Source organism: Sphingomonas sp. CD22 (assembly GCF_034556155.1).
Taxonomy (GTDB): Bacteria; Pseudomonadota; Alphaproteobacteria; order Sphingomonadales; family Sphingomonadaceae; genus Sphingomonas.
On record NZ_JAYDYX010000005.1, the window covers coordinates 168,719 to 224,790 of the forward strand.

The following is a 56,072-nucleotide window of genomic DNA, read 5'->3' on the forward strand; positions in this document are numbered from 1 at the left end:
CAGCGCATGGACGAGCCGTCCGCCCGCCGCCGCCTTCGCCGCGAACGAGCCCCAGCCGCAGCCGATCTCGAGGATCGTCTCGCCCGGCGCCGTGCCGGTGCGATCGAGGATCGCGGCGAGCTTGCGGTCCTGCGCGCTCTCCAGCGTGTCGCCGCGCGCGAAGATACCGCTCGAATAGGTCAGGCCGGGGTCGAGCCATTCGCGGTAGAAATCGTTGCCGAGGTCGTAATGGTCGGCGATGTTGCGGCGCGCGCCCTGTTTGTCGTTGCGGCGCAGCCGGTGCCAGAGGCGCAGCAGCAGCTTCGACCCGCCACCCGCCCGCGCCACGTCGGCGAGTTCGACGCGGTTGCGCATGAAGAGATCGAACAGGGGCACCGGATCGGGGCTCGACCAGTCGCCATCGCGCCACGCGCGATACCAGCCGACCGAGCCGCCCGTCACCAGCCGCACCAGCGCGCGCCAGCGATGCAGCGTGACGATCGGCACCGGCCCCGGCTTGCGCCCGCCGAGCAGCCGGTGGGTGCCGTCGGGCAGCCGCGCCTCGATACCGCCGCTCGCCAGCCCGGCATCGATCCGGTCGAGCAAGCGGTGGAAGATCGGGGCGAGCGCGCGTGTCTGAAATGTGTCCGCAGCCATGTCGCGGGCGCTCATGCCGCAGCTTGCCCGATCAGGGAAGGGTCAGCGCGCGGCGATCGCCTCGCCGAGCGTCAGGATCGCCGCGACGTGGCGCTGCGCGATCTCGAGCGCGTCGTCGCCATAGCCGCCGCCGACCGTGCTCGCGAGCGGAATGCCGCGGGTCAGCCCTGCGATCAGCCGCTCGCGCTGCGCCAGCCCGTCGAGCGTCAGCGACAGCCGCCCGAGCCGGTCGCCCGCGAACGGATCGACCCCGGCCTGATAGAGGACGAGCTGTGGCCGGTGGTCGGCAAGAAAGGGGGTGAGCGTCGCCGCGAGCGTCGCGAGATACGCCGCGTCGCCGATGCCGTCGGCCAGCCCGACGTCGAGCGTCGAACGCGCCTTGCGCGCCGGGAAGTTCTTCTCGGCGTGGATCGAATAGGTCGCGATCTCCGGCCGTCCGGCGAGCAACGCGGCGGTGCCGTCGCCCTGATGCACGTCGCAATCGACCACGACGAGCCGGTCGACCGTCCCCTCCTCGATCAGCCGCACCGCGGCGAGCGCGAGGTCGTTGAACACGCAATAGCCCGCGCCGGTGTCGGCGAGCGCATGGTGGCTGCCGCCGGCGGTATTGGCGGCGAAGCCGTAGTCGAGCGCGAGACGCGCCGCCAGCCACGTGCCCCCCGGCACCGCCTGTGCCCGCGCCGCGACCTCGGGCGTGATCGGGAAGCCGATGCGGCGCGTCTTCAGATACGGTACGTCCGCGGCCAGCACCTCGGCGACGTAACCGGGGTCGTGCACCGCCTCCAGCCAGCGTAGCGGCATCGGTTCGGGCTCGTGCCACGCCACCCGCGCGCCCTCGGCGAGGAGGAGGTCGCGGATCAGGCCGTTCTTGTTCCAGCGGTAGGTGGAGCGCGCCGGCGCGGGCGCGACATAGGCGGGATGATGGACGATCGGGATCACGATCGGTAATTGGGGATGCGGCGGCCGTTCCCCAAGCCGCCTGCGGAGTGACGCATGACCGATACGCCCCCTGACGTCCGCTCGGACGTGCGGAGTTTCCTCGACTATCTCAATGCGTTGCCCGGCCCGGCCCGGCACGAGATGCCGCCCGCCGAGGCGCGCGAGGCATTCCGCGCGACTCGCACCGTCACCGATCTGCCCGTCGGCGAACTGGCGTTGGTCCGCGATCTGGCGATCCCCGGCCCGGCCGGCACGATCCCGGCTCGGCTGTTCGACGCGCGCGCGACGCGCGTTCCGGGGCCGGCGCTGGTCTATTTCCACGGTGGCGGCTTCGTCGTCGGCGATCTCGATACGCATGCCGGCATCTGCGCGGAGATCGCGCGCGTGCTCGACGTGCCGGTGGTGGCGGTCGACTATCGCCTCGCTCCCGAACATCGCTGGCCCGCCGCGCCCGACGACGCCGAGGCGGCGGCGCGCTGGGTGGCGGGGAGCCCGGCGACGCTCGACCGCAGCGTCGCCAGCCTGATCCTGTGCGGCGACAGTGCCGGCGGCGCGCTCGCGATCGTCACGGCGATGGCGTTGCGCGACGAGCCGGCGGTGGTGCCGGTGATCGTCCAGGCGCCGATCTATCCGGTCGTCGACGGCGGCATGGACTATCCGTCCTACGAGACCTTCGCGGAGGGCTATCTGCTGACCCGCGAGGCGATGGAATATTACAACGCGGCTTATGGCGCCGATCCCGAAAGCCCGCGCGCGAGCCCGCTGCACGGCCGGCTGGAGGGCCTGCCGCCGGCGGTGATCGTCACCGCCGGTCTCGATCCGCTGCGCGATCAGGGCCGCGCTTACGCCGCCGCGCTGGTCAAGGCGGGCGTACCGACGGTGTTCCGCGAGGCGGCGGGGCTCATCCACGCCTTCGTCGTCTTCCGCAAGGCGATCCCCTCGGCGCAGGGCGATGTCGCGGGCTATCTCGCGGCCTTGAAGGACGTGGTCGCCGAGGCCGAGGGCGCGCGGGTCATGACACAGGCGGCCGGACGATGAGCGACATCAAAAGCCTCCCCTATCGCCCCTGCGGCGGCGTCATGCTGGTCAATCGCGCGGGCAAGGTCTTCGTCGGCCAGCGGATCGATACGATCCTGGAGGCGTGGCAGATGCCCCAAGGCGGGATCGACCCCGGCGAGGACGCTTATGCGGCGGCGATCCGCGAACTCGGCGAGGAGACGGGGATCACCCCCGACAAGGTCGCATTGATCGCCGAGGCGCCGGACGAATTCTTCTACGACCTGCCCGACGACATGGTCGGCAAGGTGTGGAAGGGCAAATGGCGCGGCCAGCGCCAGCGCTGGTTCCTGTTCCGCTTCCTCGGCGAGGACAGTGACGTGCGGATCGACACGCCGCACCCCGAATTCCGCGCCTGGCGGTGGAGCGATCCGGACGATTTGCCGACGCTGATCGTGCCGTTCAAACGCGATCTGTACGAGGCCGTGCTCGCCGCGTTCCGGCCTCAGCTCGGCGCAGACCAAACGGGGTGAGCGGATTTGGGGGTTTCCTCTACGGACTCAACGGGTAGAGCGCGCGATGTGCGCGCTACCTTGCTGTCCCCGATCCTCATCCTGATCCTCGCTCCGCTGCTGCTCGCCAATGCGCCGGCGGATGGCGAGCCGGACGACAGCAAGGTGCCGATCCCCGCCGCGATCCGATCGATGCTCGATGCGGCGATCGAGAGCGGCAACGACGGCGACGTCTCGGTGGTGGTCAAATACGCCCGGCTCGCCGATCCCGCGAGCGCCGACGCGGTGCTGGCGATCGCGCAGAAATGGCGCAGCGACCGCGCGCAGGCGCGGCAGACGACGATCCGCCAGGCGAGCATGTTCGACCTGTGGAGCGGCCGCGCGGAACTCGGCGGCTACATCACCACGGGCAACACCGACAGCAAGGGCGGTTCGGCGGTGCTCGACCTGACCCGCGAGGGCCTGCAATGGCGGCACAAATTCCACGCGCAGGCGGATTATCAGGAAAACGCCGGGATCACGACGCGCGAACATTATCTCGCCAGCTACGAGCCGAACTACAAGATCAAGGATCGCGTCTACCTCTACGGCGCGGCGCAATATGAGGAAGACCGGTTCCTCGGCTTCTATCACCGTTATTCCGCCTCGACCGGCGTCGGCTACAGCGCGATCAAGACCTCGGCGATCCGGCTCGACATCGAACTGGGCCCCGCGTTCCGCCAGACCGCCTTCACCGACGAGACCGACCAGAGCAATATCGCCGGCCGCGGCACCCTGGCGTTCAACTGGCGGCTGCTGCCCGGCCTGTCGGTGACGCAGAATGCGTCGGCCTACGTGCAAAGCTCCAATTCGACGCTGAGCGGCACGACCTCGGTCAACGCCAAGCTGATCGGACCGCTGTCGGCGGCGCTGTCGTACAACGTGCAATATGAAAGCATGCCGCCGGTGGGCTCGCTGTCGACCGACACGACCAGCCGCGCGTCGCTGGTGTACAGCTTCTAGGCTTCATAGGGTCATCCCCCTTGATGGGGGAGGAATTGTCATCTTCCACAAGTTGAATGTCGATCGATCTTAGCTCCATCCTCACCCCGGTTCCCCCCGCCGCGTCCATCGGCTAACGTCCGCGGATGAGAGGATTGCCGGACGACGAATACGCGCTGGTCGGGACGATCGACCAGGCCGCGATGCTGGATCAGGTCGAGCGCTGGGCGGCGGTGAACAGCGGGACGCGCAATCTCGCCGGGGTCGGGCGAATGGCCGGGCTGCTCGCCGACGCCTTTGCGGTGCTGCCGGGGGATATCACGCTGGTCGAACCCGAAGCGGCGGAAGCGGTCGCCGCCGACGGCAGCGTCGCGGCGATCGTCCACGGCCGCCACCTCCACCTGCGGGTGCGGCCCGAGGCGCCGGTGCAGATGCTGTTCACCGGCCATATGGACACCGTCTACCCCGCCGATCATCCCTTCCAGACGCTGACCCACCGCGCCGACGGTACGATCAACGGCCCCGGCACCGCCGACATGAAGGGCGGCCTAGCCGTGATGCTCGCCGCGCTGCGCGCGGTCGAAGCGGCGGGCGCGTCGCGGCTCGGGTACGAGGTGGTGATCAATTCCGACGAGGAGACGGGATCGCTGTCTTCCGCCGCGCTGCTCGCCCGCGCCGCGCGCGGCAAGGTCGCCGCGCTGACCTACGAACCGGCGCTGCCCGACGGCACGCTCGCCGGTGCGCGCGGCGGCACGGGCAATTTCTCGATCGTCGTGCGCGGGCGCAGCGCGCATGCCGGCCGCAATCCCGAAGACGGTCGCAATGCGATCGTCGCCGCCGCCGCGCTGGCGGTGCGGCTCGCCGAGGCCCGCGCACCGGGGCTTGCGGTCAATCCGGCGCGGATCGACGGCGGTGGTCCGAACAACGTCGTCCCCGATCTTGCCGTGCTGCGCGTCAATTTCCGCCCCGCCGCCGCCGCGGAGATCGCCCGCGCCCGCGCCGCGATCGACGACGCGGTCGCGCAGGTCGCGGCGAGCCACGACGTCGCCATCGCCGTCCACGGCGGCTTCAACCGCCCGCCCAAGCCGGTCGATGCCGGCGCGGAGGCGCTGTTCGGGCTCGTCGCCGCCGCCGGCGCCGATCTCGGCATCCCCATCGCGTGGCGGGCGACCGGCGGGGTCTGCGACGGCAACAACATCGCCGCCGCCGGCGTGCCCGTGGTCGATACGATGGGCGTGCGCGGCGGCGCGATCCATTCGGCCGACGAATTCATGATCGTCGACAGCCTCGCCGAACGCGCGGCGCTGTCGGCGCTCACCATCCACCGCATCCTGCGAAAGGGGCATGCATGACCTTCCGGATCAGGGCGGCGCGTGCCGACGACCTGCAGCATCTCTACGAAATGGCCAAGCTCACCGGCGGCGGCTTCACCAACCTGCCGCCCGACCGCACCGCGCTGCGCGGCAAGCTCGAACGCGCCGGCGCCGCCTTCGCGCGGCAGGACGGCGCGGTCACCGACGAGTTGTTCGTGCTGATGCTGGAGAATGCCGCGACAGGCGACGTGCGCGGCACCTGCCAATTGTTCACCCAGGTCGGCCAGCAGCATCCCTTCTACAGCTATCGCCTCGGCACGCTGACCCAGCACAGCAAGGAGCTGGCGCGCACCTTCCGCGCCGAGATGCTGGCGCTGACCACCGATCTGGAAGGGTCGTGCGAAGTCGGCGGCCTGTTCCTCCATCCCGGCGAGCGCGCCGGCGGCCTCGGCCTGCTGCTCGCGCGCAGCCGCTATCTGTTCATCCGCGCACACCGCCAGCGCTTCGCCGACCGAATCCTCGCCGAGCTGCGCGGCGTGATCGACGAGGCGGGCGGCTCGCCGTTCTGGGACGGGCTCGCGGGGCGGTTCTTCGGGATGAATTTCCAGGACGCCGACCAGTTCAACGCGATCAACGGCCATCAGATGATCGCCGACCTGATGCCCAAACATCCCATCTACACCGCGATGCTCTCCGAAGCGGCGCGGTCGGCGATCGGCCTGCCGCATCCCAGCGGCCGCGCCGCGATGCGGATGCTTGAGAACGAAGGCTTCAGCTACGAACATTATGTCGACATCTTCGACGGTGGTCCGACGATGACGGCGCGCACCGACCGGGTGAAGACGGTCGAACAGGCGCGCGAGCGGCGGATCGTGTCGATCGGCGGCGACGACGGCGACGAATCGCTGGTCGCGGTCGGGCGGCTGGCCGACTTCCGCTGCGCATTCGGGATGGTGCGGCATATCGACGGCGGCATCGCGCTGTCGCGCGACTGTGCCGAGGTGCTCGGCGTGCAGGCGGGCGACGAAGTGTTGCAGGTGCCGCGGTGGTGATCGAGATCAATTTCGACGGCATCGTCGGACCGAGCCACAATTACGCCGGCCTGTCGGTCGGCAATCTCGCCGCGACCGCGCATGCCGGACAGGTGTCGCAACCGCGGGCGGCGGCGTTGCAGGGGCTCGACAAGATGCGCGCCAATCTCGGGCTCGGGCTGACGCAGGGGGTGCTGCTGCCGCATCGCCGGCCGGACCGGGCGTGGCTGGCGGCGCTGTCGACCCGCTACGAAGACGCGCAGCCACCGTTGCAGGCGCAGGCGATGTCGGCCTCGGCGATGTGGGCGGCCAATGCCGCGACCGTCTCGCCGGCGCCGGACACCGCCGACGGCCGCTGCCATCTCACCGTCGCCAATCTGATGACGATGCCGCATCGCAGCCACGAATGGCCCGAGACGCTCGCACAGCTCCGCACCGCCTTCGCGCACGACGCCTTTGCGGTGCACGGCCCGATCCCCGCCCCGTTCGGCGACGAGGGCGCGGCCAACCATATGCGGCTGGCCGCGGCGCACGATGCGGCGGGGGTCGAGCTGTTCGTCTACACCGTCGCCGGCGGCCATTTCCCCGCCCGCCAGCACCTGCAGGCGAGCGCCGCGATCGCCCGGGCGCATCGGCTCGATCCCGCGCGGACGCTGTTCGTCCAGCAATCCGAGGAGGCGGTGGCGGCCGGTGCCTTCCACAACGACGTGGTCGCGGTCGCCAACGCGCGTGTGCTGTTCGCGCACGAGCGCGCCTTCGCCGATAAGGACCGGCTTTACGCCGACCTGCGCCGCCTGCTGCCCGAGGTCGAGATCGTCGAAGTGCCGGAGAGCGAGGTCAGCCTCGCCGACGCGATCGCCTCCTACCTGTTCAACGCGCAGCTCGTGACGACCGCGCAGGGCCCGACGCTGGTCGTGCCGATGGAGGCCAGGGCCAATAAGAGGGTATGGTCCTGGCTGGAACGCCATCAGGCCGGCAACGGCCCGATCCGCCGGGTCGAGACGGTCGACGTCACCCAGTCGATGGCCAATGGCGGCGGCCCCGCCTGCCTGCGGCTGCGCGTCGTCGCCGACCCCGCGACGATCGACCCGCGCTTCCTCGTCGATGCGGCGAAGCTCGATGCGATCGGCGCGGTCGTCCGCCGCTGGTGGCCCGAGGCGATCGACCCCGGCGCGCTCGGCGACGCCGCGCTGATCCGCGACATCGAGATCGCGCACGACCGGCTGTGGGAGGCGCTGGGCCTGTCGGGTTAATTGACAATTAACCCTGTGCATCGAGAAGTAAATGGCGGTTTTCCGCCACTGGCCCGGTGCTTGCGTAGGGCTGGGGCATGTGGACCCGGATCAAGCGCCTCTTCACGATCAAGACCAAGTTCGAGGCATTCCTCGTCATCTACGGCCTCGGCCTCGGCGCGGTCGAGCGTGGCATCCACTATCTCCAGCAATATCCGGGCTATGGCGGCTGGCTGCTGTTCGCCTGCTGCCCGGTCGCGGTGTTCATGGTCGGCGGCGTGCTGCTCGATTCGGTCGAGCGGCGGCAGTCGGACTAGGGCCGCCCGATAGGATAAGTTCGTCGCTTCCCGGCGAGGGATGCTTATCTGGACGGTGATGAGCGGGCTTACCCATTTACAACGGCTTGAAGCCGAAAGCATTCACATCATGCGCGAAGTCGTCGCCGAGGCGGAACGGCCGGTGATGCTCTATTCTGTCGGGAAGGATTCGGCGGTGATGCTGCATCTCGCCCGCAAGGCCTTCTTCCCGGCACGCCCCCCCTTCCCGCTGCTTCACGTCGATACGACGTGGAAATTCCGCGCGATGTACGATCTGCGCGATCGCGCGGCGGCGGAGGCCGGGATGGAGCTGATCGTCCACACCAATCCCGATGCGCTCGCCGCCGGCATCAATCCCTTCGACCACGGCAGCCGCCACACCGATGTGTGGAAGACCGAGGGGCTCAAACAGGCGCTGAAGGCGGGCGGCTACGACGTCGCCTTCGGCGGTGCGCGGCGCGACGAGGAGAAGAGCCGCGCCAAGGAGCGCATCTTCTCGTTCCGCTCGGCGAGCCAGGGTTGGGACCCCAAGGCGCAGCGGCCCGAATTGTGGAACCTCTACAACGCGCGCATCCACCGCGGCGAGAGCATCCGCGTCTTCCCTCTGTCCAACTGGACCGAGCTGGATATCTGGCAATATATCCTCGATCAGGGGATTGAGATCGTGCCGCTCTATTTCGCCGCGCCGCGCCCGACGGTGGAGCGCGACGGCATGCTGCTGATGGTCGACGACGACCGCTTCCGGCTGCATCCCGGCGAGGTGCCGGTCGAACGCTCGATCCGCTTCCGCACGCTCGGCTGCTATCCGCTCACCGGCGCGGTGGAAAGCAAGGCGGCGACGCTACCCGCGGTGATCCAGGAGATGCTGCTCACCACGACCTCCGAACGCCAGGGCCGCGCGATCGACCACGATCAGGCCGCCAGCATGGAGAAGAAGAAGCGCGAGGGGTATTTCTGATGACCGCCTACACCCCCGATGCGCTGATCGCCGCGGACATCCACGCCTATCTGGACGGCCATGCGCACAAGTCGATGCTGCGCTTCATCACCTGCGGTTCGGTGGACGACGGCAAGTCGACGCTGATCGGCCGATTGCTCTACGATTCGAAGACGATCTTCGAGGATCAGCTCAGCCAGCTCGAGGCTGACAGCAAGCGGCTCGGCACGCAGGGGCAGAATATCGATTTCGCCCTGCTCGTCGACGGTCTCGCCGCCGAGCGCGAACAGGGCATCACGATCGACGTCGCCTATCGCTTCTTCGCGACCGACAAACGCAAGTTCATCGTCGCCGACACCCCCGGTCACGAACAATATACCCGCAACATGGTCACCGGCGCGTCGACCGCCGATCTCGCGGTGATCCTGATCGACGCGCGCAAGGGCGTGCTGACGCAGACGCGGCGTCATTCCTTCCTCGCCCACCTGATCGGCATCCGCCACATCGTGCTGGCGGTGAACAAGATGGACCTGGTCGATCACGATCAGGCACGATTCGAGCAGATCGTCGCCGATTACAGCGCGTTCGCGCTCAGCATCGGCATCACCGGCTTCACCGCCATCCCGCTGTCCGGGTTGACCGGCGCCAACATCCTGGCGCCCTCCGACACCATGCCGTGGTACGAGGGGCCGGCGCTGCTGCCGCATCTCGAAACAGTGCCGGTCGAGGTGGATCAAGCGACCGCCGCACCCTTCCGTCTCCCGGTACAATGGGTCAACCGCCCCGATCTCGACTTCCGCGGTTTCGCCGGGACGGTCGCGGCGGGCCGTATCGGCGTCGGCGATCCCATCCGGATCGTGCCATCGGGCAAGACGAGCGAGGTCGCGCGCATCGTCACCGCCGACGGCGATCTCGACACGGCCGGCGCGGGCGAGGCGGTGACGCTGGTGCTCGCCGACGAGGTCGATTGCTCGCGCGGCGACGTCATCGCCGCCGCCGATGCCCCGCCCGAGGCTGCAAGTCAGTTCGAGGCGACGATCGTCTGGCTCGCCGACACCGCGCTCGTCCCCGGCCGCGGTTATTGGCTCAAGCTCGGCACGCGCACCGTCGGCGCGACCGTGCAGCCGCCCGCCTATGTCGTCGACGTCAACACGCAGGCGCATCTGTCCGCCAAGACGCTCGAACTCAACGACATCGGCGTTGCCGAGGTGTTCACCGACACGCCGCTGGTCTTCCAGCCCTATGCCGACAGCCACCAGCTCGGCGGCTTCATCCTGATCGACCGCGAAACCAATGCGACCGTCGCGGCGGGGCTGATCCACCACGCGCTACGCCGGGCGCAGAACGTCCATTGGCAGTCGGTCGACATCACCCGCGAGGCGCATTCGCGCCAGAAGGGCCAGTCGCCGCGATTGCTGTGGTTCACCGGCCTGTCCGGCTCGGGCAAGTCGACGATCGCCAATCTGGTCGAGAAGAAGCTGCATGCGCTCGGCCGCCACAGCTTCCTGCTCGACGGCGACAACATCCGCCACGGGCTCAACAAGGACCTCGGCTTCAGCGATGCCGACCGGATCGAGAACATCCGCCGCGTCGGCGAGGTCGCCAAATTGATGACCGATGCCGGGCTGATCGTCCTCACCGCCTTCATCTCGCCGTTCCGCGCCGAGCGCGACCTGGTGCGCGGGCTGCTGCCGAAGGGCGAATTTGTCGAGATCTTCGTCGACACGCCGCTGGCGGAGGCGGAGGCGCGCGATCCTAAGGGCCTCTATGCCAAGGCGCGTGCCGGCGAGATCGCGCATTTCACCGGCATCTCGAGCCCTTACGAACCGCCCGAGCGGCCCGATATCCATATCGACACGCGCCGCGAAAGCGCCGAGGCTGCCGCCGAACGGATCGTCGAGCATGTGCTCGGCATATGGAGTTTCGAACTGTGACCGCCGCCGCCACCGACGTCGAACTGGCGCGCAGCGTCGCCCAAGAGGCCGGTGCGCTGCTGCTCGCGATCCGCGACCGCGGCGATGCGCATGGCAAGGCTCTGGGCGACGCCGGTGATCGCGAGGCCAACACCCTTATCATCGATCGCCTGCGCGCCGCGCGACCCGACGACTTCATCCTGTCGGAGGAGTCGATCGACGATCGCGCCCGCTGCGCTGCCGAGCGGGTGTGGATCGTCGACCCGCTCGACGGCACCCGCGACTATGCCGAGGGGCTCGACGATTGGGCGGTGCATATCGGCCTCGCGATCGGCGGCCGCCCGACGGTGGGCGCGGTGGCGGTGCCGACCACCGGCCGCATCTACACCACCGCCGAGGCGCGCTGCACGCATTTGCGCAGCGCCGCCGCGCCGCGCATGGTGGTCAGCCGCACCCGCATGACCGACATGGTCGCGCGCGTCAGCGAGGCGCTGGCGACGACGCGGGTCGGCATGGGCTCGGCGGGGGTCAAGGCGATGGCGGTGGTCGACGGCCGCGCCGACATCTACCTGCACGACGGCGGCCAGTACGAATGGGACAATTGCGCGCCCGCAGCGGTGGCGCTGGCGGCGGGCCTGCACGCCTCGCGCATCGACGGCAGCCCGCTGGTCTACAATTGCGCCAACCCGCTGCTCCCCGACCTGCTGATCTGCCGCCCGGAGCTGGCGGATCAGGTGCTGGCGGCGGTCGCGGCGGCGCATTAGGCGCGGCCCGGCGGCCGCGCCTGTCGCCACTCAAGCGATATTGGCACCGCTGACGTGGATCGTTCCGTTGATCCCCGCCGGGAAGAAGCCCCCGGACGGCACCGAACTGGCGGAAGCATATAGCACGCCGAGTGCCTGTTCGGGGGTGCGACGTATCTGGATCCAGTTGGCGTCTTTTATCGTAATGTTCGAATTGACGTCAGTCTTGCCCGAGAAGTTGCCGATACCGCGGTCGAGCGCACTCGGACCATCGAATTGGTCGCGGCCGGCGCTCATCGCATTGGCACGGTCGAACAGCGACGTCTCCCCCGCGGCGGGCTTGAGTGGTTCGAGGTCGGCGCGATAGAACAAAGCGTTGCGCATCGTCGAATCGTTCGCCGCCACCCCGGCGCTGAGCACGCCGAGCGAGGCGCGGACATCGCTGCCGGCGAGTGCCGCCACCCGCGTGATCGCGCTGGTCGCGACGGCGAACAACGCGACCGCCCCGAGCAGGAAGTCCTTGTCCGACGCATAAGGATTAAAGGCGTTCGCGGTCGCGCTCGCCCCGTTATAGGCGGCGATCGCCTGGAATGCGCTGCCCTGCCCTCCCGAAATGTCGATCGCCGGCTGCGCGGTGACCGCCGATCCCAGCGTCCGTCGGAGCAGGCCGACGCGCGCGACCGTCGCACCGGCCACCTCGCGCGCCAGCGTCTTGAGCGTCGGATCGGAAAACGCGACCGCCTGCCCCCCCTTCACCTGCCCCGCAGCTCCGCTGCCGCTAGTCAGGCTCGCCGACAGCAACGTCCCGTCGAGCGAGCGCTGGAGATACGCGGCGAGCAGGTAATGCACCTGGAGCGTGAAGTTCAGCCAGTCCGCGCTCGTTGCCGTATAGGCACCCGGCGCGGCGGTGGCGGAGGCCGTCGCCGTCGGCGTGGGAGTCGGAATGCTGGTAGCGTCCCGAATTTCGTCGTTGCACCCCGACAGCAGCGCCAGCCCCCCCGCCGCTACCGATGCGCCACCGATCAAAGCGGGGACGCGCCGCCGCGTCTCGCTGACGTCCGTCTTCTTTACATTCGTGCCCATTATATCGTCCCCCTTCATCGCGTTTCGGTTAGTTCGCTTTGCCGCTGCGCACGATCGTGCCGTTGATCCCGTTCGGAAAGAAACCGCCCTGCGTGACCGAATCCGCGCTCATGAACAGGACGTTGAGCGCCTGTTGCGGCGTCCGGCCGACATAGACGCCGGTGGCATCGGTAACCGCGGTGCGCGCCGTGCCATCGACCGGCGACAGTCCCACGTCGGTCGTCGCCGAACCGTCGATCCGGTCGCGCCATGCCGCAAGCCTGTCGACCTTGGTCATTAGCGCCGGGTTCGTTTGCGCCATTTCGTACAGCATCGACCGGATCGTCGTCGCATTGCTGGCCGCGCTCGCCGCCAGCGACGCCATCATCGGCTGCGTCACCTCGTTGGTCATGCTCGGCAGCATCGCGGCGTAGACCGACGCCTGGACGCTCACCATCGTGTCCGCCGCCAGCAGGATGTTGCGCACCAGTTCGAAGGCGTCGGTCGGGGATGCGGTGTAGAGGTACAGCGTGTCGGTGCTCGCCATCGCGCCCGCCGCGACGAACAGTTTCGCGAACGTCTCCGCCGAGTAATCGATTAGCGTCTGTGCCGGCGCATCGGCGCGTAAGATGCCGCGCAGCATCAGCGTGCGATACCAATGTTCGTCCGCGATCTCATGGATACGCGATTGGATGCCGCGCACGCCGCTCGGGAATTTGACCTGCAGCACCGAGGTGGCCGACACCCCTGGCTGGTCGCTGAGTTCCCCGCCGCGGATATGTTGGGCGGGCAACTGCCGCCCCTGGCCATAGGTCACGACCTGCAGGAAGTTCGTCGTCAGATATTGCAGGTTGAGCGCGAATTGCAGCGGCGCGGTATCCACAGACGACGACACCTGTGCCGCCGCCGGTTTCGCCAGCCCGGTCAGCATCGCGCCCCCCACCAACGCCGCCAGGGCCGCACGCCGCCCGCCACAGCGCACGGCATCCTCGCTCTCGATCCTCTCAACCCCCGTCATCACCCTCTCCCCTGTTCCAAACCGCCCGTTCGGGCGCGACGCCGAGTTAACCCGGTACGCAACAATCGCACCGGTCACCCCCTCAGCATGTTTGGATCAAAAAGAATTGTAGGACAATACAGAAACTGTATATCGTATGTAATCTGAGCCGGGGGGCATGGAGGGGCCATGTAGCCCTACGGCGACAGGGGGAGGCCAAGTTGATGTCAAGAAAAGGAAAACTTGTCGCGGAAGTCGCTATCGCGGCCATGATTGCGACATTTGTCACAAACGCGGCCGCGGCACAGACGCCGGACGACAAAACACAGGGCGAAGCAGCGAAAAAGGTCGAAGAGCAAAAGAAAAAGGCGAAAGATCAAGCACGTGAGAGCAAGCGCGCCAAGAAGGCCGCGGCCATAACCAAGGCGGACGAGTCGCAACCCAAGATCAGCAACGAATCAGGGCGACTCGAAGGTGATATCGTCGTCGTAGGTCTTCGCGAGAACGTGAAGAGTGCCCGCGCCGCCAAGCGACACGCGCAGCAGATCGTCGACGTCGTCGTCGCGCAGGACATCGGCAAATTGCCGGACAAGAACGTCGCCGAGGCATTGGCGCGCGTGCCGGGCGTACAGATCGATCGCAATCATGGGGAAGGCGGCACGATCAAAATCCGCGGACTTGATGGCGTAATGACCACCGTCAATGGATCACCGACCTTCTCGGCGGGCGATCGGACTACCTATCTACAGGATATTTCATCCGACCTCGTCGCGGCCATCGAGGTATATAAGACGCGCACTCCTGATCAGGTCGAAGGCAGCCAAACCGGGGTGGTCAATTTGACGATGCGCCGACCCACTGACTTCAAACATGGAGCGACCTACTCCTTCAACATTCGGGAGGATTATGCCGATCAGGTAAAGATCTTCAATCCTTATTATACCGCACTCATCGCCTACAATACAGATACGTCGCTTGGCAAGATCGGCTTTACTCTAAGCGGTACGTACAACAAAGTATATTGGAATGAATCCCTTCGATATAACGCTCTACCAACTCAATACAGCGACACCCGAGCAATAGTCACACCAAGTACGCTCCCCGCAAATATCTATCTACCGTATCAGATCGGCTTTGCCGGGACGAATGGCTGGTCGCGGCGGGCTGCACTCTCGGCGTCAACCCAGTGGCGGCCAGACGATCATTGGTCGATCACGCTCGAAGGGGGCTACAACGATCAGCGCATGTATTGGGGGGACAACGTTTTCGACATCCCGGTCACCTATACCAAGACAGCCACCCCCTCCGCAAATCTGTCCAATATAGTGATGGGAACAGACGGTCGCTTGGTTAAATCTCTTTCACTTTATGGACTTGATCCCGTCGGCCCTGGTCGCGCATCATATCTGCATCACACGCTTGCCTATAATGCTCGCTTCCAAGTTGAATATCGCAGCGATCGCTTTGAATTCAATACGTGGCTAAACTACAACCGGTCAGACAATGACTCAAATAATCTGTTTCACTGGATTCGCTTTAATCAACAACCGGCCTTGGATGTAATATTTAACGACACGTCTGACCCGAAAGGCGGTCCCAACGTCAGGTTTAAAAACGTCGACCTGCTTGATAAAAATAATTATCTGTACGTCGACGGCATCGATCAGACAAAGCAATTCACCTACAGCGGCATGAAGGAATTTCAGGCCGACCTACGTCTCAACACCTTTTGGAACTTGCTAGACTGGTTCAAGGTTGGGGTTCGTTATGCCGATCGCAGCTATGATCGGCAGTATGGCCGACGAGCGTACGGAGAACTGCGCATCCCGATGAGCAGCCTGCCGGACTATCATCTGGTCGAAGCCGGCCCGCTTTTTCCGAGTGCGCCAACGGCATCGACTGCCAACTGGCTGATCGGCGACAGCAAATCCATTCGCAGCAGCTGGAGCCTCATCCGGAATATGGCACAGAAGATCCATCCGGACTTGAGCGACCCTTATCCGACGTATGATCCGTTTCAAGCCTTCCACGGCTCCGAAACGACCTACGCCGGCTACGGAATGCTTCATTACACCTTCAAGCTGCTCTTTCCAATAGAAGGCACGCTGGGAGCGCGCCTCGTCAATACGGTTACCGGACTTACCGCCCTTCAGCGCACGACGACGATAGAGAAGGTCGATGGCCAATATAAGACCGTCTATATTGATAAAATGAATACGCCGAAAAGTAATATGCTTGACACGTTGCCTAGTTTAAATGCAATCATTCATATTACTCCCAAGTTACAATTGAGGACATCCTACTCATATGATGTTGGTCGACCAACTGCATTGCAGCTCAACCCGGCACTTTATCTTGATGCCCGGAATGTGGCACAGGCTTACGCGCGAGGAGGCAATGCAAACCTCGGCCCGGTGAAGAAGAAGGCGTATGATGCGTCGCTTGAGTGGTATTTCGGTGCAACTGGGTCGATCAGCCTTGCTGCTTGGCAGTGGGACCAAGATGGTCTCGTAGCCGACCGCACTTATCCAGAGTATTTGGCGGAGCTGCCCGATGCCCCGACCCTGGTCACGCGCCCGTATAACTTCGGCAAAGGTCGGCATCGTGGCATCGAGGGAGCCGCAACCACCTTCTTCACCTTCCTACCGGGCATCCTGAAATCGTTCGGCGGCTCGGTCAACGGAACCTTAAATATCACGCACGCCGAATTTCCCTCCTACGGCAACAAGGCCGAAGAGGTCTCTGTTTCCGGCCCTTATCTTTGGGTATCAAAATACATCTATAACCTGGTTGGCTTTTACGAACGAAACGGTCTCAACGTCCGCGTCGCCTACAATTGGCGCTCGCGGCAGCAGGTCTGGCGCGATGCGTACAATCCTTATAATAACATTTTCATCGATCCGATCGAACGGCTCGACGCTTCGATCAACTACGACATCAACAAGCACCTGACGGTCGCGCTCGAAGGCTCCAACCTGACCCGCAATGGCGATAAGAGCTATTTCGGCTCGTACGACGTGCCGAGAGACGTCCGCTATTTTTCGCGGAACTTCAGCTTCTCGGTGCGGGCGAAGCTTTGACCTACCCGCGCCGGCGGATCACCACGGTCCGCCGGCACGGCAGGGCGGCGTTCGGCGTTAGCGCGCTGCCTCGTGTCCTCCCGATGGAACTGGTGCCGCCCCCGCCGCATCGGCATACCGCCGTGCGATCACCGCGCAGGCGATGAGCTGGAGCTGGTGGAACAGCATCACCGGTAGCAGCACCGCGCCGACCTGCGCCGCGGGGAACAGCACGCCCGCCATCGGCACGCCGGACGCGAGGCTCTTCTTGGAGCCGCAGAACAGCAGGACGATCGCATCCTCGCGGCTGAAGCCGAGCAGCCGGCCGGCCAGCCAGGTGAACGACAGCACCGCGGCGAGCAGCACCGAACAGAAGACGCCGATCAGCACTAGGTCCGCCGGCGACACGCGGCTCCACAGCCCCTCGACCACCGCCGCCCCGAAGGCGCTGTAGACGACGAGCAGGATCGAGCCGCGATCGACGATCGTCAGCAGCCGCTTCTGCCGCGCAACGAAGCCGCCGATCCACGGCCGCAACAGATGGCCCGCGACGAACGGCAGCAGCAATTGCGCGACGATCGCCTCGACCGCCGAAAGCGAGATGCCGCCCCCCTGCCCGCCGCTGCCGCCGACGCCGCTGCCGATCAGCAACGCGACCAGCGCCGGGGTCAGGACGATGCCGATCAGATTGGAGAAGGAGGCGCTGCACACCGCCGCGGCGACGTTGCCGCGTGCGATCGCGGTGAAGGCGATCGAGGATTGCACCGTCGACGGGAGCAAGGTGAGGAACAGCATCCCCGTCGCCACCGCGCCGGTGAGACCCGGCACCTGCCCGAGCGCCAGCCCGAACAGCGGGAAGACGAGGAAGGTGGTGGCGACGACGGTGAGGTGCAGCCGCCAGTTGCGTGCGCCCTCCCAGATCGCGGCGCGCGACAATTTGGCACCGTGCAGGAAGAAGAGCAGCACGATGCCGACGTCCGCGGCGCCGCCGACGATGTCCGCATATGGCCCACGTGCGGGCACCAGGCTGGCGAGCAGCACCGTGCCGAGCAGCATCAGGATGAAGGGTTCAAAAAAGGACAGGATCGCGCGTAACATGGCCACCGCTTAGGCCGTCGGCCGCCGCGCGGCCACCCCGCGATCGCCGAGCGCGGATATGAAAACCCCCGCCGAACCATCGTTGGTCCGCGGGGGAGATCCTGGTGCGCCCGGAACGATTCGAACGTCCGACCCTCAGATTCGTAGTCTGATGCTCTATCCAGCTGAGCTACGGGCGCACATTGGAGGCGCGCTGATAGCAGACGCTTCGCCCCGCGCAAGTGCGTTGCGCCATTTTCTGCGCGCGCATAGACCGATGGCATGAAAACCCCGCTGCTCGCGCCCGTGCTTCTCCTCCTCCCGCTCGCCGGCTGTGCGCACGATGCGACGCCCTATCCGTCGCTGGCGCCGCGCGCGGTGGAGAAGCTGGGCTTCGCCGAGCCGGCGGTGGCTGTCGCCGAGGCCAAGCCCGATCCGGCGCTCGATGCGAAGATCGCCGACTGGCAGCGTACGCTCGACACGGTCGCCAAGGGGTTCGGCACCGATGCCGCCAAGGCGGAGGCCGCCGCCGGCCGGGCGCGCGGCAAGAGCGTCGGCAGCGACGCCTGGCTCGACGCGCAATCGGCGCTGGCGGGGCTGGACGACTGGCGCGCGCAGACCTCGTCGCTGCTCACCGACCTCGACCAGGCGGCGACCGACCGTGCCGCGGCGCTCGCCCCCGCTTATCCCGCGCTCGCCATGCTGCGCGAGCGCATCGTCGCCGAGGCGGAGCGGCAGAGCGCCGCAATCGACCGGTTGCAGGCGATGCTGCCCGCCGCCTAGCGGCGCCACTTGAGCAGCGGCAGGATCGTCGAGTAATCGTCGGTCCAGGCGACGAAGCCCGCGCGCGGGGTGAGCGGCACCCAGCGCGCATCCGCCTGGCTCAACGCGCGCATCGTCGCCGGGTCCCGCGTCAGCGCGATCCACTGGCTCGGCGAGGCGACGGGGGTACGCTGCTCGGGCTGGTAATAGAGCTTGGCCGCCCGCCAGCCGCCCGCCTGCGCCGCGGCCGCGACGACCGGCTCGAGATCGAGGAAGCGGTTGGAGATATGGACGAGCAGCAGCCCCCTGAGTTGCAGCACCTGCGCATATCCGGCGAACGCCTCGCGCGTCATCAGATGCATCGGAATGGCATCGGAGGAGAAGGCATCGAGCGCGAGCAGGTCGAGGCTCGCCGGCCGGTCCGCCTCGATGCTGATCCGCGCGTCGCCGATGCGGATGTCGGGATGCGGCAGGCAGTTTTTGAGATAGGTGAACTGGCCGGTATCGCGGGCGATACGCACCACCGCCGGGTCGATCTCGTAGAAGCGCCAGCGCTGCGCCGGCCGCGCATAGCAGGCGAGCGTCCCGGTCCCCAGGCCGACCACGCCGACCCGCGCCGTCGGGCCGTACAGCCCGTCAAGCGCCTCCATCGCGCGGCCGATGCCGGAGGGCGGCGCGTAATAGGTGGTCGGCAGCCGTTCGAGCACCGGGCTGCCGGTGAACTGGATGCCGTGCACCGTCGTGCCATGGTCGAGCTCGCGCACGCCGCGTCCGTCGCGAATGGTGTAGACGCCGAAATAGCTGCGCGTCCGCGCGCCCTGCTCAAGCGACAGCTCGACCGCGCGCCAGCCGCCGAAGATCACCAGCGTCACCGCCAGGATCATCGCATAGGACAGGCGCGCACCGACGGAGATCACCCCGATCAGCGCGATACCGATGAAGGTCAGCCCCTGATGCCCCTCGCCGAACAGATCCGCCGGCCCGCGGAAGGTCAGCGTCGCGAGCAGCACCAGCATCGCCACCACCCCGGCATAAGCGAGGCGGCGCTTCGCCGGCGTCGTCCACAGGCTGCGGATGCGGTGCGTCAGGAAGACCTGCGGCACGAGCAGCCCCGCGGCGAAGATCAGGATCGGATATTCATAGGTCCAGTCGAACACCACCGGCGCGACCAGCCCCGCGAAAACCCCGCCGAGCGCGCCGCCGAACGCCATCGCGAGATAGAAACCGGTCAGCCGGTCTGGCTCGGGACGCAGCCGGTACATCTGCGTGTGCAGCGCCACCGACGCCATGAACAGCAACGTCAGCGCGATGGTCAGATTGATCAGCGGCGATTCGTTGAAGCCGCCAATCATCACCCCGCCGAACATCAGGATGGTGATCGGCGCGATCCGGGTAAGCAGGTCGGCGATCTCGCGATTGGCGGCGAAGGCGATCGTGAAGCTGAGCAGATAGAGGCCGAGCGGCAGCACCCACAGCAACGGCATCGCGACGATATCGGTGGTGATATAGGTCGAGGTGGCGAGCATCAGGCCCGACGGCACCAGCGCCAGTGCGATCCAGTGCAGCACCCGCCGCCGCGTCGCCGGCACGCTGGTCGGTCGCGCGACCGCAGCGCTCGCCCCGCGCGGCAGGCGGAACGCGCAGGCGATCACCAGCAGGATCAACAGCACATAACCGCCGCTCCACAACCAGCTCTGCTGGCGCAGCGCGAGCAGCGGTTCGACGACGAGCGGATAGGCGATCAGCCCGCCGAAACTGCCGAGGTTGGACGCCGCATAGAGCGCATAGGGATCGCCGTCGCGGCTCGCGATGCTGAACCAGCGTTGCACCAGCGGCGCCTGCGCGGAGACGGCGAAGAACAGCGGCCCGATCGACGCGCCGAGCAGCCATGGCACCCACAGCGCCGGGGTGACGCCCGCCGGGCTCCCGGTCAGCGCCAGCCCGATCGGCAGCCACGCCGCCCCGACCAGGAGCACCGCGATATGGATGAGCACCTGCAACCCCGGCCGCACCCGCGCCAGTGCGTGCGCATACGCATATCCGCCGAGCAGCAACGTCTGGTAGACGAGCATCGCCGAGTTCCACACCGCCGGCGCGCCACCGAGCCGCGGCAACGCCATCCGCGCGACCATCGGCTGGACGAGGAACAGCAGGAACGATCCGGTGAGGATCGTGACGACGAAGGTGAAGCGGCAGGCGCGCGCGGCGCCCTCCGTCGGATCAGCCATTCAGCAGGCGCGCCGCATGGGCCGCGTGATAGGTCAGCACGCCCGAACAGCCGGCGCGCTTGAACGCCATCAGCGTTTCGAGCACCAGCGCGTCGCGCTCGCCCGCGCCGGCGGCGACCGATGCCTCCAGCATCGCATATTCGCCGGACACCTGATAGGCGAACACCGGCACCTCGAACCGCGTCTTCACGCGAACGATGATGTCGAGATAGGGCAGCCCCGGCTTGACCATCACGCTGTCCGCCCCCTCGGCGAGATCGAGCGCGACCTCGCGCAGCGCTTCCTCGGCGTTGGATGCATCCATCTGATAGGTCTTCTTGTCGCCCTTGAGCAGCCCGCGGCTGCCGACCGCGTCGCGGAACGGGCCGTAGAAGCCGCTCGCATATTTGGCGGCATAGCTCATGATCTGGACATTATGGGCGCCCTCGCCCTCCAGCGCGCTACGGATCATGCCGATGCGGCCGTCCATCATGTCCGACGGCGCGATGATGTCGGCGCCGGCCCGCGCCTGGTTGAGCGCCTGCTGGATCAGCAGGTCGGCGGTGGTATCGTTGACGACATAGCCCGCCGCATCGACCAGTCCGTCATGACCGTGGCTGGTGTAGGGATCGAGCGCGACGTCGGTCAGCACGCCGACCTCTGGCACCGCATCCTTGATCGCACGGATCGCGCGGCACATCAGATTGTCGGGGTTGAGCGCTTCGCGCCCGTCGTCGGTCTTGAGTTCGGCGGGCGTGAACGGGAACAGCGCGACGCAGGGGATGCCGAGCGCTCGCGCCTCCTTCGCCCGCGCGACGATGCCGTCGACCGCCCAGCGCGACACGCCGGGCAGGCTGTCGATCGGCTGCTCGACGCCCTCGCCCCCGACGATGAACATCGGCCAGATCAGATCGGCCGGGGTCAGCACGGTTTCGGCATGGAGCCGGCGGCTCCAGCCGCTCGAACGGGTACGGCGCAGACGGAGCGCGGGATAGGCAGCGGTCATGACGCATCCTGCTTGACGGGTTAGGGTGGCTTTGAGGGATCGCGGCGCACTTGCCAAGCGTTGCGCGCCCGTAACCGATCGGAACCCCATGACCCAGTTCACGTCCGCCGCGCTGATCGTCAACGCCAAGTCGCGAAAAGGCCAGGCCTTGTTCGAACGGGCGTGCAAGGCGTTGAGCGGGCTGCCGTATCCGGTCGACGCCCATGCCGTGGAAAATCCCGACGACCTCGTCGAGACGGTCCGCAACGCGCTGGCGAAGAAGCCGCAGCTCGTCATCCTCGGCGGCGGCGACGGCACGATCAGCGGGCTGGTCGACCTACTCGTCGGCCACGACGTGGTATTGGGCGTGCTGCCGCTCGGCACCGCCAACAGCTTCGCGCGCACGCTCGGCCTGCCGATGGACGTCGAGGGCGCGATCGAGGCGATCCGCACCGGCGTGCGCAAGCGCATCGATCTGGGCCGGATCGACGGCGATTATTTCGCCAATTGCGCCGCGATGGGGATCAGCCCGCAGATCGCCGAGACGGTGCCGCACGGCCTGAAGAAGGTACTCGGGCGGATCGGCTATCTCGGCTGGGCGAGCTGGCAGTTCGCGCGCTTCAAGCCGTTCATCCTTACGGTGGACGACGGCACCGAGGCCAAGACGATGCGCGTCGTCGAGGTACGCATCTCCAACGGTCCGTATCACGGCGGCACGTGGCTGGTCGACGAAGCCTCGGTCAATTCGGGCGAGATCGTCGTGCAGGCGGTGACCGGGCGCTACAAGCGGACGCTCGTCAAGAACTGGGCGGCGAGCTTCTTCGGCCACGAATCGCGGCATCAGGATACGGTGAGCTTCGCGGGCAAGTCGCTGCGCATCGACACCAAACCATCGCTGCCGATCTCGATCGACGGCGAGGTGCTGGCGCATACCCCGGTGATGGCGCAGGTCGCGCCGGGGGTGATCGAGGTGATGGTGCCGGCGCCCGCAGCGCGCTGATTTCGCGCCGTCGCCCCTTCAACGAACACCGCTTCGCGCCTTGACGCCTTCGCGCGCAAATCACCCCACCGGCATCTGCTTGGCGGTGGGTTCGGTGGCGGCCTTGACGTGCTCCTCGCCCTCAACGACCGACATCAACGCGCCTTTGCGCCAGTTGCCGTAGCGATAATATGCGATCGTCATCACCATCGACGCCGCCGATCCGGCCGGGAAGCTCCACCAGATCGCATCCGCGCCCCAGCTCGGCTGCAGCGCATAAGCGAGCCCCAGCCGGATCGGGAACAGCGCCACGGTCAGGATAACCAGCGGCCCGACCACCGCGCCATTGGCGCGCACCGTCGCCGACAACACCATCGAGACGCCGAACAGCAGGAAGCTCGCCGAGCCGATGATGTTGATATGCGCGGCGAGATCGATCGAGCCGGTATCGCTGCCCAGGAACAGCCCGAGCGCCGGCCGGTCGAGCACCGTCACCACCACGATCAGCGCCGCGGTCATCGCCAGGTTGAGCAACAGCCCCGATCGCGCGATCCGCGCCACCCGGTCCCACCGCCCCGCGCCGATATTCTGTGCGACCATCGCGCTCACCGCCGCGCCGACCGACATCGCCGGCATCTGGATATAGGTCCAGAGCTGGCTCGCGGCGCCATAAGCGGCGGTGGTCGTCGTGCCATAGCCGTTGACCAGCCCGATCATCGCCAGCGCCGATCCGGTCGCGACCAGCATCTGCAGCCCCATCGGCACGCCCTTGGCGACGATCGGCCGCAGCAGCGCCGGGTCGGGGATCAGGTAGCGCCACTCCGCGCCGCGCAGCCGCACGACCAGATCGCGCCGATAGACGTAGGCGAGCAGCGCCGCGAACGACACGGTGTTGGCGATGAACGTCGCCGTCGCCGACCCGGCGATGCCCAAAGCCGGGATCGGCCCCAGCCCGCGGATCAGCACCGGATTGAGCAGCACGTCGACCAGCGACCCCAGCGCCATGAACTTGAGCGGCGTGATCGAATCGCCCGCGCCGCGCAGCACCATGCTGAGCAGCACCGCCAGGAAGCTGGTCGGCATCGCGATGAAGATCACCCGCAGATAGGAGAGCGCGAGCGGATAGGCGTCCACCGGCGTGCGCAGCGCGGTGAGGATCGCCGGCGCGGTCACCCACCCCGCCGCGACGACGAGCAGCGACAGGATCGCGAACAGCCCGTGCGCAGTACCGACCACGCGCCGCACGCCGTCGATGTCGCGCCGCCCCATCGCCTGCCCGATCAGGATCGTCGCCGCCATGCCGAAGCCGAACACCGCCGACACCAGCAGGAACATGACGAGCCCCGCATTGGTTGTCGCCGCAAGCGCACGCTCGCCGAGCAACTGGCCGATCCAGATCGCGTTGATCGAACCGTTGATCGACTGGAGCACGCTCGACCCCAGAGTGGGGAGCGCGAACAGCAGCAACGTCTTGCCGATCGGCCCGGACGTCAGGTCGCGTTGCGGCTTCGCCATTCCTCGTGCCCCCTCTTCGCCTCGCGCGATCGCGTAGACGAGGGCGCGGCCTTACGCGATAACCGCGTCGCCGCGAAGACGCGGCGATCGTTCATTTGGATCGAGCTTCTTTCCCACCCACCCCGTCACCCCGGACTCGTTCCGGGGTCCACTTCGCGGCCGGGAGAGCGACTGGGGTCGTGAGCGCACGCCTGCAGCCCGGTGGACCCCGGAACGAGTCCGGGGTGACGGGGAGAGTAAGGCGCCGGTCCGCCTCCTATCCCAGCCGCGCCAGCGCGGCCGACAGCCGTTCCGCCTCCGCCGCCTTGTCGGCGTGGTCTGCCTTGGCCTTCTCCACCGCCTCGGGTTTGGCGCGCTCGACGAAGCTCGGGTTGCCGAGCCGTCCCGCCAGCGCGTCGCGCTCCTTCGCCGCCGCCGCGATGGCCTTGGTCAGGCGCGTGCGCTCGGCGTCGAGGTCGATGATGCCGTCGAGCGGGATGACATAGGTCGCCTCGTCCACCACCAGCTGGATCGCCGCACCCGCCGGCGCGGGATCGAACGACACCTCCTGCAACCGGGCGAGCTTGCGCAGCGCGGTATAGGCGCCGCCGACCCGCCGCTGCGTCGTCGCGTCGGCATCGCGGACATAAGCGGTGAGCTGCGTGCCCGGCGCGATGCCCAGCTCGTTCTTGGCGGTGCGCACCTCGCCGATCAGGCGGATGCGCCACGCGATATCCGCCATCGCCCCGGCATCGATATGCTCGCCATCGACCAGCGGCCATTGCGCGACGATCAGGTCGTGCTCGCGCGGCGCCATCGCATGCCACAGCTCTTCGGTGATGAACGGCATGAACGGGTGGAGCAGGACGAGGATCTGGTCGAGCACCCAGCCCGCCACCGCGCGGGTTTCGGCGGCATGCTCCGGATGCGTCGCCGCATCCTCGCCCAGCGTCGGCTTGATGAGCTCGAGATACCAGTCGCAGAAGCGGTTCCAGACGAACTGGTAGATCGCCTCCGCCGCCGCATCGAAGCGCAAGTCGGCGAGCGCGAGGTCCATCGCCTGCACCGTCGCGATCGTCTCGCCGATGATCCACTGGTTGACCGCCAGCGTCGCCGCGGGCGCCTTGCCCGGCGCCGAGCCGCCGATGCCGTTCGCCTGCGCGAAACGGCTGGCGTTCCACAGCTTGGTCGCGAAGTTGCGATAGCCCTCGACGCGCTTCTCATCCATCTTGATGTCGCGGCCCTGGCTCTCCATCGCCGCCATGAAGAAGCGCAGCGCATCGGCGCCGTATTTGTCGATCAGGCCGAGCGGATCGACGGTATTGCCCTTCGACTTGGACATCTTGGCGCCATCGGCGGCGCGGACGAGGCCGTGCAGATACAGCGTCTTGAACGGCACCTGCTGCATGAAGTGCAGCCCCTGCATCATCATCCGCGCATCCCAGAAGAACAGGATGTCGAAGCCGGAGATCAGCACGTCGTTGGGATAGCGCCCGCCGAGCGTCGGATCGTCGTTCTCCGGCCAGCCGAGTGTGGCGAACGGCCACAGCGCCGAGGAGAACCACGTGTCGAGCACGTCGGGATCGCGGGTCAGGACGACGCCCGCCCCGGCCTGCGCCTGCGCGTCCTCCTCGGTCTCGGCGACATAGGCCTTGCCGTCGGCGTCGAACCACGCCGGGATCTGATGGCCCCACCACAATTGGCGCGAGACGCACCATGGCTGGATATTATCCATCCAGTTGAAGAAGGTCTTCTCCCAGCTCTTCGGCACCATCCGAATCGCGCCGGACTTCACCGCCTCGATCGCCGGCTGCGCCAGCGTCTTGGCGTCGACATACCATTGGTCGGTCAGCCACGGCTCGATCACCACGCCGGACCGGTCGCCATAAGGCGTCTGGATCGTGCGCGGTTCGGCGTCGTGCTCGACGCCCTCCTTGTCGACGTGCGCGATCAGCACGCCCTCGGCCTTGAGCCGATCGACGATGGCCGCGCGCGCCGCGAACCGGTCGAGCCCGATCAGCTCGGCGGGGATGAGACCGTCGGCGGTCTGGCAGACCTGCGCCTTGGCATCGAGCATGTTGAGCATGTCGCGCGCCTCGATCCCGGCGCGGCGGCCGACCTCGAAGTCGTTGAAATCATGCCCCGGCGTGATCTTGACCGCGCCAGACCCGAGCGCCGGATCGGCATGGTCGTCGGCGACGATCGGGATCAGCCGGCCGGTGATCGGCAGCTTCACCTGCTTGCCGACCAACGCCGTATAACGCGCATCCTCGGGGTTCACCGCGACCGCCATGTCGGCGAGCATCGTCTCGGGCCGCGTCGTCGCGACCTCGATATGGCCCGAACCGTCGGCGAGCGGATAGCGCAGATGCCAGAATTTGCCCGCGATCTCCTTGGTCTCGACCTCGAGATCGCTGATCGCGGTGCCGAGGCCGGGGTCCCAATTGACCAGTCGCTTGTCGCGATAGAGCAGCTTCTGCCGGTGCAGCTCGACGAACACCTTGAGCACGGCCTTCGAAAAGCCCTCGTCCATCGTGAACCGCTCGTTCGCCCAGTCCATCGAACAGCCGAGCCGGCGCAGCTGGCGGGTGATCTCGCCGCCGCTTGTCCCTTTCCAGTCCCAGATCTTGGCGACGAAGTCCTCGCGGCTGAAGTCGGTGCGCTTCTCGCCCTTCGCGGCCATCTGCCGCTCGACCACCATCTGAGTCGCGATGCCGGCATGGTCGGTGCCGACCACCCACAAGGCGTCCTTGCCCTTTAGCCGCGCATGACGCGTCAGGATATCCTGCAGTGTATTGTCGAGCGCATGGCCGATATGCAGCGACCCGGTGACGTTGGGCGGCGGATTGACGATCGTCCACGGCTCGGCGTTGGACCGGTCGGGACGGAACAGGCCATTCGCCTCCCAATGCTGATACCAGCGGGTCTCGATGGCGGCGGGGTCGAAGGTCTTGGGAAGCTCGGTCATGCCGGGGCTGTAGCGGCTCGGTGGCGTCAGTCCAAGTCGCTCAAATCCGTCGTCAGGATCACCCCGCCCTCGTCCAGCGGCGCATACATGTCGACGGGCAAATCATCCCAACAGATCATCAGCCTCGCCATCTTCTGGGCGATCAGCGCGGGCTCCCCGGTGGAATTGTTGAAGATGAGGCATTCGTCGACGTGGTGCGCGAACCAGGCCAGTTCTCGAAACGAACGCTGCCGCCGCGCGGCCACCTAATCGGCGGGAACGTCGTGCCCACCCTCCGCCACGCGATTGCGGATGCGGGAGAGTTGCAAGTCGACCGTATCGAGGACGACATAGATCATTCTGATCTCGAAGCCGCGTTGTCTGGCCATTTCGACTAGCCGCCGATATTTCGGCGATGACAGGACGGTTTCGACACCGATCGTTTGATAAGCGGCAATCGATGCCTCGAGCCATTGCTCGACGCGCTGGACGGCCGCAAGATTCGCCGCCTCCGTCGGCAAGCCCTCGACCTCGGCGAGGTTCGCGGTCAGCAGGTCTGGGTTGATGATCCAGACGGATCAGCCCCAGCCTTCGATATCGGTCCTGTTGTATAGCGAGCTCTTGCCGCTGCCGTTCGGGCCGGCGACAATCCAAAATATCGGCCGTTCAGGCCTGCGCGGCGTCTTGCTCGGCACGCGCGCGTTTCCGCTGCTCGGTTTTGATCCTCCGCACGTTGGAGCGGAACGCCGCCAACATATCCTGTGCGAAGGTCGTGCTGTCGGCCTGCACGACTTTCATCTGGATGATCGTCCCATCGGATGCGCGGACGCGCTTGGTCGGCAAATCGCTCGGACGAACAGGCTTCGGCTTGGTCATCGTTTTCTCCACCGTCGATATAGGCCGCCCGAGCGCTCGCGCAAAGCGCTACTTCGCCGTCCAGCGGTCCATCCAGCCGAGCACCTCGCGATACCATTGCCGCGAATTGTCGGGCTTCAGCACCCAATGGTTCTCGTTCGGATTGACCAGCAGGCGCGACGGGATGCCGCGGCGCTGGAGCGCGGTGAAGGCGGCGATGCCCTGCGTATAGGGAATGCGGAAGTCCTTCTCGCCGGTGATGACGAGTTGCGGCGTCTTCCAGTTCCGGACGTAATTGACCGGGTTCCATTTCTCGAACGCGGCGGGGTCCTCGTAATAGGCCTTGCCGCCATGTTCCCATTCGTCGAACCACAATTCCTCGGTCTCATACGCCATCGCGCGCGCATCGAAGACGCCGTCGTGCTGGACGATGCACTTGAAGCGGTCGGGCCACTGGCCCTCGATCCAGTTCATCATATAGCCGCCGTACGACGCGCCGAGCGCGCAGGCACGGCTCCCGTCGAGCCAGCCGAATCTGTCGGTCGCCGCCTTGAGCCCCGCCTTGAGGTCGTCGAGTGGCCAGCCGCCCCAATTGTTGCTGATCGCGTCGGTGAACGCCTGGCCGTAGCCGGTACTGCCGTGGAAATCGACCGCGACCAGCCCATAGCCGCCGCCGGCGAACACCGCCGGATTCCAGCGGTACGACCAGCTGTTGTCGCTCGATCCCTGCGGCCCGCCGTGGACCATGAAGGCGACCGGCACCTTGCCCGTGCTGCCCGCCGGCCTGACCGCATAGCCCCAGATCGTGTCGTTGTTGGCACCGGTGAAGCTGAACCGCGTCACGCCCGGCATGTCGATGCCGGCGAGTTTGGCCGCATTGACCTGGGTCAGCCGCACCGGTTTGCTTCTTCCGGCGACGGCGTAGAAATCGTCGGGCGCGGTCAGGCTGTTGAGCGCGATCACCGCGCCCTTCGGCGTCGCCGCCACCGCCGAGACATGGCCCTGCTGCGTCAGCCGCGTCACCTTGCCGCTCGCCGGATCGACCGCGAACAGCGGGTTTTCCTGCGTGTCCTGCGCGGTGACGTAGATGCGCTTCGAATCGGGCGACCAGGTGACCGACGACACCGACCGGTCCCAGCCTTCGGTCAGCGCGCGCACCTGGCCGCTGGCGAGATCGCGCAGCATCAGCACCTGCCGGTCCGCCTCGAAGCCGGGCCGCTTCATCGCCACCCAGGCGAGGCTGCGCCCGTCGGGCGACACCGTCGGCAGCGTGTCGGTGGCGCGATTGGCGGCGGTCAGATTGACCGGCGCGGCCGACCCGTCCGCGGGCGCCGACCAGATGTCGAGGTTGGTCGACAGCGGCTCGGTGGTGCCGGCAACGCGCAGCGCGAAATAGACGGTCTTGCCGTCGGCGCTCCACGACACCTCCTCGCCGCCGCCGAACGGGCGCGAGGGCGTGTCGCCGTCGAGGCCATGTTCGATGCCGACGCCCTCGCCCGGCGCTCCGGCCGCGGTCAGCGGCAGCACGAAGAGCTGCGAATGGCTGCCGTCGACCCAGCTATCCCAATGCCGCACGAACAATTTGTCGTAAACGCGGCCCTCGCCGGCATTGGGATCCTTCTTCTCGAGCGCGGGCGCGAGGCTCGGCGCATTGGGCTTGCGGTCCGCCCAGACGAGGATGCGGTCCGCGCTCGGCGCGACCTTGAACCCGCCGAAGCCGCCCTGGAAGCCGGTCAGCTTGCGCGGCGCCCCACCCGCGACCGGTACCGACCAGATCGCGTCGTCGCCGCCCTTGTTCGAACTGAAGTAGACGATGCTGCCGACGATCTGCGGATCGTTCTCGTTGACGTCGGGCTCGGCGACCAGCGGCTCGGGCTTCGCGCCCTTGCGCGACAGGTCGAGCCGCCAGAGGTCGTAGCGCCCGCGATTCGCCGCGAGATCGGTCTCGCGCTGCGCCCAGACCATCCATTTGCCATCGGCGGAAACGGTCGGCGCGCCGATCCGGCTGAGCGAGGCGACATCGTCGATGGTGAGCTGGCGGGCGCCGGCGGGTGCGGCAACGGCCGCGACGGTGGCGAGCAGGCTCGCGGCGAACAGATGTCTCATGCCGCGGAGGTTAGGCATAAGTCCGTTGTTGAGCAACGGGCGTCGCCTGCCATGCATCCGTCATCGACCGTCATCCCCGCCCAAGCGGGGATGACGGATATCGGACGAAGGGAAACCCCCTCAGCGCATCTGCGACGTGATCTTGGCGATCTCGCGCGCGACCATCGTCTCGACCATCTCGGGCAGGTGGGCGTCGAGCCACTCGCGCAGCATCGGGCGCAGCATCTCGCGCACCAGACCCTCCAGCGTGCCTTCGCTCTCGGGCTCGGGCTTGACGAGCAGCTTGCTCAGCGTTTCCAGCGAACCCAGGCTGGCGGCGGCGGCACGGTTGGACAGGATCGGTTCCTCGGACATCGGCGCCTGAACGGCTGTGGCGCGCGTCGGTTGCGGCGAAGGGGCAGGTTGCGGTGGCGTCTGCGATTGAGGCGCGGGCGCCGGCTCGGCTTCGGGTTCGAAATGCGGCTGCGGCTGCGGCTCCGGGATCGGCGCGTGCAGCGACGGCATCGGATCGCTCAGTTCGAGCACCTCGGCCGCTTCCGATTCGATCGGCTGCGGCTGGGTGCGCGTCCGGCGCGAGCGCGCCTGCGTGCCCTCGCCTTCCTCGGCGATGATGCGTTTGATGGACGACAGGATCTCTTCCATCGACGGCTCCGCGCTCATATCCCCCATGATCCTGACGTCCCTACCCTTTTCGACGCCGTTATTGGCGGCTTGGCGATGCAGCACCTGTCGTCAAGCCGGGGCTCCTGTCAACCGGCGTATTGAGCAAAGGGTCGCTCGGCTTCGCAACGGCAGCATTTTGTGCCGGCGTCTGCGCGGTCGACACCGCCACCGGCACCGGCTCGCCGTCGCTGCCGTAATCGCTGATCCGGTTGCGCACCCGTTTGTAATTGACCGTCGGATCGTACAGCGCGCCGCCGTCGAGGCCGAGGTCGCGCGCCTCCGCATTGCCCATCGCGGCGAGCAGCGCGAAGCCGGCGACATAGGCGTCGCGACGCGCGCTCACCAGCGTCACCTGACTGTTGAGCAATTCCTGCTCGGCGTTGAGGATGTCGAGGATCGTCCGCGTACCGACGCTGTTCTCGGCGCGGACGCCTTCCAGGCTGAGCTTGTTGGCGTTGACCGCGGTCTCCGACGAGGCGATCACCTGCTGCGACGATTGCCAGACCGCATAGGCCGACCGCACCTGCGAGATCACCGCGCGCTCGGTGGCGGTGACGTTCTCCAGCGACTGGCCGCGCAGCGCCTCCGCCTGGCGGATCTGCGCGGCGGGGCGGCCGCCCTGGAACAGCGGCAGCGTGACCTGGAGCCCCGCCGACGCCGCGGTGCCCGAATTGGGCAGACCCGAACCGGCAGGTAGCGTCTGGAGATAATTGAAATAATTCGGCCCCGCGACGACCGACAGGCGCGGCAGCCGGTTGGCGCGCGCGACGTTGACGTCATAGCGCGTCGCATCCGCCTGACGCCGCGCGGCGATCAGGTTCGGGTTGTTGTTGAGCGCGACGCTCATCGCCGCATTGGGGGCATTGGGCAGATTGGGCAGCGCCGGCGGCTCCTCCAGCGCGACCGGCGGCGTGCCGACAATCTGGATATAGGTCTCGCGGCTGGAGATCAGCTGCGCCTCCGCCTGCTGCAATTGCGCGCGCGCCAGCGCCAGCCGGGCCTCGGACTGGGCGACATCGGTACGGGTCAGGTCGCCGACCTGGAACCGGTCGCGGCTCGCGCGCAGATTGACCTCGAGCACCCGCACGTTCTGCTGGTTGAGCGAGGTGATCGCCTCGTCGCGGATGACGTTCATGTACGCCGCGACGACGTTGGTGAAGGTGCTCGCCTCGGTGCCGCGCAGCGTCGCGCGTCCGGCGTCGACGCGCGTCTCGGCGGCACGCACCGCATTCTTCACCGCACCGCCCTGGAAGATCGGCACCGAGAGGTTGAGCGACGTCGCCGCGGTCCGCTCCGGATTGGCGAAATTGTTGTTCGCCTGCAGGAAATTGTCGGTGAGCGAGCCACTGACATTGACGCCGGGGATGCCGTTCGAGCGCGCGATCGGCACGTTCTCGTCGGTGGCGCGCTGCGCGGCGCGCTGGCCGGTCAGCGTCGGGTTGGATGCATAGGCCTTGGCGAGCGCCTCGCGCAGCGTCTCCGCACCCGCCGGCGCGGCGAGCCCGAAGATCACCGGCACGGCGATCCCGACCAGCGCCGTGCGCCCCAGCAACAATCCCCGCATCATCCCCCCGTTTATCATTGTCTAGAACTTGAAACCCTGTGGCGTCGCGAAGCCGGGCAGCACGACGCAATCGCAGTCGAGGAACGGCGACAGGCCGAAGCCGCCCTCGGTCCTGCGTCCGCTGGCGAGGCGGATCACGCCATGTTCGATCAGCCCGGTGACGACGCGGCCGCCGGTCTTGACCTGGGCGATCAGCGCCTCGGGCAGATGCTCGACCGCGCCGTCGACGATCAGCACGTCATAAGGCGCGCCGTCGGGATGGCCGGCGGTGAGCGGACCTTCGACCAAATTGACGTTCGACAGCCCGGCCAGGCCCGCACGCGCCAGCGCGACGAGCGCCGCATCCTGCTCGACCGCGACCACCTCGGCGACGATCTGCGCGAGCAGCGCCGCGGTATAGCCGCCCGCCGCGCCGATCAGCAGCGCGCGGTCGCCCTTCTCCAGATAGGCTTCGGTGAGCAGCCGCCCGGTGACCATCGGCAGGTTGATCGCGCGGCCGCCGGCGACCGGCAGCGCGGTGTCGCGATAGGCGAGGCTGCGCGATTCGGCCGGGACGAACGTCTCGCGCGGCACGGTGTTCATCGCCACCAGCACGCGCTGGTCGCTGACCGCGTTGGTGCGCAGCTGGCTGGCGACCATCGCCTGCCGCATCACCGCCATATCGGTGGAATCGTGCTGGATGGTGTCGACGCTGATATTCATGCTGATCCCTCTCGCACAACCGTATTAGCTGCGCAATACACTTCGTGACTGACCGGCTTGTATCGCGCGCGATGCGCCGCGCCAAGCGGACGCGGATGTATTGCCCTGCGGCGGAACGGATGGCCAGCGCCGGGCACAGTCCGTATGGGGCGCGGCATGCTTCCTGCGACCTATCACAGATTCATCGACTGGATCGGCGACGGCACCGGCCTTCCCGATACGATCCTCCACATCCACGCCGGCATGGCGGTGCTGATGATCGCCCGGCTGCTCACCCGCCGCTCGCTCGGCAGCTTCGTGCCCTGGTCGTTCGTCGTCCTCGCCGAGGCGTTCAACGAAGTAATGGACCGGCTCAATTTCGGCTCGTGGCGGTGGGAGGACACCACCTCGGACGTCCTCAACACGCTCTTCTGGCCGACGGTGATCTGCCTCGGCCTGCGGATGCGGCCGATGCTGCTGCCGCGCGACGCGGCGCGGGTGAAGATGTCGGAAACCGCATAACCGCGATTGGAGGCCCGACCGGGAATCGAACCCGGGTGCAAGGATTTGCAGTCCTCTGCGTCACCACTCCGCCATCGGGCCTCGACGCGGGAGGGCGGCTGATGATCGGTTTTGCCCGGACCGTCAACCGCCGATTTGCAGGAATTGCTCCAGCATCGCGACCAGCGGCACGTCGGCGGGCGGCATCGGCAGCGACCGCATCGCCGCCGGCGCGACCCAGGCGAGCGCACTCGCCTCCAGCGCCTGCGGCACGCCCTGCCAGCGGCGTACGACGTAGAGCAGCAGCAGCAGATGCCGCTCGCCGAGGCCGGCGCTGGCGAAGGTCAGCGGCACCAGCGCCGCCGGATCGACGCCGATCGCCAGTTCCTCCGCCAGCTCGCGGACCAGCGCCGCCTCCGGCGTCTCGCCGGGCTCGATCTTGCCGCCAGGAAACTCCCACAGATCGGCCATCTGCTTGCCCGGCGGCCGGCGCTGAAGCAGCACGCGGCCGTCGGCGTCGATCAGCGCCGCCGCGACGACCGGCATCAGCCGCACCGTGATCGCCGTCGTTTCGGACCTGTCGTCAGCCATTCCTTAAACCTCTCCAATTAGTTGCCGGGCTATGACAGGCCACACGCCCCTTCGCCGCCGACGCCGGCGCCGCACGGCGGCCGATCTGCGGCGCGATTCGCGAGGTGCCACCGCAGTCGAATATGGCCTGATCGTCGCGCTGATCGTCATCGTCATGATCGTCGCGCTCAAACAGGTCGCCAGGGCCAATACCGACGTCTGGCAGCAGGTCAGCACCAAGGTGGTCAACGCCGGCTGATCCGGCGCTGGAAAAAAGCTAAACTGGTTTAAACGTTTAGCAACCTTGCTCCGGGTATTTCCGCCCTGCTGCTCCGGTTCACCGGTTCAGCCGGGTGACTGAAGTGTTGATTATGGAGACCGGAATGCAGACGATTCGCAAGTTCATCAAGAACAGCAAGGGCGCGACCGCCATCGAATACGGCCTGATCGCAGCGCTCATCGCCGTCGCCGCCATCGCCGCGATGCAGGGCCTCGGCAACAAGCTGAAGACCACGTTCAACAACGTCTCGTCGAACATGTCGGCGACCTGATCCAACCTTCGGGTAGGATTTATGCGAAGGGCGGCGGAACTGCGGTTCCGCCGCCCTTTTCACGTCCGGCCTACAGCCGGCCCATCGCCAGGAACTTCTCGCGCCGCTGCTGCCGCAACGTCGCGGCATCGCGGTGGTCGAGCGCGGCCAGCGCCTCGTCGAGCGCATCGCCCAGCGCGCGGATCGCCTCGGCAGGGTCGCGATGCGCGCCGCCCAGCGGCTCGGGGACGATCGTGTCGATCACGCCGAACGTCTTGAGGTCCTGCGCGGTCACGCGCATCGCCTCGGCGGCATCGGCCGCCTTGTCGGCGGTGCGCCACAGGATCGAAGCGCAACCTTCGGGGCTGATGACCGAATAGATGGCGTGTTCGAACATCAGCACGCGATTGCCCGCCGCCAGCGCCACCGCGCCGCCCGAGCCGCCCTCGCCGACGATCGCCGCGATCACCGGCACGCCCGCCGCCAGACACGCCTCGGTCGAGCGCGCAATCGCCTCGGCCTGTCCGCGCTCCTCCGCCTCGATGCCGGGGAAGGCGCCCATCGTGTCGACCAGCGTCACCACCGGCAGGCCGAATCGGCTCGCCATCTCGACCAGCCGGATCGCCTTGCGATAGCCCTCGGGCTTGCCCATGCCGAAATTGTGGCGCAGCCGCGTCGCGGTGTCCGATCCCTTCTCGTGGCCGATCACCATCACCTTGCGCCCGCGGAAGGTCGCGAAGCCGCCCATGATCGCCTGATCGTCCGAAAAGGCGCGGTCGCCCGCCAGCGGCACGAATTCGTCGAACAGGCCGGCGACATAGTCCTTGAAATGCGGCCGTTCGGGATGCCGCGCGACCTGCGTCTTCTGCCACGGGGTCAGCTTGGCGAAGGTATCGCGCAACAGCTTGTCCGACTTGGCCTGCAGCCGCGCCAGATCGGCCGCGATGTCGATCGTGCCGTCCGCCGCGGTCGCGCGCAATTCGTCGATCCGCCCCTGCAGTTCGGCAATCGGTTTTTCAAATTCGAGGAAGCTCGCCATGGTGCGCGGGTTACGGGCGACGCGCGCGTCCGTCAACGCGCCCGGGATCACCGAGCGGATGACGCGCATTGACCAGCTCGACCAGGCGGCTGGCATCGACGTGCGTATAGATCTCGGTGGTCGCGATATCGGCATGGCCGAGCATCGACTGCAACGCGCGCAGATCGGCACCGCCGGCGAGCAGATGCGTCGCGAAGGCGTGGCGCAGGACGTGCGGGCTGACCCGGTCGGGCGGGATGCCCGCTTCCGCCGCCAACGCCTTGATCAACTGGTACAAACGGATGCGGGACAGATGCCCCTTGCCCGATGGGAACAGCCACAAGCGATCGACCGCGACATGCCCGCGCCACGCCGCCACCGCGGCGCGCGCACGATCCGACAGCGGCACCAGCCGCTCGCGCCCGCCCTTGCCCTTGAGGATGAGATACGGCCGGTCGGGGTGGACCGCGTTGCGCGGCAGGCTGACCAGTTCGGTCGCGCGCAGCCCCGATCCGTAGAGCAATTCGACCAGCGCCGCGAGCCGCAGGTCGTTGGGCAGCGGCCGCTCGACCCCGAGGCGCTCGGCGATCGCGGCGAACAGCCGCTCGACGTCGCCATGGCCGAGCACCTTGGGCAGCGACCGCGCCGCACCCGGCCGCGGCAGCGCCTTGCCCGGATCGTCGGCGCGATGCCCCTCGTCGGCGAGGAAGGCGTAGAAGCGCCGCAACGCCGCCGATTTGCGCGCGACGGTGCTGCGTGCAAGCGCACGCCACTCCTCCGCCAGCGCCTGCAATTGCGCAGCATCCGCCGCGGCCAGCCCGCCCGGCACCGAGGCCGAAGCGAGCGTCAGGTCGCTGCGATAGGCGGCGATCGTATTCGCGGCCGCGCCCGCCTCGGCAGCGAGCATTTCGAGGAACCGCTCGATCAGCGCGCGGTCGCCGTTGCTCACACGCGTGCGAGCGCCTCGGCAGCGATCATCCGCGCCTCGCCCTCCAGCCCGACCGCGCGCAGCGCGCTGACGATCCGATAGAGCATCGCCGGCGGCACGCCGCGCCATTGCGGCGTCTGCATGCCGATCGCGGCGAGCAGCACCACCGTGCCCGGCTGGCCATCGGCGGCGGCACGGTCGATCGCCCGTGTCCAACTGTTCTCCGCGCCGATCCGCACGTCGAGCGCCGCCGCGGCGCGCTCGATATCCTCGGGCGACAGACGGCCGAGCCCGGCGAGCCCGGCGAAGAACAATCGCTGCTTCAGCGCCGCATCGCCGCGCCCGGCATAGGAGGACAATTGGCGATAGCTCAGCCGCCCGCCGCTATCGGGGTCGGCGAGCGCGATCATCGCCCAGGCATCGCCGCCCTCGTCGACCGCCGCCCGCCAGCGTGCCGCGCTGCGATCGAGCCCCGCGGTCAGCATCGATGCGACGAGCTGCGGCGCATCGGCGATACCCGTGCGCACCGGCAGCCGCGCCGCGGCGCGCGCGGTCAGCACCAGCCGCGGATAGGCCGGCGTCGCCCCCCACAAGGCACGCAGCGCGGTCAGCCGCGTATCCATGTCGCCGCCGACATACGCGGTGCGCAGGTCGTTGATCGACGCCGCCACCGGCGCCGGCGTGTCGTTGGCCGCATCGAGCGCGCCGTACAGATCGATGAGCGCCGCCGCGGACAGCACCCCCTGTCCCGCCGCCGCTTCCGCCGCGGGCAGCCGCTCGGCCATCGCGATGCTCGGTGACAGCGCATACCAGTAGCGCGCCTGCGGCCCGCTCGTCGCGAACAGCGTTTCGGGGATCGTCACCCCGGTCGCCGCGGCGAGCCCGAACCGCCACGCGGTCAGAGGATCGACCCCCGCCCATTCGATCGTCACCGCCTGCCCGCCGCCCGGGCCGGCGCCGACCACCTTCTGCGCGAGTTGCAGGTCGATCCCGGTCGCGACGTTGCGCTTGCGCGCCGCGGTGACCAGCGCCTTGGCGCGCGCGGCCTCGCCGGAAAGACCGGCGCACATCGCCTGCGCCAGCGTCCAGCCCCGCTCGTGCGTCGCGGCGAGCGCGGCATCGGCGATCGGGCACATCTCGGCCGGATCGCCGGTCGCCAACGCGGTGTTCATCGCGACCTGATAGAGTTTGGGCGTATAGCCCGCATTGTCGACGCTCTGCACCACCGCGCGCGCGCCGACCGCCTCGCCCATCCGCAGCAGCAGCCACGCCCGCTCCGCGGCGAAGTCCGCACCGTTGACCTCGGCCGGCGTATCGAGCTGCGCGACCAGCGCGCGCCGCAGCGCGATCGACAGCCAGCGCGACGGCAGCGGCGCGGCGACGCGGCGCATCAATGCCTCGACATAGCGCCCGTCCGCCTGCCCGAACGCGTCGGCGGCGAGCGCCCCCTCGCGCTCCCCCGCCGGCCCGACCCGGTCGAGCGAGCGGCGTGCCGACAGCGGCATCTCATATTGCGCGAGCACCGCCGGATCGACCGTCGGCGTCGGGCTCGGTGTGGCGCTCGCGGCGGCAGTAGGGAAATCCGACGGCAACGGCTGGACCAGCCCGGTCGCGGCGGGCGCCGGCGCGGGCAGCAGGCTCGCCGCCGTCGGCGCGCTGCGTGGCGCGTTCGCCGTCGCGCGCGGCGAGGGTGCGGGCGCCGGTGCCGGCTCGCCGAAGCCCGGCGGCAGAATCGATTCGGGCCGCTCCTGCGCATAAACCGCGACCGCTGCAGCCGCGATCGCGACGGCGGCGACGCCCCGCGTCAGCCGGCGCATGCGTACATGCCTGTGGTGCGATCGCTTTGCCACTTTCCCCCCGTCATGCCGGCTCCGTTCCGGCATCTCACGTTCAGCCAGCGAGGGGTTCGTCGCTCCCGCGGCACCGTGCGGCCCGGAACGGGTCCGGGGCGACGGCGTGGCTGGAGCAGCCGGCTCGCTCATCGCGACGCCGACGCCCTCGAAACACGCAAGGCCCGCGCCTTAGCTGAGGTTCGCAAGCGTCACGGCCTTTTCGACATGGGTCTGCGGCCGCTCCGAGGCGCGGCCGGCGAGCAGGAACAGCCCGCCGACGACCACGACGAGGAGCACGATGACGGAGAGGACCAAGCGAGACATACCGTACCTTAGGACACGTAAAAGGCGGACGCGGAGCTTTTGCCCCGTCCTGACCCGCTGTATAGCGCTCCATTCCATGTTGCAAAGCGCTCATCCCCCGGCTGCCGGCCCCGCCCGTCACGATCCCGCCAAGCCGATCGTGCTGGTCGGGCTGATGGGCGTCGGCAAGTCGACCGTCGGCCGCCGGCTGGCGAGCCGCATGCGCCTGCCCTTCGTCGACGCCGACGTCGCGATCGAGGAGGCGGCGGGGATGAGCGTCGCCGAAATCTTCGAACGGTTCGACGAGGCCTATTTCCGCGACGGCGAGCGCCGCGTCATCCAGCGGCTGATGGACGGCACGCCCAAGGTGATCGCCACCGGTGGCGGCGCCTTCATCAACGACGAGACGCGCGCGCTGATCCTCGCCGAAGCGACCGCGATCTGGCTGCGCGCGCATCCCGACGTGCTCGCCGAACGCGTCGGCCGCCGCGACACCCGCCCGCTGCTGCGCGGCAAGGACCCGCGCCGGGTGCTCGCCGATCTCGCCGCCATCCGCAACCCGATCTACGCCGAGGCGCATATCCACATCACCAGCAACACCGCGCCGCACGAGACCACGGTCAACGCGATCCTCAAGGCGATCGGCCACGGGCGGCACGCGGCATGACGACCGTCACCGTCGAACTCGGCGAGCGCCGCTATCCGATCCATATCGAGGCCGGGCTGCTCGCCCGCGCCGCCGATCATCTCGCCCCGCTCGCGCGCGGCCGGACGATGGCGATCGTCACCGACGAGAACGTCCGCCTCCACGCCGACACGTTGCAGCAGGTGCTCGGCGCCGCCGGGGTGACGAGCGAGGCGATCGTCCTGCCGCCCGGCGAGAAGACCAAGAGCTGGGAGCATCTCGCCGGCCTGTGCGACCGGTTGCTCGACCTCGGGGTCGAGCGCGGCGACCATGTCGTGGCGCTGGGCGGCGGCGTGATCGGCGACCTCGTCGGCTTCGCCTGCGCGATCCTCAAGCGCGGCTGTCATTTCGTCCAGATCCCCACCACGCTGCTCGCGCAGGTCGACAGTTCGGTCGGCGGCAAGACCGCGATCAACACCCGCGCCGGCAAGAACCTCATCGGTGCCTTCCACCAGCCCGCGCTGGTGCTGATCGACCCGTCGCTGCTCGACACGCTGCCGCTGCGCGAGGTCCGCGCCGGCTATGCCGAGGTGGTCAAATACGGCCTGATCGACGATCCCGCCTTCTTCGAATGGTGCGAGGCGAACGGCCCCGCGCTGCTCGCCGGCGACCCGGCGGCGCGCGACTATGCGATCGCGCATGCCGTCGCCGCCAAGGCGCGCATCGTCGCCGCCGACGAGCACGAGACCAACGGCACCCGCGCGCTGCTCAACCTCGGCCACACCTTCGGCCATGCGCTGGAGGCCGAAGCGGGCTTCTCGCAGAAACTGATCCATGGCGAAGGCGTCGCCGCGGGCTGTTCGCTCGCCTTCGCCTTTTCGGCGGCGCAGGGTATCGGCCCCGGCCAGGACGCGGGCCGCGTCGCCGCGCATTTCCGCAGCGTCGGCCTGCCCGACGGCCTCGCCGCCGCCGGCATCGCCGCGAGCGGCGCGACGCTGGTCGAGCATATGCGCCACGACAAGAAGATGGCGGCCGGTACGCTGCCCTTCCTGCTCGCGCGCGGCATCGGCCGGACCTATCTCGACAAGACGGTCGACCTCGCCGCGGTCGAGACGTTCCTCGACGCGCAGCCGCGCTGATGCCCAACGGCGTCGCCAAGGGCAATCTGCCGACCAAGATCTGCCCGGCGTGCGAGCGTCCCTTCGCGTGGCGCAAGAAATGGGCACGCGATTGGGACTCGGTCGTCTATTGCTCGGATGCGTGTCGCAAGAAGCGGTAGGATGACTGGTTTGCGACGTTCGCCCGACCGAGGAAAACGAGATCGGGTCGCGACGCACGTCCGGTGTTCTGGGCGATTGCCGACGCCTCCATCCGTTCGCTCAGGACGAACGGATGCGCATCGCAAACCGGCCTGCGATTGATGAGATTGCGACGGCTGGGACGGCCAGAATGCACAGGAAAAGCAATCCAGCGGCGATCAACGGGCCTATCCCGTTGTTGATCCACATCACCGGAAGTTGCGAGAAGGTGATTATGCCGCCCGCCAGCCAGGCGTGGTACCTGGAGAAATATCCGGCCACCGCTGCCAATGCGAGGGAGAGGGGATACCAGAGCGTCCCATAACCATCGCCGTCCCAAGGCTCCTTCGCTCCCGTCGCCTCGCAAACGAGCTGCCAGTACAATCCGCTGACGAACAGCAGGGCAAGAACCTTCATCGCTTGGACACGCATGCCCGCTCGTTCTCACATCCCCTCCCGAGTGCCAACCTGCGGTTGATGCCACCAACCCGACGGTCGGAGCGAACGCCCCCTCACCCCGTCGCGGCAACTCCCGGGGCAAGCGATCGCGGCTTGAGCAGCATCGCCTGTCGTACCTCGCCGGGGTCGACGAGCGTGCGGGCGGGCTTGCCGATCAGATAACCCTGGATCGCCGAACAGCCCTCGCGCGTCACGATCGACAATTGCGCGGGCTGCTCGATCCCCTCGGCCAGCACCGACATCCCCAGCGTCCGGCCGAGCGCCGCCACCGACCGCAGGATCGACACCGCCTGATCGTCATGGTCAATCTCCGACACGAACGAGGCATCGAGCTTGATCCGGTCGAACGGGAAGGAGCGCAGCACGTCGAGCGAGGAATAGCCGACGCCGAAATCGTCGAGCGCGATGCCGATCCCCATCGCCTTCAGCGCCTGCAATTGATCGAGCGCGAAAGCGCGATCGTGGATGATCGCGCTTTCGGTGAGTTCGAGCACCAGCCGCTCGGGCGGCAGGCCGCTGTCGGCGAGCGCCGCCGCCACCGTCTCGACCAGCCGCGGGTCGGCGAGGTGCTTGGGCGACAAATTGACCGCGACGACGTGCCGGTTGGCCCATAATGCCGCTTCGAAACACGCCTGGCGCAGGATCCAGATGCTCAGCGGCACGATCTCGCCGCTCTCTTCGGCCAACGGGATGAACACCAACGGCGCGATCCGCCCGCGAGTCGGGTGGTTCCAGCGGACCAGCGCCTCGTAACCGGTGATCTCGCCGGTCTCGACCGACGCCTGCACCTGATAATGGAGCTCGAACGCCTCCGCCTCGACCGCGGCGCGCAGGTCGGTCACCAGCTCGCGGCGGGCGCGCACCGCCTCGTCCATTTGCGCGTCGTAGAAACACGGTTCCGGCGACCGCACCGCCTTGGCGCGGCTCATCGCCAGATCGGCCTTGGCGAGCAGCGCATCGGGATCGAAGCCATCGTGATGCGCCAGCGCGACGCCGATATTGGCGTCGATCGTCGCGGTGAAGCGGTCGAAGACGAACGGCGCGTCGAACGCGCCGCGCAGCCGCAGCAGGAAAGCGTCGAGTTCCTCGCCGGCGTCGTAGGAGATGATCGCGGCGAATTCGTCGCCGCCCAGCCGCGCGATACATTCGCCGGGGCGCAATTGCGCGATCAGCCGCGCCGCCAGCGCCATCAGCAACTGGTCGCCGGCCTGATGGCCATAGGTGTCGTTGACCACCTTGAACCGCGACAGATCGAGCATCACCGCGGCGAGCCGGTGATAGCCGCCGTCGATGCGGAAGCGCCGCTCCAGCTCCTCGGTGAAGTGCATCCGGTTGGGCAGATCGGTCAGCGCGTCGTGCAGCGCCATACGCCGCAGCCGCCGATACGATTCGCCCTGCGTATGCCCGTCGATCAGCGCGCTCACCGCGGCGCCGCCGATGACGATCATCGCCGCGACCGCGGTGGTGATCGCCAGCGTCGTCATCGTCACGTCGGACAGGCCTTCGCCCAGCGCCAGTGCGGTGATCGACAGCGCCGCCATGCCGGTGAAGTGCAGCGTCGCCACCGCCAGCGCGAGCGTCGCCGCCGCGCCGACGTTGCGCCAGCCGCGCCGCCGCGTGAACATCGCGAACGCCGCGCCCGACAGCAGCATCGCGCAGACCAGCGAGGCGGCGACATAGCGCGCGTCCCAATGGACGATGCCGTCGACGCGATAGGCGGCCATGCCGAGATAATGCATGATCGTCATCGCGATCCCGACGATCGCGCCGCCGCCGAAGCGCGCCGCGAGCCGCCGCCGCGCCGCGATCGCCAGCCCCGGCGCCGCGAGCACGATCACCGCGAGCAGCGAGGCGAGCGTCAGCAGCGGATCGAGCACCACCGGCGCGCTGGCGCGATAGGCCATCATCGCGACGAAATGCGTCGCCCACACCATCGTGCCGATGCCGACCGCGGTGAGCCCGATCCACCCGGTACGGCTATGGCCGGGCGCCAGCGCGATGCGGCGGAAGGTCTGCAACGTCGCCACCGAGCCGAGCAGCGCCACCGCCAGCGCCAGCGCGACCAGCCGCAGGTCGTGATCGTGCGCGATACACGCGACGACCCGCATCATGCGGCGTTACCCAGGATATCGAGCCGCGCCTCCAGCGCCAGCGACGCCTGCCGCGCCAGACCGAGCAGATAGGCCTTCTGATCGGCCGAGGCGGGCGGGCGCTCGACGGTGTCGACGACGCACAAGGCGCCGACGTCGACCCCGCTCAGCAGCCGCAGCGGCGCGCCGATATAATAACGCATATACGGCTCGCCGATCACGCCGGGCAGGGTCGCGAAGCGCGGATCGTCGAGCGCGGCGCAGCATTCCAGCACGCCGTCCCGATCGAGCGCGAAGCTGCAGAACCCGGACTGCCGCGGGATGCAGCGCAACGCGATCCCGCGCGCGGCCTTGATCGCCTGCATGTCATGATGGATCAGCGACAGCGCCGCGATCGGCGCATGGAAGGCCGAGGCGGCGGCACCGACGAACCGGTCGAACGCCGGGTCCGCCGACGTCTCCAAGCGATCCAGCCCGTGCACTGCCATCGCACGCCGACGCTCACGCAACAGGCTCTTGAACATCCCCGACCCACTATCATCCCGACAAGCATCGACCTTGGGCGCGAGACGTTAACAAATGTTGGAAATCTAACGGTTTGAAGCCGTATTGGCGGGCAATGGCACAGTTAGGCGATTGTCTCGCGCGGGCGGCGGGATTGTCTCGCGCGCGCGGCGGGTAAGTCACTTTCTTTGCTGGGCTTTCGCGATTTCCTGTTGCGCGCGGCAGGGGGAAGCTAGGAAAGACCTGGCAGGCGCGCCGGGGGGCGTGGCCGAGGAGGGTTCCGAACTGACGATGCGCATGGTCTTCAATCTGTCGCTGCTGTCCGTCGCCGTGGTGTCGGCGGGGTCGGCGGCGGCGCAGACGCTGACGCCACTCGTCGAGGCGCGGCTGCGGCACGAGCATGTCGAGCAGGACGGCCTGCCCGATGATGCGGATGCGGTCACCGTTCGCGTCCGTGCGGGATTGCAGGCGCGCGCGGGGCATTGGAGCGCATTGGCCGAGGCGCAGGGCAATCTGGCGATCGTCGGGACTTATTACGACGGGCTCGGGCCGGCGACCCTGCGCCCGCAGATCGGCGATCCCCAGAATATCGCGCTCTATCGGGCGCAGATGCAATATCGGAGCGACCCGCTGACCGTCACCGCCGGCCGCCAGCGCATCCAGCTCGACGACGAGCGCTTCGTCGGCGCCGCCGCGTTCCGCAACAACGGCCAGAGCTTCGACGCGGTGCGGACCGAGCTGACGCCGATCAAGGGCGTCAAGGCCGACGTCACCTACGCCTGGGGCGTGCGGACGGTGTGGGGGATCGACGGCGCGGGCGCGCGGCAGCAGGCGGTGGGCGGCGACAACGTCTTCGCGACCTTAGGGGTGGCGACGCCGGTCGGCACGCTCGCCGGCTTCGCCTATCTGGTCGATCAGGACGAGGCGATCGTCCAGGGATATCGGTTGTCGAGCCAGACCTATGGCGCGCGGCTGGCGGGGTCGCACGGCTTCGGCAAGGCGACGCTGGCATGGACCGCGAGCCATGCGCGGCAGTCCGACTATCACCGCAACCCCAACGATTATGCGGCGGACTATTGGCTGGCGGACGTCGGGCTCGATCTCGCCGGGCCGAAACTGGGGGTGGGCTATGAGGTGCTCGGCGCGGGACACGGGCGCAGCCGCGGCGCGACGCTGGCGAGCTTCCAGACGCCGCTCGCCTCGGTGTTCAAGTTCCAGGGCTGGGCCGACAAACTGACCACGACACCCGCCGACGGCATCCGCGACCTCTACGCCAGCGCCGGCTGGGGCTGGCAGCAGCTCGGCAGGCTGAAGGCGGTGAGCGTGCAGGCGGTCTATCATCGGTTCGAAAGCGACCGGCCGGTGCGGCATTACGGTAACGAGATCGACCTGCTCGCGCAGGCCAGGATCGGGCGGACCGTCGCCAGCCTGCGCTACGCCGACTATCGCGCCGACCGCTTCGCCACCGACACGCGCAAATTGTGGTTGCAGATGGACTGGACGCTGTAGCGATCGGCATGATGAGGAGGATGACGTGACGCTTCATGGCTGGTGGCTGTTCGTCGGCGCGGTGTTCCTGCTGTGCGGGACGCCGGGACCGAACATGCTCCATATCCTCTCGCGCAGCGTCGCGCTGGGCGCGCGGCGCAGCGTCGCGGCGATGGCGGGGTGCCTGACCGCGCTGGTGCTGGTGCTCGCGGCCTCCGCCGCGGGACTGACCACGCTGCTACTTGCGCTACCCGGAGCGTTCGAGGTGCTGCGCTATGCCGGCGTCGCCTATCTGATCGTCCTCGGCATCAAGGCGTGGCGCGCCGATGTCGCGCCGATCGACGTCGGCGCGGGCGCGCTGCCGCGCACGGTGTCGCTCGCCGCGCTGTTCCGCGGCGGCTTCGCGATCGGCATCAGCAACCCCAAGCTGCTGCTGTTCGCCGCGGCCTTCCTGCCGCAGTTCGTCACGCGCAGCGCGCCGCAGGGGCCGCAATTCGCGATCCTGGTGGTCACCTTCGCCGCGGTCGAATGCTTCTGGTACGGCGTCTATGCGATGGGCGGCCGCTCGCTGTCGGCGCATCTCGCCCGGCCGGCGGTGAAGCGCGCGTTCAACCGTATCACCGGGATCATCTTCCTCGGCTTCGGCGCGGCGCTGTTGCGCGCCAAAGCGGCGTGATCGTCGCTCGCCCCTTCGAACGCCAGCGAATAGTCCGAAACGGTAATGAACCGATCGGCGGGCGCGGAGTTGATGCGGGTCGGCCGGCCCCGTGCGGGTGCCGGGCGCATTCGGAAGGACATGAAATGACACTCAAGCATATCGCCGTCGCCGCCGCCCTCGCCCTCACCTGCGGCGCCCCGGCCATGGCGCAGACCGTTCGCGAGACGAAGGTCGATCACGACACCAAGGTGCATGACGGCGTCGCCACCACGACGACCAAGGTCACCGAGACCAGCAAGCGCAAGACGCACCGTCCCAAGAAGGTGCTCGGCGTCAAGGTCGGCCACAAGACGGTGACGCACAAGGTCGTCCGCGAAACCTCGGTCAGCTCGAATGGCGACCGCAAGGTCGCGGTGAAGACCAACTAATCCGCCGCCGCCGGCGCCCGTATGGCGCTGGCGGCTGATTGTAGCCCCCCCGTCACTTCGGACTTTTCCGAGGTCCACTCTGCGGCGGGGAGTGAGGCTTCGGGCTCAAGCCATGCGCCTGCGGCTCGGGGGACTCCGGAGCGGGTCCGGGGTGACGGCTTTCTCGGGGCGAATGGCCAAGCCTCGTAAACGCCTCGACTGTCGCCGTCGATTCAACGCGACCGCCTACCGAAACGCCCCCGTCACAGCGCGAACCGGACGGTGCCGATCGCGCGACGCGGGTCACCGATCGCCACTCCGAAGGTGTTGAGCGCCGAGGTGTAATAGGTGCGGTCGAAGACGTTCTTGAGGTTGAACTGGAACGCGACCGGCCGCCCGGCGAGGATCGTGTCGTAGCTGACGAAGCTGTCGGCGACGGTATACGCCGGCAGCCAGAAGGCATTGGCGTTGTCCCCCGGTCGTCGCCCGACAAAGCGCCCGCCGCCGCCGAAGCGCAGCCGGTCGTCGCCCGCCAGCGCACCGACGTCATAGGCGAACGACAGCGAGCCCATATCGCGCGCGACGTTGGCGAGCGCGCGGCCGGCGAACAGCGGATCCTCCTTGGTGCGGGCGTCGGTGTGGGCGTAGCTACCGATGAGGCTGAGCGTCCGCGTCACCTGCCCCGCAACGTCGAGCTCGATACCACGCGAGGCGGCGCGGCCCGCGGTGCGATAGACGGTGAGCGCGGTCTGCGCGTCGAACTGCCGGACCAGCACGTTGCGCTTGTCGATATCGTAGAGCGCGAGCGTCGCGGTGATGCGGTCGGGCAGGTCGAGCTTGGCACCGACCTCGTACGAGCGGCCGCGCTCGGGCGGCATGGCGGAGGTGATGACGGCGCCGCCGTCGAGCGGCGCGACGGTCGAATTGGGCTTCAGCGAGCGGGTGTAGCTGGCGTAGAGCGAGACGGCGTCCGCCGCTTTCCACACCAGCCCCGCCTGCGGCACGAACGACCAGCCGTCGAGATCGGTGTTGGTGACGAACGGCCGCCCCTTGCCCGCCTGCTGGCGGAAGCCGATCAGCCGACCGCCGGCGGTGACGATCCAGCGGTCGCCGAGGTGGATCGCATCCTGCCCAAACAGCGAGACGTTGTGGAGCCGGTCGGTCTGGTCGCTGTCGCTCGGCGACACCGCGGTCGGGAATGGCTCGCGGCCATAGACCGGCCGCAGGACGTTGAAGCCGTAACGCACCTTCTGCCGGATGAGATCGCGACGGAAATACCGGCGGTATTCGCCCTCCACGCCAAGGATCACGTGATGCTCGGCGCCGAACAGGGCGAAGCTGCCGTCGGCATAGGCCTGGACATAGGCGTCGGTGGCGAGCGCACCGCGGGTGGCGTCGTTGCTGCGGGTCAGCGCCCCCTTGGCGGGGTCGAGGCCGATGACGCGCAACTGGCCGGCGTCATAGCGCTCGCTGTTGAAGCTGGCGGCGAGATGCGCTGCCCAGCCGTCGCCGAGCTGGTGATCGACCGCGAGCTGGACGAGGTGGCTGTCGCCCCACATCCGGTTGACGGGATCGTCGAGCCGGCGGCGCCGCGGGATCGCCAGCGGCGTCAGCGTGCGCGGATCGAGCGCGGTGCCGCGATCGAACGGATAGGAGAAGCGGCGATATTCGTACCACAGCACCGCCTGCGTCGTGGCGCCGTACCAGCCGAGCGATGGCGCGACCAACGTGTCGCGGCGGGTGCCGAAGACGCGCCAATAATCCTCGTCCTGATGATCGAGCACGATCCGCGCGGCAAGGTTGCGGGCGATCGGCCCGGTCAGGTCGGCGGTCGCCTGCAGCCCGGCGCGGCCCGCGGCATAGCTCGATCCGGTCAATGCCACCGAGCCGGTCGTCGCGAGCAGCGGCTTGCGGCTGACGATGTTGATGACCCCGCCCGGGTCCATGATGCCGTAGAGCAGCGAACTCGGCCCCTTCAACACCTCGACGCTCTGCGCGGCGGCGTTGAAGCCGCGGCCCTGCACCAGCGGCATGCCGTTGTGCATCACCGATCCGTCGCGATTGCCGCCGAAGCCGCGCTTGAGGACGGTATCCTGCGTCGCGGCGAGCGTATTGCCCTGGGTGATGCCGCTGACGTTGGCGAGCACGTCGTCGAGATAGCGCGGATGCTGGTCGCGGATCACCTGCGCGGGAACGATGTTGACCGCCTGCGGCGTGTCGAGCGGCGCCGCGGCGGAGCGTAGCGTCGAAGCGTCGGGGGTCGGCTGGTAGCGGTCGTCGGCGCCCTTGGGTGCCGGCGAGGCGCGGCCGGTGACGACGATGTCCTGCCCCAATCCGGTCGGTGGCGGGCGGTCGTCCGCCGCCGAGGATGGCGCGGCGACGGCGGGCGACGCCGCCGCCAGGCCCGCGGCCAACAGGCCGCTGCTCCAGATGTTCATGACTGCCGTTCCCCCTTCGAACGGCGCCCCGTAATCAAACGCTAAGAGTTCGCAATAGCGCCGGCCGCGGTTCGGACGGTCGATCGGCGCAACCGCCGCCCCCGGCTGGAAAGTTTTTTCGCCGATTATGCGGGGATGTCACATTCCTTGACCAAAGGAGCGCCGCACGCCGCAACGGCGGCAACGATCAACATATCGAACGACCAACAGTGGGGCCTCATGTTCAAATCCGTTCTCGCCACCAGCACCGCGCTCGTCTCGCTCGGCACGATCCTCGTGGCACCGGCCTCCGCCCAGACCGCGGCGCCCCAGGCGGATGCGCCGCAGACTGCCCCTGCGGCAACGGCACCCGGACAGACCGGCGCAACGGCACCCGATCAGACCGGCGCCACCACGCCCGAGCCGGCGGATCGCGACATCATCGTCACCGGATCGACGCGCGCGCAGCGCCGCTTCGACGCCTCCTATGCGATCAACACGGTGACGCAGGCGGACATCGAGAAGATCGCGCCGGTCAATTTCGCCGATCTCATCGGCCAGCTTCCCGGCTTCCAGACCGAGATCACCGGCGGCGAGGTGCAGAACATCTATCGCATCCGCGGCCTGCCCAACGACGGCGGCTTCGTCAGCTTCCAGCAGGACGGCCTGCCGCTGTTCCACGAGAATGACGGCGTCTTCTTCCGCGGCGACGCGATCCTCAAGCCCGACCTGATGACCGAGCGCGTCGAGGTGGTCCGCGGCGGCCCGGCGCCGATCTATGCCAGCTATTCGGGCGCGATCGTCAACGCGATCGAGGTCACCGGCCGCGACACGGTGCGCGGCAAGGCGCAGCTGACGCTCGGCGACACCGGCCTGTATCGCGGCGATTTCGTCCAGTCGGGGCCGCTCGGCGACCGGACCTATTACGCGGTCGGCGGCTTCGTCCGCTATCACGACGGCTATCGCGACAACGGCTTCCCCAACGACAAGGGCGGCCAGTTCCGCGCCAACATCAAGCACGACCTCGACAACGGCTCGCTGCGGGTGAGCGTCAACTACGTCAACGATCACAACGTCTTCTATCTGCCGATCCCGACCGCAGACCCGCGCAACCCGTCGGTGTCGCTCGACCGCTACATCGATTATTTCAGCGGCACGCTGAACTCGCCGGCGCTGCGCAACGTCGACCTGCGCTACCGCAACGGCGCCGGCGTCGTGCAGAACGAGGCGAGCGATCTGGGCGACGGGCGTCACATGCGGATGTTCAACGTCGGCGCGCAATATGACGCCGAATTCGACGGCTGGCTGGTCTCCGCCAAGGCCGGTTTCACGATGGGCAAGCTCGACTTCACCGCTTTCTATTCGACGACCAATCCCTCCGATGCCAATGCCTTCGCCAGCGGCTATCAGGCGCGGGCGACGACCGCGTTCGGCCCCGTCACGTCGCTCGGCTATGTGCTGGCGGGCACGAACACGCCCTACGATCCCTACGGCGCGTCCGGCCTGGTCATGCAGGGCCAGTATCGCGACATCCATTCGAAATTCTATTCGAACCAGATCAACCTGTCGGTCGCCAAGAAGTTCGAGACCGGCTTCGGCAGCCACGACCTCAAGCTCGGCCTGTACGGCAGCCTGTATGGCGAGGACAGCCGGACGATCTACCAGAACTATCTGATCGAGGTGGCGAGCCGGCCGCGCACGCTCGATCTCGTCGCCTATAACGCCGCCGGTACGCGGATCGGCCGGGTCACCGACAATGGCGCGCTCAGCTATGCCGCGACGCTGACCAAGGGCGATTCCGACGCGCAGATGTTCGCGGTCTTCGCCAACGATACGTGGGAGATCGTACCGGGGTTGCGCATCGATGCCGGCATCCGCCACGAACGCTATAACTACAACGGCTATGCCTTGCTCACCGGTGCGGCGAACCTCGGCGATCCGACCACTTTGGCCGACGACGCGACCCGCGCCTTCACCGGCGGGATCATCAACCAGCGGCTGAAGACGCATGCGACCAACTGGACGGTCGGTGCCAATTACGACTTCAACACGCATATCGGCGTCTACGGCCGCGCCGCGCATCTCGAGACCCCGCCCAGCGTCCAGACCGTGATGAGCATCAATCCGACGATCATCACTACGATCGCCAACCAGTATGAGGCTGGCCTGAAGCTCGCCGCCGGCCGCTCGTACCTGTACGTCAGCGGCTTCTACACCAACTTCGATCCGCTCAACGCCTCGTTCCTCGCCTTCGACCCGACGACGGGCCGCAACGACGTCAACGTGCCCTTCATCGGCAAGGCCAAGGTGAAGGGCGTCGAATTCGACGGCGCGCTCGCGGTGACGCCGTGGTTCACGCTCAACGGCGCGCTGACGGTGAGCGACCCGCAATATAAGAACTTCCAGAACGCCAATGGCGCCGACCCGGCGCAGGCCGAAGGCAAGCAGATCGTCCGCCAGCCCAAGATCTACGGCAACATCCGCCCCAGCTTCGACTTCGATCTGGGCGGCAACGCGATCTCGCTCTATGGTCGCTACACCTATATGGGGAAGCGCTATGTCGACTTCTACAATCGCACCGCGCTGCCCGCTTATGGCACGACGGGTGCGGGCGTGACGGTGCGGCACGGGACGTGGCAGTTGCAGGTGGTCGGCGACAATCTGTTCAACGCGCACGGCCTGACCGAGGGCAATACGCGCACCGACCAGGTCAGCGGCCAGGGTAGCCCGGAGGCGATCTACGGCCGGCCGATCTTCGGCCGCAACGTCCGCCTCGTCGTCGGCAAATCATGGTGAGGATACGGCTGGCGGCGGCGGCGCTGATGCTGGCGAGCGTGCCTGCCGCCGCCGCGCCGGTCGGGGACCGCGTCGCCGCGGCGCTGTCGCACCGGCTGTTCCCGCTGCTCGACGCGCTCGGTGCCGATCCGGCGGCGACCGCGCGGGTGAAGGCGCGGCCCGGCGTCGCGGCGATGCTTGCCGGGCGGGCGGCGCGCCGGACGGCGTGCGCGCAGGACCTCGCCTGCCTCGCGCAGGCGATGGTGTGGACGCCCCAGGAAAGCGATGCGCTCGCCGCGGCGATACCGGCGGACGCCAGCCGCGCCGATGACGGCGCGGGGGCGCAGGCGGCGCGCGAGATCGAGGGGATCAATACGATCCTGCGCACCTATGCGCTCAATCAGGTGCCGCGCTACCCGCAGATCGACGGCGCCGGCATGCTCGATCCGCTCGAATTGCGCGCGCGGGTGCAGGCGGCGGACTGGCTGGCGCGGACGCCGCGCGCCGGGTCGGCGCAGATGCTCGACCCGAGCGTCGAGTTCGCGCTGGCGCTGCTCGACGTCAGCGACCGCACCGATGCGATCGGTTTCGAGCCGATCACCGGCGGCCTCAACGCGCCCGCCGCCAAGCGCGCGCGCACGCTCGACTGGTCGCGCTGGCAGTATAGCGCGCTGATCCTCACCGGCGTCGGCCCGGAGACGCCGGACGCGGCGCTCAGCCCCTATGGCAAATACCACGTCCGCCTCGCCGCGGACCGGTTCGCGCGCGGCGATATCGCCTTCATCCTGCTAACCGGTGGCCGCGCCCATCCCCGCGCGACGCGCTTCACCGAGGCGGAGCAGATGCGCAGCGCGCTGATCGATCGCTATGGCGTCCCCGCTGAGGCGATCCTGATCGAACCCTATGCGCGGCACACGACGACCAATCTTCGCAACGCGACGCGGGTGCTCGCCGCGATCGGCGCGCCGCTCGACCGCGACACGCTGATCGTCTGCAATCCCGGGCAGAGCGAGACGATCGCCAGCCCGGCCTTCGCGCAGCGCAACCGGACGGAGCTCGGCTACGAGCCGGGCACGGTCGGCCGCCGCCTGTCGCCGACCGAGCTGGAATTCCGCCCGTCGCCCAAATCGCTGCGCATCGATCCGCGCGACCCGCTCGACCCCTGATCCGAAAGCCCCTGCCGATGCGCCGCTTCCTCTTCGCCGCTTTCGCCCTGTTGCCGACTCCCGCGCTCGCCTGGGGCGGCACCGCGCATGCGGTGATCGACCGGGCCGCGATCGCCGCGATCCCCGACGACGGCCCGGTCTTCCTGCGCCGGCACGTCGATTATATCGCAAGCTCGGCCGCGCTGCCCGACGCGTGGCGCAACGCCGCGGAGAATTTCGCCAAGATCGAGGAAGACCCGAACCACGGCTGGTTCCGCGAGCAATTCACCTTCCTCAAGCCGATACCGCGCTCGCGCTACGCCTTCGTCATCGCGCTGTTCAAACGGTACGAGGCGATCAAGCGCAGCGATCCCGCCACTGCGGAGCGGACCAACGTCCGCTGGACCGGCACCCTCCCCTATGCGGCGATGGAGGCCTATCAGCGGATCATCGTGTGCATGCGGCAGGTCCGCGCCGCCCAGGCGGCGCAGCGCGATCCCGCCTTCGCCGAGCAGCATTGCGCCTTCGACGTCATCCGCCTGGGCCATTACATCGGCGACGGCGCACAGCCGCTGCACGATTCGGTCAACAGCGACGGCTGGCGCGGCGCCAATCCCAAGGGCTATACGACCGATCGCTCGATCCACGGCCGGTTCGAAAGCGGCTTCGTCGACGGCATGGGGCTGACCGCCGCCGATCTCGCGCCGCGCATCGGCGCGCCCGGACGGCGCAGCGGCGACATGTTCGACGCCATCCTCGCCTTCCTCGATACCGCCGGCGACCAGATGGAGCGCGTCTACATCCTCGAACGGCGCAATGGCTTTCGCGACTTCGCCGACAAGGACGTGCGCGCGCTGATCTACGAGCGGACCAGCGCCGGCGCGACGATGCTGCGCGACATGCTCTGCCGTGCCTGGGCGGAGAGCGCGGTGCCGCCGGCCGAGGTCAAGCCGTCGCCGATCGACTTCGACAATCCCCGCTTCGATCCCGAGACGGGGTCCGCGCCGGGCTGAGGCCGTTTTCGGAAACGCTGCCATTCCGCGCGCAGCCTTGCGACGCGTCCCGTTCGCGCCCAGCTTGCCGCGATGAAGAACATCGGCTTTCTCTCCTTCGGCCATTGGTCGGACGCCCCCGGCTCGGCGACGCGCTCGGGCCAGGACGTGCTGCTCCAGTCGATCGACCTCGCGGTCGCGGCGGAGGAGCTCGGCGCGGACGGCGCCTATTATCGCGTCCACCATTTCGCGCAGCAGCTCGCCTCGCCCTTCCCGCTGCTCGCCGCGGTCGGCGCGCGGACGAAGCGGATCGAGATCGGCACCGGCGTGATCGACATGCGCTACGAGAACCCCTTCTACATGGTCGAGGATGCCGGCGCCGCCGATCTGATCAGCGGCGGGCGGCTGCAATTGGGCATCAGCCGCGGCTCGCCCGAACAGGTGATCGAGGGCTGGCGCCATTTCGGCTATGCCCCCGCGCCCGGTGAGAGCGATGCCGACATGGGCCGTCGCCACGGCGAATTGTTCCACGAATTGCTCGCCGGAAAGGGCTTCGCCAAGCCCAATCCGCGGCCGATGTTCCCCAATCCGCCGGGCCTGCTGCGTCTCGAACCCCATGCCCCCGGCCTGCGCGAGCGGATCTGGTGGGGATCGAGCAGCGATGCCACCGCGATCTGGGCGGCAAAGAAGGGCATGAATCTACAGAGTTCGACGCTCAAGGCCGACGAGAGCGGCGAGCCGTTCCACGTTCAGCAGGCCAAGCAGATCCGCGCCTATCGCGCCGCCTGGGCGGAGGCGGGCCATGCCCGCACGCCGCGCGTCTCGGTGTCGCGCTCGATCTTCGCGATCATGAACGATCGAGATCGGCAATATTTCGGCCGCGGCGACAGCAGCGACCAGATCGGCGTGATCGACAATATGCGCGCGGTGTTCGGCCGCTCCTATGCGGCCGAGCCCGAGACGCTGATCGAACAGCTCCGCGCCGACGAAGCGATCGCCGAGGCGGACACGCTGTTGCTGACGGTGCCGAACCAGCTCGGCGTCGCCTATAACGCGCACGTGATCGAATCCGTCCTCCGCCACATCGCGCCCGCGCTCGGCTGGCGCTGAGCTATTCTATTCCGCCGACGCCTTCGGCGCCGCTGCCCGCCAGAAGATAAAATAGCCCAACAGGCCTGACAGGATCGATGCGACGAGGATGCCGAGCGCGGCTTGTTCGGTTTGGGCGACATCGGTGAAGGCAAGGTCGGCGATGAAGAGCGAGATGGTGAAGCCGATGCCGGCGACGCCGCCGATGCCGAGCACCATCGGCCAGGTGACGCCGTCCGGCAGCGTCGCCCGCCCCAGCCGCGTCGCCAGCCACGTCGCGGCGATGAAGCCGAGCGGCTTGCCGATCACCAACCCGACGATGACGCCGGCGCTCAACGGCGAGCGCAACGCCTCGCCGACCAGTTCGGGCGAGAAATGGATGCGGACGTTGGAGAGGGCGAACAACGGTAGCACGAGGTAGGAAACCCAGGGGGTGAGGACCCGGACGAGCCGTTCTGCGGCCTCGTCGGTCGCGGCGGCCATTTCGTGGATGTAGCCGAGCCGCTGTTGCGCGTGATCGCGCGCCTGCTCCTCGATCGCGGGATCGTCGGTCTCCTCGGCGGCGGCGACGGCTTCCTTGAACTGGTCGACGGGGCGCTGCACGCGTTCGGCGAACACGCCTTCGGACAGGCGCGAACTGGCCGGCAGCAACAGCCCGACCGCGACCCCGGCGATCGTCGGGTGGATGCCCGAGCCGAACACGCCGATCCACACGACGAAGCCGAGCAGGACATAAGGGATCGAGGAAACCCAGCGCAGCCGCAGCAGACCGACGATGCCGAGATACCCCCCCACTGCAAGCGCGACGAACCACCAGTCGATCGTCGCGGTATATGCGACCGCGATGACGAGCAGCCCGAACACGTCGTCGATCGCGGCGAAGGCGAGCAACACCGCACGCACCGCCGGCGGCAGCCGAGTGGTGAACATCGCAACGATCGCAAGGCTGAACGCGGTGTCCATCGCCGCGACGACGCCCCAGCCGTGCTGCGTCGGGGTGCCGTAGTTGAAGGCGAGATAGAGCGCGACCGGCACCACCAGCCCGCCGATCGCTCCGGCGACGGGGAAGATCGCGGTCTGCAACGAGGCGAGCGAGCCCTTGACGAACTCGCGCTTCACCTCGGTACCGATGATCAGGAAGAACAGCGGCATCAGCGCATCGTTGATCCATTCGGCGGCGGGTCGACCGAAGGTCCAGGCACCATAGCTGAGGCGCACGGGCCGATCCCACAAGCGCACCCAATCGGCGCCGAACGGCGAATTGACGACGACCAGCGCAAAGATCGTCGCGATCAGCAACGGTCCACCCGAAACCTGGCCGATCGCGAAAAACGGCTCGATTTTCTGCAGGATAGCCGCAGCGGGCGAATGATGTGCCCGCGCCGCGACGCGCCCGGACAGGCGGGGGTTGAGAGCCATGGAATTCCTGTTCAGCAAACCGTGGGAAACGATACG

General features: G+C 67.8%; 52 protein-coding genes and 2 tRNA genes (1 of these 54 cut by a window edge). 26 read left to right on the forward strand and 28 right to left on the reverse strand.

What is annotated here, in order from left to right; translation table 11 throughout:
- Nucleotides 1-636, reverse strand: partial view of a cyclopropane-fatty-acyl-phospholipid synthase family protein gene (locus SFC76_RS11540; RefSeq protein ID WP_322849616.1) — the 5' portion only. Its footprint begins 555 nt before the window's first position; only the first 636 of its 1,191 coding nucleotides appear in the window; it begins with the start codon at nucleotides 634-636; the stop codon falls past the left edge of the window.
- Between the two features lie 42 nt (nucleotides 637-678).
- On the reverse strand, nucleotides 679-1,575 hold the full coding sequence (locus tag SFC76_RS11545; RefSeq protein WP_322849617.1) for a histone deacetylase: 897 nt from the start codon (nucleotides 1,573-1,575) through the stop codon (nucleotides 679-681).
- 54 nt (nucleotides 1,576-1,629) lie between these two features.
- Between SFC76_RS11545 and SFC76_RS11550 the strand changes: the two genes are divergently transcribed.
- The 10 genes from SFC76_RS11550 to SFC76_RS11595 all read left to right on the forward strand — a co-directional run bounded on the left by SFC76_RS11550 (nucleotide 1,630) and on the right by SFC76_RS11595 (nucleotide 11,571).
- On the forward strand, nucleotides 1,630-2,613 hold the full coding sequence (locus tag SFC76_RS11550; RefSeq protein ID WP_322849618.1) for an alpha/beta hydrolase: 984 nt from the start codon (nucleotides 1,630-1,632) through the stop codon (nucleotides 2,611-2,613).
- Nucleotides 2,610-3,104, forward strand: a complete 495-nt coding sequence (locus SFC76_RS11555) for an RNA pyrophosphohydrolase (RefSeq protein ID WP_322849619.1) — start codon at nucleotides 2,610-2,612, stop codon at nucleotides 3,102-3,104. The genes SFC76_RS11550 and SFC76_RS11555 overlap by 4 nt, the downstream gene beginning before the upstream one ends.
- Before the next feature lie 48 nt (nucleotides 3,105-3,152).
- Entirely contained in the window at nucleotides 3,153-4,085 is a 933-nt protein-coding gene (locus SFC76_RS11560) for a DUF481 domain-containing protein (protein ID WP_322849620.1), read from the forward strand.
- Nucleotides 4,086-4,210: 125 nt separating this feature from the next.
- Complete coding sequence (locus tag SFC76_RS11565) at nucleotides 4,211-5,416, forward strand: hydrolase (protein ID WP_322849621.1); 1,206 nt, start codon at nucleotides 4,211-4,213, stop codon at nucleotides 5,414-5,416.
- A complete protein-coding gene (locus SFC76_RS11570; protein WP_322849622.1) occupies nucleotides 5,413-6,429 on the forward strand; it encodes an arginine N-succinyltransferase in 1,017 nt (338 codons plus the stop codon). Before SFC76_RS11565 ends, SFC76_RS11570 begins: the two co-directional genes overlap by 4 nt.
- Complete coding sequence (locus tag SFC76_RS11575) at nucleotides 6,423-7,661, forward strand: N-succinylarginine dihydrolase (protein ID WP_322849623.1); 1,239 nt, start codon at nucleotides 6,423-6,425, stop codon at nucleotides 7,659-7,661. Before SFC76_RS11570 ends, SFC76_RS11575 begins: the two co-directional genes overlap by 7 nt.
- Before the next feature lie 77 nt (nucleotides 7,662-7,738).
- Nucleotides 7,739-7,957 (forward strand): hypothetical protein, encoded by a 219-nt coding sequence (locus tag SFC76_RS11580; protein ID WP_322849624.1) that lies wholly within the window; start codon nucleotides 7,739-7,741, stop codon nucleotides 7,955-7,957.
- Between the two features lie 58 nt (nucleotides 7,958-8,015).
- Complete coding sequence (gene cysD / locus SFC76_RS11585; protein ID WP_322849625.1) at nucleotides 8,016-8,915, forward strand: sulfate adenylyltransferase subunit CysD; 900 nt, start codon at nucleotides 8,016-8,018, stop codon at nucleotides 8,913-8,915.
- Nucleotides 8,915-10,828, forward strand: coding sequence for a sulfate adenylyltransferase subunit CysN (cysN, locus tag SFC76_RS11590; protein WP_322849626.1), 1,914 nt, complete (start codon nucleotides 8,915-8,917; stop codon nucleotides 10,826-10,828). The genes cysD and cysN overlap by 1 nt, the downstream gene beginning before the upstream one ends.
- Nucleotides 10,810-11,571, forward strand: a complete 762-nt coding sequence (locus SFC76_RS11595) for a 3'(2'),5'-bisphosphate nucleotidase CysQ (RefSeq protein WP_322849627.1) — start codon at nucleotides 10,810-10,812, stop codon at nucleotides 11,569-11,571. Before cysN ends, SFC76_RS11595 begins: the two co-directional genes overlap by 19 nt.
- Before the next feature lie 30 nt (nucleotides 11,572-11,601).
- Here SFC76_RS11595 and SFC76_RS11600 read toward each other — a convergent pair whose 3' ends face one another.
- On the reverse strand, nucleotides 11,602-12,633 hold the full coding sequence (locus SFC76_RS11600) for a ferritin-like domain-containing protein (RefSeq protein ID WP_322849628.1): 1,032 nt from the start codon (nucleotides 12,631-12,633) through the stop codon (nucleotides 11,602-11,604).
- A 28-nt stretch (nucleotides 12,634-12,661) separates the two neighbouring features.
- Nucleotides 12,662-13,630: a ferritin-like domain-containing protein gene (locus tag SFC76_RS11605; protein ID WP_322849629.1), complete on the reverse strand. Its 969-nt coding sequence runs from the start codon at nucleotides 13,628-13,630 to the stop codon at nucleotides 12,662-12,664.
- 203 nt (nucleotides 13,631-13,833) lie between these two features.
- Here SFC76_RS11605 and SFC76_RS11610 point away from each other — a divergent pair, with 203 nt between their 5' ends.
- The gene (locus SFC76_RS11610; RefSeq protein ID WP_322849630.1) at nucleotides 13,834-16,689 is read left to right on the forward strand and encodes a TonB-dependent receptor; all 2,856 of its coding nucleotides are present in this window, start codon (nucleotides 13,834-13,836) and stop codon (nucleotides 16,687-16,689) included.
- A gap of 57 nt (nucleotides 16,690-16,746) precedes the next feature.
- On the opposite strand, the gene SFC76_RS11615 is transcribed toward SFC76_RS11610, so the two are convergent.
- Nucleotides 16,747-17,766, reverse strand: coding sequence for a bile acid:sodium symporter family protein (locus SFC76_RS11615; protein WP_322849781.1), 1,020 nt, complete (start codon nucleotides 17,764-17,766; stop codon nucleotides 16,747-16,749).
- A 102-nt stretch (nucleotides 17,767-17,868) separates the two neighbouring features.
- A tRNA-Arg gene (locus SFC76_RS11620) sits at nucleotides 17,869-17,945 on the reverse strand.
- 82 nt (nucleotides 17,946-18,027) lie between these two features.
- Here SFC76_RS11620 and SFC76_RS11625 point away from each other — a divergent pair.
- A complete protein-coding gene (locus tag SFC76_RS11625) occupies nucleotides 18,028-18,528 on the forward strand; it encodes a hypothetical protein (RefSeq protein WP_322849631.1) in 501 nt (166 codons plus the stop codon).
- Here SFC76_RS11625 and SFC76_RS11630 read toward each other — a convergent pair.
- Together SFC76_RS11630 and hemB are read right to left on the reverse strand one after the other, a co-directional pair.
- The gene (locus tag SFC76_RS11630; protein WP_322849632.1) at nucleotides 18,525-20,735 is read right to left on the reverse strand and encodes a hypothetical protein; all 2,211 of its coding nucleotides are present in this window, start codon (nucleotides 20,733-20,735) and stop codon (nucleotides 18,525-18,527) included. The two genes, SFC76_RS11625 and SFC76_RS11630, sit on opposite strands and share 4 nt — an antisense overlap.
- Nucleotides 20,728-21,720: a porphobilinogen synthase gene (gene hemB, locus SFC76_RS11635; RefSeq protein WP_322849633.1), complete on the reverse strand. Its 993-nt coding sequence runs from the start codon at nucleotides 21,718-21,720 to the stop codon at nucleotides 20,728-20,730. The genes SFC76_RS11630 and hemB overlap by 8 nt, the downstream gene beginning before the upstream one ends.
- An 88-nt stretch (nucleotides 21,721-21,808) precedes the next feature.
- On the opposite strand from hemB, the gene SFC76_RS11640 reads away from it, so the two are divergent.
- Nucleotides 21,809-22,699 (forward strand): diacylglycerol/lipid kinase family protein, encoded by an 891-nt coding sequence (locus SFC76_RS11640; protein ID WP_322849634.1) that lies wholly within the window; start codon nucleotides 21,809-21,811, stop codon nucleotides 22,697-22,699.
- A 60-nt stretch (nucleotides 22,700-22,759) separates the two neighbouring features.
- Here SFC76_RS11640 and SFC76_RS11645 read toward each other — a convergent pair whose 3' ends face one another.
- From SFC76_RS11645 to SFC76_RS11685, 9 genes are all read right to left on the reverse strand, one after another.
- Nucleotides 22,760-24,193, reverse strand: coding sequence for an MATE family efflux transporter (locus SFC76_RS11645; protein ID WP_322849635.1), 1,434 nt, complete (start codon nucleotides 24,191-24,193; stop codon nucleotides 22,760-22,762).
- Between the two features lie 256 nt (nucleotides 24,194-24,449).
- Entirely contained in the window at nucleotides 24,450-27,140 is a 2,691-nt protein-coding gene (locus SFC76_RS11650) for a valine--tRNA ligase (protein ID WP_322849636.1), read from the reverse strand.
- 26 nt (nucleotides 27,141-27,166) lie between these two features.
- Nucleotides 27,167-27,385 (reverse strand): hypothetical protein, encoded by a 219-nt coding sequence (locus SFC76_RS11655; protein ID WP_322849637.1) that lies wholly within the window; start codon nucleotides 27,383-27,385, stop codon nucleotides 27,167-27,169.
- A complete protein-coding gene (locus tag SFC76_RS11660) occupies nucleotides 27,386-27,688 on the reverse strand; it encodes an AAA family ATPase (RefSeq protein ID WP_416222416.1) in 303 nt (100 codons plus the stop codon).
- A 97-nt stretch (nucleotides 27,689-27,785) separates the two neighbouring features.
- Nucleotides 27,786-27,995 (reverse strand): hypothetical protein, encoded by a 210-nt coding sequence (locus tag SFC76_RS11665; protein ID WP_322849639.1) that lies wholly within the window; start codon nucleotides 27,993-27,995, stop codon nucleotides 27,786-27,788.
- Between the two features lie 48 nt (nucleotides 27,996-28,043).
- The gene (locus SFC76_RS11670; RefSeq protein ID WP_322849640.1) at nucleotides 28,044-30,080 is read right to left on the reverse strand and encodes a S9 family peptidase; all 2,037 of its coding nucleotides are present in this window, start codon (nucleotides 30,078-30,080) and stop codon (nucleotides 28,044-28,046) included.
- A gap of 120 nt (nucleotides 30,081-30,200) precedes the next feature.
- Nucleotides 30,201-30,740, reverse strand: a complete 540-nt coding sequence (locus SFC76_RS11675; RefSeq protein ID WP_416222417.1) for a DUF2497 domain-containing protein — start codon at nucleotides 30,738-30,740, stop codon at nucleotides 30,201-30,203.
- Nucleotides 30,741-30,780: 40 nt separating this feature from the next.
- Nucleotides 30,781-32,310 (reverse strand): TolC family outer membrane protein, encoded by a 1,530-nt coding sequence (locus SFC76_RS11680; protein WP_322849642.1) that lies wholly within the window; start codon nucleotides 32,308-32,310, stop codon nucleotides 30,781-30,783.
- Nucleotides 32,311-32,328: 18 nt separating this feature from the next.
- Nucleotides 32,329-33,009 carry a protein-L-isoaspartate O-methyltransferase gene (locus SFC76_RS11685; RefSeq protein ID WP_322849643.1) on the reverse strand — a complete coding sequence of 227 codons (681 nt, stop codon included), beginning with the start codon at nucleotides 33,007-33,009 and terminating at the stop codon, nucleotides 32,329-32,331.
- A gap of 156 nt (nucleotides 33,010-33,165) precedes the next feature.
- Between SFC76_RS11685 and SFC76_RS11690 the strand changes: the two genes are divergently transcribed.
- Nucleotides 33,166-33,510, forward strand: a complete 345-nt coding sequence (locus tag SFC76_RS11690) for a hypothetical protein (RefSeq protein ID WP_322849644.1) — start codon at nucleotides 33,166-33,168, stop codon at nucleotides 33,508-33,510.
- A gap of 7 nt (nucleotides 33,511-33,517) precedes the next feature.
- Here SFC76_RS11690 and SFC76_RS11695 read toward each other — a convergent pair.
- Together SFC76_RS11695 and SFC76_RS11700 are read right to left on the reverse strand one after the other, a co-directional pair.
- Nucleotides 33,518-33,591: transfer RNA gene (locus tag SFC76_RS11695), tRNA-Cys, on the reverse strand.
- Nucleotides 33,592-33,633: 42 nt separating this feature from the next.
- Complete coding sequence (locus SFC76_RS11700) at nucleotides 33,634-34,080, reverse strand: (deoxy)nucleoside triphosphate pyrophosphohydrolase (RefSeq protein WP_322849645.1); 447 nt, start codon at nucleotides 34,078-34,080, stop codon at nucleotides 33,634-33,636.
- A gap of 31 nt (nucleotides 34,081-34,111) precedes the next feature.
- On the opposite strand from SFC76_RS11700, the gene SFC76_RS11705 reads away from it, so the two are divergent.
- Both SFC76_RS11705 and SFC76_RS11710 read left to right on the forward strand, forming a co-directional pair.
- Complete coding sequence (locus SFC76_RS11705; protein ID WP_322849646.1) at nucleotides 34,112-34,318, forward strand: Flp family type IVb pilin; 207 nt, start codon at nucleotides 34,112-34,114, stop codon at nucleotides 34,316-34,318.
- 124 nt (nucleotides 34,319-34,442) lie between these two features.
- Nucleotides 34,443-34,610 (forward strand): Flp family type IVb pilin, encoded by a 168-nt coding sequence (locus tag SFC76_RS11710; RefSeq protein ID WP_322849647.1) that lies wholly within the window; start codon nucleotides 34,443-34,445, stop codon nucleotides 34,608-34,610.
- Nucleotides 34,611-34,680: 70 nt separating this feature from the next.
- On the opposite strand, the gene SFC76_RS11715 is transcribed toward SFC76_RS11710, so the two are convergent.
- From SFC76_RS11715 to SFC76_RS11730, 4 genes are all read right to left on the reverse strand, one after another.
- On the reverse strand, nucleotides 34,681-35,628 hold the full coding sequence (locus tag SFC76_RS11715; RefSeq protein ID WP_322849782.1) for an acetyl-CoA carboxylase carboxyltransferase subunit alpha: 948 nt from the start codon (nucleotides 35,626-35,628) through the stop codon (nucleotides 34,681-34,683).
- Nucleotides 35,629-35,638: 10 nt separating this feature from the next.
- A complete protein-coding gene (locus SFC76_RS11720; RefSeq protein WP_322849648.1) occupies nucleotides 35,639-36,556 on the reverse strand; it encodes a tyrosine-type recombinase/integrase in 918 nt (305 codons plus the stop codon).
- Nucleotides 36,553-38,352: a hypothetical protein gene (locus SFC76_RS11725; RefSeq protein ID WP_322849649.1), complete on the reverse strand. Its 1,800-nt coding sequence runs from the start codon at nucleotides 38,350-38,352 to the stop codon at nucleotides 36,553-36,555. Before SFC76_RS11725 ends, SFC76_RS11720 begins: the two co-directional genes overlap by 4 nt.
- Before the next feature lie 204 nt (nucleotides 38,353-38,556).
- Entirely contained in the window at nucleotides 38,557-38,691 is a 135-nt protein-coding gene (locus SFC76_RS11730; protein ID WP_322849650.1) for a hypothetical protein, read from the reverse strand.
- Between the two features lie 76 nt (nucleotides 38,692-38,767).
- Here SFC76_RS11730 and SFC76_RS11735 point away from each other — a divergent pair, with 76 nt between their 5' ends.
- The 3 genes from SFC76_RS11735 to SFC76_RS11745 are packed head-to-tail and all read left to right on the forward strand — an operon-like array spanning nucleotide 38,768 to nucleotide 40,574.
- Complete coding sequence (locus tag SFC76_RS11735; protein WP_322849651.1) at nucleotides 38,768-39,337, forward strand: shikimate kinase; 570 nt, start codon at nucleotides 38,768-38,770, stop codon at nucleotides 39,335-39,337.
- Nucleotides 39,334-40,434 (forward strand): 3-dehydroquinate synthase, encoded by a 1,101-nt coding sequence (gene aroB / locus SFC76_RS11740; RefSeq protein WP_322849652.1) that lies wholly within the window; start codon nucleotides 39,334-39,336, stop codon nucleotides 40,432-40,434. Before SFC76_RS11735 ends, aroB begins: the two co-directional genes overlap by 4 nt.
- A complete protein-coding gene (locus SFC76_RS11745; RefSeq protein WP_322849653.1) occupies nucleotides 40,434-40,574 on the forward strand; it encodes a DUF2256 domain-containing protein in 141 nt (46 codons plus the stop codon). The genes aroB and SFC76_RS11745 overlap by 1 nt, the downstream gene beginning before the upstream one ends.
- A gap of 100 nt (nucleotides 40,575-40,674) precedes the next feature.
- Here the strand turns inward: SFC76_RS11745 and SFC76_RS11750 are convergent, their stop codons facing one another.
- The 3 genes from SFC76_RS11750 to SFC76_RS11760 form a co-directional block, all read right to left on the reverse strand.
- Nucleotides 40,675-41,025 (reverse strand): hypothetical protein, encoded by a 351-nt coding sequence (locus SFC76_RS11750; protein ID WP_322849654.1) that lies wholly within the window; start codon nucleotides 41,023-41,025, stop codon nucleotides 40,675-40,677.
- Between the two features lie 80 nt (nucleotides 41,026-41,105).
- Nucleotides 41,106-43,163, reverse strand: coding sequence for a putative bifunctional diguanylate cyclase/phosphodiesterase (locus SFC76_RS11755; RefSeq protein WP_322849655.1), 2,058 nt, complete (start codon nucleotides 43,161-43,163; stop codon nucleotides 41,106-41,108).
- Nucleotides 43,160-43,666 carry a GAF domain-containing protein gene (locus SFC76_RS11760; protein ID WP_322849656.1) on the reverse strand — a complete coding sequence of 169 codons (507 nt, stop codon included), beginning with the start codon at nucleotides 43,664-43,666 and terminating at the stop codon, nucleotides 43,160-43,162. The genes SFC76_RS11755 and SFC76_RS11760 overlap by 4 nt, the downstream gene beginning before the upstream one ends.
- 277 nt (nucleotides 43,667-43,943) lie before the next feature.
- Here SFC76_RS11760 and SFC76_RS11765 point away from each other — a divergent pair, with 277 nt between their 5' ends.
- The 3 genes from SFC76_RS11765 to SFC76_RS11775 all read left to right on the forward strand — a co-directional run bounded on the left by SFC76_RS11765 (nucleotide 43,944) and on the right by SFC76_RS11775 (nucleotide 46,220).
- Complete coding sequence (locus tag SFC76_RS11765; RefSeq protein WP_322849783.1) at nucleotides 43,944-45,155, forward strand: alginate export family protein; 1,212 nt, start codon at nucleotides 43,944-43,946, stop codon at nucleotides 45,153-45,155.
- Nucleotides 45,156-45,180: 25 nt separating this feature from the next.
- Nucleotides 45,181-45,810, forward strand: a complete 630-nt coding sequence (locus SFC76_RS11770) for a LysE family translocator (RefSeq protein ID WP_322849657.1) — start codon at nucleotides 45,181-45,183, stop codon at nucleotides 45,808-45,810.
- Nucleotides 45,811-45,935: 125 nt separating this feature from the next.
- Nucleotides 45,936-46,220: a hypothetical protein gene (locus tag SFC76_RS11775; RefSeq protein ID WP_322849658.1), complete on the forward strand. Its 285-nt coding sequence runs from the start codon at nucleotides 45,936-45,938 to the stop codon at nucleotides 46,218-46,220.
- A 242-nt stretch (nucleotides 46,221-46,462) separates the two neighbouring features.
- On the opposite strand, the gene SFC76_RS11780 is transcribed toward SFC76_RS11775, so the two are convergent.
- Nucleotides 46,463-48,637: a TonB-dependent siderophore receptor gene (locus SFC76_RS11780; protein ID WP_322849659.1), complete on the reverse strand. Its 2,175-nt coding sequence runs from the start codon at nucleotides 48,635-48,637 to the stop codon at nucleotides 46,463-46,465.
- A 219-nt stretch (nucleotides 48,638-48,856) separates the two neighbouring features.
- Between SFC76_RS11780 and SFC76_RS11785 the strand changes: the two genes are divergently transcribed.
- The 4 genes from SFC76_RS11785 (at nucleotide 48,857) to SFC76_RS11800 (ending at nucleotide 54,638) form a co-directional block, all read left to right on the forward strand.
- Nucleotides 48,857-51,412 carry a TonB-dependent receptor gene (locus tag SFC76_RS11785; protein WP_322849660.1) on the forward strand — a complete coding sequence of 852 codons (2,556 nt, stop codon included), beginning with the start codon at nucleotides 48,857-48,859 and terminating at the stop codon, nucleotides 51,410-51,412.
- The gene (locus SFC76_RS11790; RefSeq protein ID WP_322849661.1) at nucleotides 51,406-52,557 is read left to right on the forward strand and encodes a YdcF family protein; all 1,152 of its coding nucleotides are present in this window, start codon (nucleotides 51,406-51,408) and stop codon (nucleotides 52,555-52,557) included. The genes SFC76_RS11785 and SFC76_RS11790 overlap by 7 nt, the downstream gene beginning before the upstream one ends.
- Before the next feature lie 17 nt (nucleotides 52,558-52,574).
- Nucleotides 52,575-53,549, forward strand: coding sequence for a nuclease (locus SFC76_RS11795; protein WP_322849662.1), 975 nt, complete (start codon nucleotides 52,575-52,577; stop codon nucleotides 53,547-53,549).
- A gap of 72 nt (nucleotides 53,550-53,621) precedes the next feature.
- Nucleotides 53,622-54,638, forward strand: a complete 1,017-nt coding sequence (locus SFC76_RS11800) for an LLM class flavin-dependent oxidoreductase (protein WP_322849663.1) — start codon at nucleotides 53,622-53,624, stop codon at nucleotides 54,636-54,638.
- 6 nt (nucleotides 54,639-54,644) lie between these two features.
- On the opposite strand, the gene nhaA is transcribed toward SFC76_RS11800, so the two are convergent.
- Entirely contained in the window at nucleotides 54,645-56,036 is a 1,392-nt protein-coding gene (gene nhaA, locus SFC76_RS11805) for a Na+/H+ antiporter NhaA (protein ID WP_322849664.1), read from the reverse strand.
- Nucleotides 56,037-56,072 lie beyond the last annotated feature (36 nt).

What these genes read in the sequence shown, in the direction of transcription:
- SFC76_RS11550 (WP_322849618.1), top strand. Translation starts at nt 1,630, where the DNA reads ATGACCGATACGCCCCCTGACGTCCGCTCGGACGTGCGGAGTTTCCTC.
- SFC76_RS11555 (WP_322849619.1), top strand. Translation starts at nt 2,610, where the DNA reads ATGAGCGACATCAAAAGCCTCCCCTATCGCCCCTGCGGCGGCGTCATG.
- SFC76_RS11565 (WP_322849621.1), top strand. Translation starts at nt 4,211, where the DNA reads ATGAGAGGATTGCCGGACGACGAATACGCGCTGGTCGGGACGATCGAC.
- SFC76_RS11570 (WP_322849622.1), top strand. Translation starts at nt 5,413, where the DNA reads ATGACCTTCCGGATCAGGGCGGCGCGTGCCGACGACCTGCAGCATCTC.
- SFC76_RS11580 (WP_322849624.1), top strand. Translation starts at nt 7,739, where the DNA reads ATGTGGACCCGGATCAAGCGCCTCTTCACGATCAAGACCAAGTTCGAG.
- cysD (WP_322849625.1), top strand. Translation starts at nt 8,016, where the DNA reads ATGAGCGGGCTTACCCATTTACAACGGCTTGAAGCCGAAAGCATTCAC.
- cysN (WP_322849626.1), top strand. Translation starts at nt 8,915, where the DNA reads ATGACCGCCTACACCCCCGATGCGCTGATCGCCGCGGACATCCACGCC.
- SFC76_RS11595 (WP_322849627.1), top strand. Translation starts at nt 10,810, where the DNA reads ATGGAGTTTCGAACTGTGACCGCCGCCGCCACCGACGTCGAACTGGCG.
- SFC76_RS11600 (WP_322849628.1), bottom strand. Translation starts at nt 12,633, where the DNA reads ATGGGCACGAATGTAAAGAAGACGGACGTCAGCGAGACGCGGCGGCGC.
- SFC76_RS11605 (WP_322849629.1), bottom strand. Translation starts at nt 13,630, where the DNA reads ATGACGGGGGTTGAGAGGATCGAGAGCGAGGATGCCGTGCGCTGTGGC.
- SFC76_RS11610 (WP_322849630.1), top strand. Translation starts at nt 13,834, where the DNA reads ATGTCAAGAAAAGGAAAACTTGTCGCGGAAGTCGCTATCGCGGCCATG.
- SFC76_RS11615 (WP_322849781.1), bottom strand. Translation starts at nt 17,766, where the DNA reads ATGTTACGCGCGATCCTGTCCTTTTTTGAACCCTTCATCCTGATGCTG.
- SFC76_RS11625 (WP_322849631.1), top strand. Translation starts at nt 18,028, where the DNA reads ATGAAAACCCCGCTGCTCGCGCCCGTGCTTCTCCTCCTCCCGCTCGCC.
- SFC76_RS11630 (WP_322849632.1), bottom strand. Translation starts at nt 20,735, where the DNA reads ATGGCTGATCCGACGGAGGGCGCCGCGCGCGCCTGCCGCTTCACCTTC.
- hemB (WP_322849633.1), bottom strand. Translation starts at nt 21,720, where the DNA reads ATGACCGCTGCCTATCCCGCGCTCCGTCTGCGCCGTACCCGTTCGAGC.
- SFC76_RS11640 (WP_322849634.1), top strand. Translation starts at nt 21,809, where the DNA reads ATGACCCAGTTCACGTCCGCCGCGCTGATCGTCAACGCCAAGTCGCGA.
- SFC76_RS11645 (WP_322849635.1), bottom strand. Translation starts at nt 24,193, where the DNA reads ATGGCGAAGCCGCAACGCGACCTGACGTCCGGGCCGATCGGCAAGACG.
- SFC76_RS11650 (WP_322849636.1), bottom strand. Translation starts at nt 27,140, where the DNA reads ATGACCGAGCTTCCCAAGACCTTCGACCCCGCCGCCATCGAGACCCGC.
- SFC76_RS11665 (WP_322849639.1), bottom strand. Translation starts at nt 27,995, where the DNA reads ATGACCAAGCCGAAGCCTGTTCGTCCGAGCGATTTGCCGACCAAGCGC.
- SFC76_RS11670 (WP_322849640.1), bottom strand. Translation starts at nt 30,080, where the DNA reads ATGAGACATCTGTTCGCCGCGAGCCTGCTCGCCACCGTCGCGGCCGTT.
- SFC76_RS11675 (WP_416222417.1), bottom strand. Translation starts at nt 30,740, where the DNA reads ATGAGCGCGGAGCCGTCGATGGAAGAGATCCTGTCGTCCATCAAACGC.
- SFC76_RS11680 (WP_322849642.1), bottom strand. Translation starts at nt 32,310, where the DNA reads ATGATGCGGGGATTGTTGCTGGGGCGCACGGCGCTGGTCGGGATCGCC.
- SFC76_RS11685 (WP_322849643.1), bottom strand. Translation starts at nt 33,009, where the DNA reads ATGAATATCAGCGTCGACACCATCCAGCACGATTCCACCGATATGGCG.
- SFC76_RS11690 (WP_322849644.1), top strand. Translation starts at nt 33,166, where the DNA reads ATGCTTCCTGCGACCTATCACAGATTCATCGACTGGATCGGCGACGGC.
- SFC76_RS11700 (WP_322849645.1), bottom strand. Translation starts at nt 34,080, where the DNA reads ATGGCTGACGACAGGTCCGAAACGACGGCGATCACGGTGCGGCTGATG.
- SFC76_RS11705 (WP_322849646.1), top strand. Translation starts at nt 34,112, where the DNA reads ATGACAGGCCACACGCCCCTTCGCCGCCGACGCCGGCGCCGCACGGCG.
- SFC76_RS11710 (WP_322849647.1), top strand. Translation starts at nt 34,443, where the DNA reads ATGCAGACGATTCGCAAGTTCATCAAGAACAGCAAGGGCGCGACCGCC.
- SFC76_RS11715 (WP_322849782.1), bottom strand. Translation starts at nt 35,628, where the DNA reads ATGGCGAGCTTCCTCGAATTTGAAAAACCGATTGCCGAACTGCAGGGG.
- SFC76_RS11725 (WP_322849649.1), bottom strand. Translation starts at nt 38,352, where the DNA reads ATGCGCCGGCTGACGCGGGGCGTCGCCGCCGTCGCGATCGCGGCTGCA.
- SFC76_RS11730 (WP_322849650.1), bottom strand. Translation starts at nt 38,691, where the DNA reads ATGTCTCGCTTGGTCCTCTCCGTCATCGTGCTCCTCGTCGTGGTCGTC.
- SFC76_RS11735 (WP_322849651.1), top strand. Translation starts at nt 38,768, where the DNA reads ATGTTGCAAAGCGCTCATCCCCCGGCTGCCGGCCCCGCCCGTCACGAT.
- aroB (WP_322849652.1), top strand. Translation starts at nt 39,334, where the DNA reads ATGACGACCGTCACCGTCGAACTCGGCGAGCGCCGCTATCCGATCCAT.
- SFC76_RS11745 (WP_322849653.1), top strand. Translation starts at nt 40,434, where the DNA reads ATGCCCAACGGCGTCGCCAAGGGCAATCTGCCGACCAAGATCTGCCCG.
- SFC76_RS11750 (WP_322849654.1), bottom strand. Translation starts at nt 41,025, where the DNA reads ATGCGTGTCCAAGCGATGAAGGTTCTTGCCCTGCTGTTCGTCAGCGGA.
- SFC76_RS11755 (WP_322849655.1), bottom strand. Translation starts at nt 43,163, where the DNA reads ATGATGCGGGTCGTCGCGTGTATCGCGCACGATCACGACCTGCGGCTG.
- SFC76_RS11760 (WP_322849656.1), bottom strand. Translation starts at nt 43,666, where the DNA reads ATGTTCAAGAGCCTGTTGCGTGAGCGTCGGCGTGCGATGGCAGTGCAC.
- SFC76_RS11765 (WP_322849783.1), top strand. Translation starts at nt 43,944, where the DNA reads ATGGTCTTCAATCTGTCGCTGCTGTCCGTCGCCGTGGTGTCGGCGGGG.
- SFC76_RS11775 (WP_322849658.1), top strand. Translation starts at nt 45,936, where the DNA reads ATGACACTCAAGCATATCGCCGTCGCCGCCGCCCTCGCCCTCACCTGC.
- SFC76_RS11780 (WP_322849659.1), bottom strand. Translation starts at nt 48,637, where the DNA reads ATGAACATCTGGAGCAGCGGCCTGTTGGCCGCGGGCCTGGCGGCGGCG.
- SFC76_RS11785 (WP_322849660.1), top strand. Translation starts at nt 48,857, where the DNA reads ATGTTCAAATCCGTTCTCGCCACCAGCACCGCGCTCGTCTCGCTCGGC.
- SFC76_RS11790 (WP_322849661.1), top strand. Translation starts at nt 51,406, where the DNA reads ATGGTGAGGATACGGCTGGCGGCGGCGGCGCTGATGCTGGCGAGCGTG.
- SFC76_RS11795 (WP_322849662.1), top strand. Translation starts at nt 52,575, where the DNA reads ATGCGCCGCTTCCTCTTCGCCGCTTTCGCCCTGTTGCCGACTCCCGCG.
- SFC76_RS11800 (WP_322849663.1), top strand. Translation starts at nt 53,622, where the DNA reads ATGAAGAACATCGGCTTTCTCTCCTTCGGCCATTGGTCGGACGCCCCC.
- nhaA (WP_322849664.1), bottom strand. Translation starts at nt 56,036, where the DNA reads ATGGCTCTCAACCCCCGCCTGTCCGGGCGCGTCGCGGCGCGGGCACAT.